At 70.9% G+C, this 56148-nt stretch carries 52 protein-coding genes and 1 pseudogene (1 of these 53 only partly in view); 30 read left to right on the top strand and 23 right to left on the bottom strand.

Annotation, left to right across the window (positions count from 1 at the left end; genetic code table 11):
• Positions 1–80 precede the first annotated feature (80 nt).
• Entirely contained in the window at positions 81–1703 is a 1623-nt protein-coding gene (locus AB0M63_RS41845; RefSeq protein ID WP_366023076.1) for a S53 family peptidase, read from the bottom strand.
• A 118-nt stretch (positions 1704–1821) separates the two neighbouring features.
• On the bottom strand, positions 1822–4725 hold the full coding sequence (locus AB0M63_RS41850; RefSeq protein WP_366023077.1) for an AAA family ATPase: 2904 nt from the start codon (positions 4723–4725) through the stop codon (positions 1822–1824).
• 234 nt (positions 4726–4959) lie between these two features.
• Between AB0M63_RS41850 and AB0M63_RS41855 the strand changes: the two genes are divergently transcribed.
• Positions 4960–6567, top strand: coding sequence for an amidohydrolase (locus tag AB0M63_RS41855; RefSeq protein ID WP_366023078.1), 1608 nt, complete (start codon positions 4960–4962; stop codon positions 6565–6567).
• Between the two features lie 14 nt (positions 6568–6581).
• Here the strand turns inward: AB0M63_RS41855 and AB0M63_RS41860 are convergent, their stop codons facing one another.
• From AB0M63_RS41860 to AB0M63_RS41875, 4 genes are all read right to left on the bottom strand, one after another.
• Positions 6582–7247 carry a YceI family protein gene (locus AB0M63_RS41860; RefSeq protein WP_355902921.1) on the bottom strand — a complete coding sequence of 222 codons (666 nt, stop codon included), beginning with the start codon at positions 7245–7247 and terminating at the stop codon, positions 6582–6584.
• Positions 7248–7405: 158 nt separating this feature from the next.
• Positions 7406–8179, bottom strand: coding sequence for a polysaccharide deacetylase family protein (locus tag AB0M63_RS41865; protein ID WP_366023079.1), 774 nt, complete (start codon positions 8177–8179; stop codon positions 7406–7408).
• 130 nt (positions 8180–8309) lie between these two features.
• Complete coding sequence (locus tag AB0M63_RS41870) at positions 8310–9533, bottom strand: cytochrome P450 (protein ID WP_366023080.1); 1224 nt, start codon at positions 9531–9533, stop codon at positions 8310–8312.
• A 157-nt stretch (positions 9534–9690) separates the two neighbouring features.
• The gene (locus AB0M63_RS41875; RefSeq protein ID WP_366023081.1) at positions 9691–10878 is read right to left on the bottom strand and encodes a cytochrome P450; all 1188 of its coding nucleotides are present in this window, start codon (positions 10876–10878) and stop codon (positions 9691–9693) included.
• Positions 10879–11151: 273 nt separating this feature from the next.
• Between AB0M63_RS41875 and AB0M63_RS41880 the strand changes: the two genes are divergently transcribed.
• The 6 genes from AB0M63_RS41880 to AB0M63_RS41905 all read left to right on the top strand — a co-directional run bounded on the left by AB0M63_RS41880 (position 11152) and on the right by AB0M63_RS41905 (position 16673).
• On the top strand, positions 11152–11922 hold the full coding sequence (locus tag AB0M63_RS41880; protein ID WP_366023082.1) for a DUF899 family protein: 771 nt from the start codon (positions 11152–11154) through the stop codon (positions 11920–11922).
• A gap of 79 nt (positions 11923–12001) precedes the next feature.
• Positions 12002–13483, top strand: a complete 1482-nt coding sequence (locus tag AB0M63_RS41885; protein ID WP_355902911.1) for a cytosine permease — start codon at positions 12002–12004, stop codon at positions 13481–13483.
• Positions 13480–14034 carry an isochorismatase family protein gene (locus AB0M63_RS41890; protein ID WP_366023083.1) on the top strand — a complete coding sequence of 185 codons (555 nt, stop codon included), beginning with the start codon at positions 13480–13482 and terminating at the stop codon, positions 14032–14034. The genes AB0M63_RS41885 and AB0M63_RS41890 overlap by 4 nt, the downstream gene beginning before the upstream one ends.
• The gene (locus AB0M63_RS41895) at positions 14031–14738 is read left to right on the top strand and encodes a GntR family transcriptional regulator (protein WP_366023084.1); all 708 of its coding nucleotides are present in this window, start codon (positions 14031–14033) and stop codon (positions 14736–14738) included. Before AB0M63_RS41890 ends, AB0M63_RS41895 begins: the two co-directional genes overlap by 4 nt.
• A 19-nt stretch (positions 14739–14757) precedes the next feature.
• Positions 14758–15762 carry an ADP-ribosylglycohydrolase family protein gene (locus AB0M63_RS41900; protein WP_366023085.1) on the top strand — a complete coding sequence of 335 codons (1005 nt, stop codon included), beginning with the start codon at positions 14758–14760 and terminating at the stop codon, positions 15760–15762.
• Positions 15759–16673, top strand: a complete 915-nt coding sequence (locus AB0M63_RS41905; protein ID WP_366023086.1) for a PfkB family carbohydrate kinase — start codon at positions 15759–15761, stop codon at positions 16671–16673. Before AB0M63_RS41900 ends, AB0M63_RS41905 begins: the two co-directional genes overlap by 4 nt.
• Positions 16674–16686: 13 nt before the next feature.
• Here AB0M63_RS41905 and AB0M63_RS41910 read toward each other — a convergent pair whose 3' ends face one another.
• Positions 16687–18108, bottom strand: coding sequence for a family 2B encapsulin nanocompartment shell protein (locus tag AB0M63_RS41910; protein WP_366023087.1), 1422 nt, complete (start codon positions 18106–18108; stop codon positions 16687–16689).
• 394 nt (positions 18109–18502) lie between these two features.
• Here AB0M63_RS41910 and pqqB point away from each other — a divergent pair, with 394 nt between their 5' ends.
• Positions 18503–19384, top strand: a complete 882-nt coding sequence (pqqB, locus tag AB0M63_RS41915; protein ID WP_366023088.1) for a pyrroloquinoline quinone biosynthesis protein PqqB — start codon at positions 18503–18505, stop codon at positions 19382–19384.
• A gap of 22 nt (positions 19385–19406) precedes the next feature.
• Here the strand turns inward: pqqB and AB0M63_RS41920 are convergent, their stop codons facing one another.
• The 3 genes from AB0M63_RS41920 to AB0M63_RS41930 all read right to left on the bottom strand — a co-directional run bounded on the left by AB0M63_RS41920 (position 19407) and on the right by AB0M63_RS41930 (position 21078).
• The gene (locus AB0M63_RS41920) at positions 19407–19808 is read right to left on the bottom strand and encodes a MarR family transcriptional regulator (RefSeq protein WP_366023089.1); all 402 of its coding nucleotides are present in this window, start codon (positions 19806–19808) and stop codon (positions 19407–19409) included.
• An 83-nt stretch (positions 19809–19891) separates the two neighbouring features.
• Entirely contained in the window at positions 19892–20242 is a 351-nt protein-coding gene (locus tag AB0M63_RS41925; protein ID WP_355902895.1) for a VOC family protein, read from the bottom strand.
• A gap of 149 nt (positions 20243–20391) precedes the next feature.
• A complete protein-coding gene (locus AB0M63_RS41930) occupies positions 20392–21078 on the bottom strand; it encodes a DUF2848 domain-containing protein (protein WP_355902893.1) in 687 nt (228 codons plus the stop codon).
• 132 nt (positions 21079–21210) lie between these two features.
• Here AB0M63_RS41930 and AB0M63_RS41935 point away from each other — a divergent pair, with 132 nt between their 5' ends.
• From AB0M63_RS41935 to AB0M63_RS41945, 3 genes are read left to right on the top strand one after another with little or no spacing between them, the layout of a single operon-like run.
• Positions 21211–22569: an MFS transporter gene (locus AB0M63_RS41935; RefSeq protein ID WP_366023090.1), complete on the top strand. Its 1359-nt coding sequence runs from the start codon at positions 21211–21213 to the stop codon at positions 22567–22569.
• Between the two features lie 38 nt (positions 22570–22607).
• Entirely contained in the window at positions 22608–23411 is an 804-nt protein-coding gene (locus AB0M63_RS41940) for a carbon-nitrogen hydrolase family protein (protein ID WP_366023091.1), read from the top strand.
• Complete coding sequence (locus AB0M63_RS41945) at positions 23408–23779, top strand: cupin domain-containing protein (protein WP_366023092.1); 372 nt, start codon at positions 23408–23410, stop codon at positions 23777–23779. The genes AB0M63_RS41940 and AB0M63_RS41945 overlap by 4 nt, the downstream gene beginning before the upstream one ends.
• Here the strand turns inward: AB0M63_RS41945 and AB0M63_RS41950 are convergent.
• A complete protein-coding gene (locus AB0M63_RS41950) occupies positions 23776–24402 on the bottom strand; it encodes a GntR family transcriptional regulator (protein WP_366023093.1) in 627 nt (208 codons plus the stop codon). The two genes, AB0M63_RS41945 and AB0M63_RS41950, sit on opposite strands and share 4 nt — an antisense overlap.
• Positions 24403–24846: 444 nt before the next feature.
• A complete protein-coding gene (locus tag AB0M63_RS41955) occupies positions 24847–25878 on the bottom strand; it encodes a LacI family DNA-binding transcriptional regulator (protein ID WP_366023094.1) in 1032 nt (343 codons plus the stop codon).
• A gap of 168 nt (positions 25879–26046) precedes the next feature.
• Here AB0M63_RS41955 and AB0M63_RS41960 point away from each other — a divergent pair, with 168 nt between their 5' ends.
• Positions 26047–28068, top strand: a complete 2022-nt coding sequence (locus tag AB0M63_RS41960; RefSeq protein ID WP_366023095.1) for a beta-galactosidase — start codon at positions 26047–26049, stop codon at positions 28066–28068.
• A 127-nt stretch (positions 28069–28195) separates the two neighbouring features.
• Here AB0M63_RS41960 and AB0M63_RS41965 read toward each other — a convergent pair whose 3' ends face one another.
• Entirely contained in the window at positions 28196–29044 is an 849-nt protein-coding gene (locus tag AB0M63_RS41965) for a ribonuclease BN (RefSeq protein WP_366023096.1), read from the bottom strand.
• Between the two features lie 205 nt (positions 29045–29249).
• Between AB0M63_RS41965 and AB0M63_RS41970 the strand changes: the two genes are divergently transcribed.
• The 10 genes from AB0M63_RS41970 to AB0M63_RS42015 all read left to right on the top strand — a co-directional run bounded on the left by AB0M63_RS41970 (position 29250) and on the right by AB0M63_RS42015 (position 38279).
• Positions 29250–30212 carry an SMP-30/gluconolactonase/LRE family protein gene (locus tag AB0M63_RS41970; protein WP_366023097.1) on the top strand — a complete coding sequence of 321 codons (963 nt, stop codon included), beginning with the start codon at positions 29250–29252 and terminating at the stop codon, positions 30210–30212.
• A 164-nt stretch (positions 30213–30376) separates the two neighbouring features.
• Positions 30377–30838, top strand: a complete 462-nt coding sequence (crcB, locus tag AB0M63_RS41975) for a fluoride efflux transporter CrcB (RefSeq protein ID WP_355902875.1) — start codon at positions 30377–30379, stop codon at positions 30836–30838.
• Positions 30835–31215 (top strand): DUF190 domain-containing protein, encoded by a 381-nt coding sequence (locus tag AB0M63_RS41980; protein ID WP_366023098.1) that lies wholly within the window; start codon positions 30835–30837, stop codon positions 31213–31215. The genes crcB (AB0M63_RS41975) and AB0M63_RS41980 overlap by 4 nt, the downstream gene beginning before the upstream one ends.
• Complete coding sequence (crcB, locus tag AB0M63_RS41985; RefSeq protein ID WP_366023099.1) at positions 31212–31586, top strand: fluoride efflux transporter CrcB; 375 nt, start codon at positions 31212–31214, stop codon at positions 31584–31586. Before AB0M63_RS41980 ends, crcB (AB0M63_RS41985) begins: the two co-directional genes overlap by 4 nt.
• An 88-nt stretch (positions 31587–31674) precedes the next feature.
• Complete coding sequence (locus AB0M63_RS41990; RefSeq protein ID WP_355902869.1) at positions 31675–32511, top strand: undecaprenyl-diphosphate phosphatase; 837 nt, start codon at positions 31675–31677, stop codon at positions 32509–32511.
• A gap of 172 nt (positions 32512–32683) precedes the next feature.
• Positions 32684–33361, top strand: a complete 678-nt coding sequence (locus AB0M63_RS41995; protein ID WP_019068931.1) for a FadR/GntR family transcriptional regulator — start codon at positions 32684–32686, stop codon at positions 33359–33361.
• Complete coding sequence (locus tag AB0M63_RS42000; protein WP_366023100.1) at positions 33358–34800, top strand: amino acid permease; 1443 nt, start codon at positions 33358–33360, stop codon at positions 34798–34800. The genes AB0M63_RS41995 and AB0M63_RS42000 overlap by 4 nt, the downstream gene beginning before the upstream one ends.
• Before the next feature lie 31 nt (positions 34801–34831).
• The gene (locus AB0M63_RS42005; protein WP_366023101.1) at positions 34832–35851 is read left to right on the top strand and encodes an asparaginase; all 1020 of its coding nucleotides are present in this window, start codon (positions 34832–34834) and stop codon (positions 35849–35851) included.
• Between the two features lie 50 nt (positions 35852–35901).
• Entirely contained in the window at positions 35902–37311 is a 1410-nt protein-coding gene (gene aspA / locus AB0M63_RS42010; RefSeq protein WP_366023102.1) for an aspartate ammonia-lyase, read from the top strand.
• 35 nt (positions 37312–37346) lie between these two features.
• Entirely contained in the window at positions 37347–38279 is a 933-nt protein-coding gene (locus tag AB0M63_RS42015; RefSeq protein WP_366023103.1) for a glutaminase, read from the top strand.
• Between the two features lie 6 nt (positions 38280–38285).
• Here the strand turns inward: AB0M63_RS42015 and AB0M63_RS42020 are convergent, their stop codons facing one another.
• A complete protein-coding gene (locus tag AB0M63_RS42020; protein WP_366023104.1) occupies positions 38286–39056 on the bottom strand; it encodes an alpha/beta hydrolase in 771 nt (256 codons plus the stop codon).
• Between the two features lie 164 nt (positions 39057–39220).
• Here AB0M63_RS42020 and mptB point away from each other — a divergent pair, with 164 nt between their 5' ends.
• Both mptB and AB0M63_RS42030 read left to right on the top strand, forming a co-directional pair.
• Positions 39221–40615, top strand: coding sequence for a polyprenol phosphomannose-dependent alpha 1,6 mannosyltransferase MptB (gene mptB / locus AB0M63_RS42025; protein WP_366023105.1), 1395 nt, complete (start codon positions 39221–39223; stop codon positions 40613–40615).
• Entirely contained in the window at positions 40612–41988 is a 1377-nt protein-coding gene (locus AB0M63_RS42030) for a glycosyltransferase 87 family protein (RefSeq protein ID WP_366023106.1), read from the top strand. Before mptB ends, AB0M63_RS42030 begins: the two co-directional genes overlap by 4 nt.
• 11 nt (positions 41989–41999) lie before the next feature.
• Here AB0M63_RS42030 and AB0M63_RS42035 read toward each other — a convergent pair.
• The 3 genes and pseudogenes from AB0M63_RS42035 to AB0M63_RS42045 form a co-directional block, all read right to left on the bottom strand.
• A pseudogene (locus AB0M63_RS42035) lies at positions 42000–42881 on the bottom strand (D-alanyl-D-alanine carboxypeptidase); the annotation flags it as partial.
• A gap of 96 nt (positions 42882–42977) precedes the next feature.
• Positions 42978–44117, bottom strand: a complete 1140-nt coding sequence (gene rho / locus AB0M63_RS42040; protein WP_366023107.1) for a transcription termination factor Rho — start codon at positions 44115–44117, stop codon at positions 42978–42980.
• A gap of 290 nt (positions 44118–44407) precedes the next feature.
• The gene (locus tag AB0M63_RS42045) at positions 44408–45235 is read right to left on the bottom strand and encodes a class I SAM-dependent methyltransferase (RefSeq protein ID WP_366023108.1); all 828 of its coding nucleotides are present in this window, start codon (positions 45233–45235) and stop codon (positions 44408–44410) included.
• Between the two features lie 167 nt (positions 45236–45402).
• On the opposite strand from AB0M63_RS42045, the gene AB0M63_RS42050 reads away from it, so the two are divergent.
• The 6 genes from AB0M63_RS42050 (at position 45403) to AB0M63_RS42075 (ending at position 50591) form a co-directional block, all read left to right on the top strand.
• Complete coding sequence (locus tag AB0M63_RS42050) at positions 45403–46173, top strand: SDR family NAD(P)-dependent oxidoreductase (protein ID WP_366023109.1); 771 nt, start codon at positions 45403–45405, stop codon at positions 46171–46173.
• A gap of 6 nt (positions 46174–46179) precedes the next feature.
• Positions 46180–46593 (top strand): VOC family protein, encoded by a 414-nt coding sequence (locus AB0M63_RS42055; protein WP_366023110.1) that lies wholly within the window; start codon positions 46180–46182, stop codon positions 46591–46593.
• 11 nt (positions 46594–46604) lie between these two features.
• On the top strand, positions 46605–48137 hold the full coding sequence (locus AB0M63_RS42060; RefSeq protein WP_358849632.1) for an MFS transporter: 1533 nt from the start codon (positions 46605–46607) through the stop codon (positions 48135–48137).
• A 131-nt stretch (positions 48138–48268) separates the two neighbouring features.
• Complete coding sequence (locus tag AB0M63_RS42065; RefSeq protein ID WP_366023111.1) at positions 48269–49000, top strand: nuclear transport factor 2 family protein; 732 nt, start codon at positions 48269–48271, stop codon at positions 48998–49000.
• Positions 48997–49338 carry a YciI family protein gene (locus AB0M63_RS42070; protein ID WP_366023112.1) on the top strand — a complete coding sequence of 114 codons (342 nt, stop codon included), beginning with the start codon at positions 48997–48999 and terminating at the stop codon, positions 49336–49338. Before AB0M63_RS42065 ends, AB0M63_RS42070 begins: the two co-directional genes overlap by 4 nt.
• Positions 49335–50591 carry an RNA polymerase sigma factor gene (locus AB0M63_RS42075; protein ID WP_366023113.1) on the top strand — a complete coding sequence of 419 codons (1257 nt, stop codon included), beginning with the start codon at positions 49335–49337 and terminating at the stop codon, positions 50589–50591. The genes AB0M63_RS42070 and AB0M63_RS42075 overlap by 4 nt, the downstream gene beginning before the upstream one ends.
• On the opposite strand, the gene AB0M63_RS42080 is transcribed toward AB0M63_RS42075, so the two are convergent.
• From AB0M63_RS42080 to AB0M63_RS42105, 6 genes are all read right to left on the bottom strand, one after another.
• Positions 50580–51347 (bottom strand): SDR family oxidoreductase, encoded by a 768-nt coding sequence (locus tag AB0M63_RS42080; protein ID WP_366023114.1) that lies wholly within the window; start codon positions 51345–51347, stop codon positions 50580–50582. The two genes, AB0M63_RS42075 and AB0M63_RS42080, sit on opposite strands and share 12 nt — an antisense overlap.
• Positions 51348–51384: 37 nt before the next feature.
• On the bottom strand, positions 51385–52365 hold the full coding sequence (locus AB0M63_RS42085) for a LysR family transcriptional regulator (protein WP_366023115.1): 981 nt from the start codon (positions 52363–52365) through the stop codon (positions 51385–51387).
• Positions 52366–52522: 157 nt separating this feature from the next.
• The gene (locus AB0M63_RS42090) at positions 52523–53479 is read right to left on the bottom strand and encodes a fumarylacetoacetate hydrolase family protein (RefSeq protein ID WP_366023116.1); all 957 of its coding nucleotides are present in this window, start codon (positions 53477–53479) and stop codon (positions 52523–52525) included.
• A 3-nt stretch (positions 53480–53482) separates the two neighbouring features.
• A complete protein-coding gene (locus tag AB0M63_RS42095) occupies positions 53483–54853 on the bottom strand; it encodes an FAD-binding oxidoreductase (RefSeq protein WP_366023117.1) in 1371 nt (456 codons plus the stop codon).
• Between the two features lie 8 nt (positions 54854–54861).
• Entirely contained in the window at positions 54862–55842 is a 981-nt protein-coding gene (locus tag AB0M63_RS42100) for a cyclase family protein (protein WP_366023118.1), read from the bottom strand.
• A protein-coding gene (locus AB0M63_RS42105) for an amidohydrolase family protein (RefSeq protein WP_366023119.1) crosses the window boundary here: on the bottom strand, positions 55839–56148 show its 3' end. Its footprint extends 698 nt past the window's final position; the window shows 310 of its 1008 coding nt (coding positions 699–1008); its start codon lies beyond the right edge, outside the window; its stop codon occupies positions 55839–55841. The genes AB0M63_RS42100 and AB0M63_RS42105 overlap by 4 nt, the downstream gene beginning before the upstream one ends.

The following is a 56148-nucleotide window of genomic DNA, read 5'->3' on the forward strand; positions in this document are numbered from 1 at the left end:
GCGGCGCCGGGCAGCAGCACCGACATGCCCACGATGGCGACCGGCACTTGACGGTCCGTCATGCCGGACATGTCCGGTGGTCAGCCGAGCAGCTTGGTCGCCAGGGTCGCCGCGTTGTACGAGCCCCAGCCGGTGGTGAAGTCCCAGCCGCTGGCGGCGGAGTAGGCGCCGTTGCTGCCGCTGGTGATGTCGTGGAAGCCGGTGCCGTTCGCCGTGTAGAGCGCGGGGTTGGCGAAGCCGAGGTTGGCCTTGCCGGCCGCCGCGGCCTGCTGGTTGTAGAGCGCGCCGAAGGCCGCCCACTCGGGCGCGGCGGCGCTGGTGCCGCCGACCGTGCCCCAGCTGCCCTGCGAGTAGATCGAGACACCGGGGCTCGGGTTCGCGAGCGCCGACACGTCCGGGACCTGGCGGTAGCCGCCGCCCGCGCTCTTCTGCACCGCGGTCTGCCAGCTCGGGATCTTGAAGACGGAGGACTTGCCGCCGCCACCGTCCGACCAGGCCGTCTCCTTGCTCCACGCGTTGGCGGAGGTCACGGTCAGCGTCGTGCCGCCGACGCCGGTGACGTACGGGTCGGCGGCCGGGTAGTCGACGGTGGTGGTGCCGTCGCCCGCGTCGTCCGAGCCGTCGTCGCCGGAGGCCGCGTAGAAGCCGAGGCCCTCGGCCGCGCCCGCCTTGAACACGGCGTCCACGGCGTTGATGTTGGAGGTGGTGCGCTGGCTCTCGGAGGCACCCCAGCTGATCGAGGTGGTCGGGATGCCGCTGTCGACGATGGCCTGGTAGGTGTCGACCTCACCCGCGTCGGAGTTGGGACCCTCGAAGACGGTGACGTTCGCCTTGGGGGCGATCGCGTGCAGGACCTCGATGTCCAGCTCCACCTCGACCTGACCGTCACCGAGCGCGCCGGAACCGCCGTCCACCTTCGACACGGTCGGAGTGGGCGAACCCAGGCTGTAGTTGGTGTCGTACTTGGTGATGTTGGACTGCTGGAAGCCGTCGAACTCCAGCAGCGCGATCTTCTGTCCGCTGCCGGTGTACGTCCCGGAGACGTTGTAGCCGCCCTTGATCTGTGCCGGGGTGTAGCCGCCGCCGGGCCCGTTGTGCGGGTTGACCTTGGCGGACCCCTGGTGGTGGAGCTGGGCGCGGTTGTTGAGGCCGGTGACGTCGCTGACGAGGCCGGCGATGCCGGTCGGCAGGGTCGGCGCGGTCTCGTTGGCGTAGAACGCCCGGCCCGACTTGGCGTCCTTCCAGGTCGACAGCTTGGTGCCGAAGGCCTTCTCCAACTGGGCCGCGGTACCGCTGGCGTCGACCAGCAGGTTCCCCGAGTGGACGGTGCCGACGGTGAGCCCCTGGGCGCGCAGATACTCCTTGACCTGCTTGACCTCCGCGTCGGTCCGGCCGAACCGGGCCGCGAACTGGGCCTTCGTCAGATAGTGGCCGTACGAACTCGACCGCGGATTACTGACGTTGGCCACGAAGGTGTCGAGTGCCTTGTCGTCTCTGGGCGTCAGGCTGATGGCCACCGATATCCGCTTGCTCGCGGAGACCGCGCCGGTGCGGGCCGCGTCGTGGGTCAGGCCCTTGAGGACATCTCCCGTGATGGCGGCGCGAGTCGTGTGCGGCTGGGCGGCGGCGTAGGCACTGGGGACGGCGGCGGCGAGCAGGGCCGGTACGGCGACCAGGCCGACCAGTTTCAGGCGTGACGTCACTGGGGTCCTCCGAGGAGTGGGGGGTTGCTGTCCCGGAAGCGGAACTGCTTCACCGTAGGAACATCAGCCCCACCCGCATAAGCGGGGGAACCCTTGCATCACGTGTTAACGGGACGTGTCAGGTGACGCGTCGACCCGGCTGACCGACCGTCACAGTCTGGGCCGTGGGCCGCTGTTGGTCGTCGTCGACGACGCTGACGGCCGCCGCTCCGGAGGCGATGACGGCGACCGCCATCGCGTGGGCGAGCGCGGTGCGCGAGCGGACGCCGACCTTGCGGTAGACCCGAGAGAGGGTGCCCTCGACCGTCTTGACGCTGATGAACAGCTCTGCCGCGACTTCCCTGTTGGTGGCCCCGCCGCCGACCAGCTCGGCGATCCGCGCCTCGGTGGGCGTGAGTTCGGGCCGCCCCTCACCGTCCCGGTCGCCGGCCTCCAGCCGGGCCAGCTCCTCGCCGGCTCGCGCCGCCAGCGGCAGGGCGCCGATGCGCGTCGCCGTCTCCAGCGCCTCGCCGAGAGCGGTCCGCGCCGCGTTCCGGTGCCGGGCCCGGCGTTCGACGGCGCCGAGCGCGATCAGGGTGCGCACCAGGTCCACGGGCAACGGGAGTTGACGCAGCCGGTCCACGGCGACCCGCAGCCGTACCGCTCCCTCCTTCGCCCGGCCGAGACCCGCCTCGCGCAGTCCCTCCGCCCGTTCCAGAGCGGCCAGTACGCTGCCGGGCGCGTCGTCGGACAGCAGGGCGCGGGCCTCGTCGAGCACGGCCCCGGCCGCGTCCGTCTCGCCCAGCACGACCAGGGCCTCGGCCAGATCGCTGTACCAGTGCAGCAGGGGAGGATCGGCGGCGGACATGGCCGCGCCGAGTTCCTTCACCCGGAGCAGCGCCTCGACCGCCGCCGCGGCTCCGCGCGGGTCGCCGACCAGCAGCTCGGCCTGGCCCAGCACCGCCAGCGCGCGCAGCAGGAACAACTGGTCGCCGTCCGCCTCCGAGGCCCGCACCGCTTGCTCGGCGAGTCGCCGGGCCTCGTCGGCGGTGCCGCCGACGGTCGCCGCGAGCGCCGCCGCGTACAGCGCCGGAGCGGCCTGTACGCCGGTCTCGGCCACGGCGCGAGAGCAGCGGGCGGCGGTGCGCAGCGCCTCCTGGCAGTGCCCGGCGCGCACCTGGATACGGGTCAGCGCGACCAGGGTCGCCATGACCTCCTCGACCCCGGCGAACTCCCCTGTCTCCGCGAGGAGTTCGGATACGCGCTCACGTGCCTCGGTGACCTTGTCGGAGTCCAGGGCGAGGATCGCCCGCATCCGGATCAGTCCCCAGCTCTCGGGTCCGGCACCGGCGCCACCGGCCAGGGCGAGGGCTTCCTCCAACGCGACGTCGGCGGCGACCGGTTCGCCGCCCAGCGAGCGCACCCGGGCGAGGGTGGCGAGCGCACCGACGCGGGTGTCGGTGTCACCGGCCACGGCCGCCTGCCGGGCGGCGCGCCGGGCATGCCGGGCCGCGTCCGCCAACTCCCCGCACAGCAGGCCGCGTACCGCCGCCCAGTGATGCAGCCAGGCCTCGGCCTCCGGGTCCCCGGCCGCGTCCCGCAGCCCCTCCTCGATCAGGGCCTGCGCTCCCTGCAACGCCTGCCCGGCGTTGCGCAGCAGGACCAGCCGGGCCCGCACCCGCTGCCGCGCGGAGCCCGCCCCGGCGAGCACCGTCTCGGCCGCCTGCCCGGCCTCCTCCAACTGCCCCGCGTCACAGGCGTATTCGGCCGCCGCCAACAGCCGGTCGGCGTGCTCGGCGCGACGGTCGCCGGGAGTGTGCCGGGCCGCGAGCCCGGCCAGTTCGAAGGCGGCGTCGGGCGAGCCGCCGCGCCGGGCGGACTCGGCCGCCGACATGAGGGTGCGGGCCGTGGTCTCGTCCTCGTACGGGCGGGCGAGAGCCAGGTGCCGCGCCCGCTCCACCGGCTCGGTGACCGCACGGGCCAGCAGGGCGTGCGCCTGGCGGCGGCGGTACTCCGGAGCGTCGGCGTGGACGGCGGCACGGATCAGCGGATGCCGGAAACGTACGGTCCCGTCGGCGTCGGCCGCTGCGACCCCGAGCCGTTCGGCCGCTGCGAGGTCCGAGGCGGCGTCGTGGAACCCGGCGGCACGCAGCACGGTGAGACTGGGACGGGCGGCGACGCTCGCGACGAGGAGGGCACGGCGCGCGGACTCCGGCAGCCTCCGCACCTCGTCCAGCAGCGGGGCGCACAGCCTGCGAGGCACGGGCAGCGTCCGGCCGAAGCCGACCGGCGCTCCGTCGCGCGGGGCCGCCCGCCCCAACTCCAGTGCGTACCAAGGGTTTCCGGCGGCGATGTCCTGGACGGCCCGCAGGACCGCCGGCGGCAGCTCGGCGCCGAGGGAGGTGCGCAGGAGGTGTGCCACCTCGTCGTCCGTCAGGGGCGGCACGGGCAGTTCGACGGTGCCGGGCGGACAGCAGCGCGCACGTTCGGGCTGCTCGCCTTCGGCCACCCGCTCGGCGGCCACCACCTGTATGTCGAGGCCCTCGATCCGTCGTACGGCGAAGGTGAGCACTTCTGCGGTCGGCCCGTCGAGCCAGTGGAGGCCGTCGAGGACGAGGAGCACCGGACCGGCGGCGGCGAGGGCACGCAGCACGTCGAGGACGGCGACGCGCACCGAGAGCCGGCTCCGGTCGTCGTCCGGCTGTTCGCCGCGCAGCAGGGCGGCCCGCAGCGCGGCCCGGGGTTCGGGCGCCAGAGCCTCCAGCAAGCTGCCCGGCACCCGCGCGAACAGGTCGACGAGGCCCGCGTACGGGAGTTGGGCGTCTTCCTCGGCGGGCGAGCACCGCAACACCGTTCCGGACGGCTGGACTTGAGCCCCGGAGGATTCGACGAGGTCGGCCACGACCACGGACTTGCCGATCCCCACAGGGCCGTACAGAAGCACTCCATGACGGACCGTCAATTCGGCCCGGGCGGTGTCGAGCAGCTCGCAGCGCCCGGTCAACGGCCGTACTTCCACGGCGCGTCCAGTGTCCCCAGGCATCTCGGCATGTGTTCATGACAACCGTTGCGGAATCGCCTTGTCAATGAGGATCGCCGGGAGGCGCGTATGGGAGGCTACCCGGCCCGGCGTGTCGGACGATTGGCGCATGATCTCTATTTGAGTCGCTATACGTGACGTGTTTCCTGCTCCACGGGCCGCCATGAATGCGTGAATCAGCAGATGGGCCGTACAAAAGCCTAGTCAGCGGAAGCCGTGCGGAAGTGGGAGAGAACGATGACTGATCATGCAGCCGATCTGGTGATCCGGGCCGAAGCCATCCACACGCTGGTGCCCGACCAGGCACCGCAGCGGGCGCTGGCCGTACGGGGCGACCGCATCGTGGCCCTCTCGTCCGACCCGAACGGCCTCGACCACTGGGTGAGCGCGCGCACCACGGTGCGTGACCTGCCCGGCGCCACGGTGCTGCCGGCCTTCGACGACACCCACACCCACCTGATCCTCGCCGCGCACGGCGCGCATGACGTTCCCGTCCACCAGGCCCACGACATCCCCGAGTTCCTGGACCTGATCCGCGAGCGCGCCAAGGTGACCCCCGAGGGCGAGTGGATCCGCACCACCACCAACTGGCAGGAGCTCAACCTGGCCGAGCGCCGCATGCCCACCGCGGCCGAACTCGACCGGGCCACCGACCGGCACCCGGTCCTCGTCAAGCGCGGAGGCCACAACGACGTCGTCAACAGCTACGCGCTGCGCCTGGCTGGGATCACCGAGGACACCCCCGTACCGCCGGGCGGTGTCATCGGCCGCGACGCCGACGGCAGGCTCGACGGGCGGCTGATCGACAACGCCATGGGCTTCGTTGAGCGGCTGGTCCCGAGCCAGGACCGGGCGCGGCGCATCGACGGACTGCGCCTGGCGAGCGCCCAGTACGCCGCCACCGGCATCGGCACCGTGCGCGACTGCATGGTCTCGCCGGCCGACTACGACCTCCTCCGGGCCGCCCGCGAGGAGGGTGCCCTCAACGTTCGTGTCCGGGCCCTGATCTCGGCGCTCGGCATGACCAGCGCGGCCCAGGTGGAGGACCTCCTCGACGTCATGGAGGAGTGGCGGTACGACTCCGACCCCATGCTGCGGGTGTGGGGCGTGAAGTTCGGGCTCGACGGCGGTCTGGAGGCCGGTGCCACCGAGGAGCCGTACGTCTGTGACCACGCCTTCTCCGGCACCCTGATCTGGGAGCCCGACGCGCTGGTCGAGGCCGTCGAGGCCGTGGTCCGCCGTGGCTGGCGGGTCGGCACCCATGCCTACGGGGACCGTGCGGTCCGCACCCTCCTGGACGTCTACGAGCGCGTCCTCGCCCGCAACCCCGGACTGCCCGCCGGCTCGCTGGTGATGGAGCACGGCGGCCTGGCCGGCCCCGAACAGCGCGCCCGCGCCGTCGAGTTGGGCATCCCCGTCACCATCCAGCAGCCGCTGCTGCACGACACCGCCGAGGTGGAGGAGGGTTTCTGGGGCCCGGAGCGCGTCGCCCGGCTCTTCCCCGCCCGCGGCTGGATCGACCTGGGCGCCGAGGTCAGCGCCGGATCGGACTTCCCCGTCGGCCAGTTCGGCGCCATGCGCTCGGTGTGGGGCATGACCACCCGCCAGACCGTCATCGGAGTCAAGGGCCCCGAGCACGCCATCGCCTACGACGAGGCCGTCACCCTGCACACCGCCAACGCCGCCCGCCTGAGCGGCGATCAGGACCTGCGCGGAACCCTCGCACCGGGCCGGCTCGCCGACCTCACCGTGTGGGACCAGGACCCCGCGCGCTGCTCCGACGAGGTCCTGCGCGATCTGAATCCCACCCACACGATCGTCGGCGGCCGGCTCGTCACCCCGTAGGGGAAAGCGTTCCGTCAGCCGGTCGGCAGCGTCCGTATCGCGGCGATGTCGAACTGGAGACGCACCTTCTCGCTCACCATCGCACCGCCTTCGGCCAGCCGAGAGTTGTAGGTCAGCCCCCAGTCGGAGCGGTCGATGGTGGTGGTCCCGTCGAAGCCCACGCGCTCGACGCCGAACGGATCGGTGACATGGCCGATGTAGGTGAGTTCCAGGACGACGGGACGGGTCGTCTCCTTGATGGTGAGGTCGCCGAGCATGCGGTAGACATCGTTTCCCGCCATTTGCACCGCGGTGCTCGCGAACCGCATACGCGGGAAGTTGGCGGAGTCCAGGAAGTCACGGCCGACCAAGTGTCCGTCGCGTTGTTCCACACCGGTGTCGACACTGCCGGTCGACACCACTATCTCGGCCCGCGAACGGGCCGGGTCGCGGCCGTCGAAGTAGAGCCGGCTTTTGTATTCGGTGAAAGACCCGCGCACGGTCGTCACCATGGCGTGCCGGACGGAGAATCCGATCCGGCTGTGCGCGGGGTCGATCATCCACTCTCCGGTCAGCGCTGCCAGGGCGGGATCGGGCCGGCCGGAGGGGGAGGAGGGGAACGCCGGTGGGGCGGCGGGGTTTTGCGGAGCTGCGGGGGGTGCCGAGCGGCGGAGGGGCGCAGCGCGGGTGAACAGGTTCATGCTTCACGTAGTTACTGCACGGGTGAAATCGCCGCAAGCCTTCATGGTGAACCGACAGCAGCGCGAATGGGCACTGACACGGTTAAATGCCGCGACCTCACAGGCCGTTGCCACATTTCTCACACATATTCGTCACCCGAAAAGCAGTGACCGTCATTTCAGCGCACCGGGAACCCGAACGAATAACCCTGCTGCTTCAGCCACGGCAGGATCTCGCGCAGGGCGGCCACGGTCTGGGAGCGGTCGCCGCCGGCGTCGTGGAACAGGATGGTCGGCCCGTTGGACAGTTCGGACTTGACGGTGGCGATGATGGCGTCGGTGCCGGGGAGTTCGAAGTCCTTGGAGTCGACGTTCCAGCCCAGCGGGCGCATCCCCTGCGAGGCGGCAAGGTGCCGGCTGTAGGGCGTGAAGGCGCCGCCCGGTGCCCGGTAGTACTGCGGCCGCACACCGCCGGACGCCTTGGTGATCATGCTCGCGGCGTTCAGGATCTCCTGCGACTGGTAGGACTCGGACTTCTTGTCCATGGTGGTGTCGTGCGAGACCGTGTGGTCGCACAGCCGGTGCCCGGCCGCGACGACCGCCTTGACCAGGTCCGGGTGGGCCTCGGCCTGTGTGCCCACCATGCAGAAGGTGGCCTTCACGCCGTTCTCGCGCAGCACTTGGAGCACCTCGGGCGTCCAGGTCGGGTCTGGGCCGTCGTCGATGGTGATGTTGACGCCCCGCGCACCCTTGTCGGAGGCGTGCACGATCTCCTCCGACACGGTCGCGATCCGCGCCGGCGCCGAACTGGAGGCGCCGGGACGGGCGTTGTGCTGCCCGTCGACGATTCCGGCCTGCGCGGTCCACACAGAGGTGGCCGCCGCCACCGCCGTCACCCCGACCGCCGCCGCGAGTACCCGCCCGTACCATCCCCGCCCGCCATGCCGCGCCATGTCCGCCCTGTTCCCTGTGCTGTTGTCCGGTCGCTTGCATTCGTCAGGACGGGATAAACGAGCGGACGGATCCCTCTGTTACGGATCACGGACAATTTCGCGGGAGTTCCGGGACGGAAGTTGACGTTGGTCACCGCAGGGCGAGCAGGCCGCGGAAGTTCTCCGGGATCGGAGCGAAGCGCAGCGCCATCCTGAGGTCCTCCGGACGGTCCACAGCCAGGCGATAGCGGGTGCACAACAAGTGGCACAGGCCCATCAGTTGGACGGTGCCGATGTTCGCGCCGACGCATTTCTTGGGCGCCCAGCCGAACGGCACATAACAGGTACGGTCCGCCGGCCCGTGCGGCGCGCCCGGCAGGAAACGGTCCGGATCGAAGACGTCCGGCCGCTCCCACACCCGCTCGTCACGGTGGATCAGATGCGGGCTCAGCAGATACCAATCGCCGGGCTCCAGTCGGGTCCTGCCGAAGTCGAAGGGGAACTTGCTGCGCCGGACCAGCAGCAGCGGCGGGCTCCACAGCCGCAGCACCTCCTTCACGAACCGGTGCGTCACCGGGGCGGCGTGCGTCGGTGCCGTACGGAACTCCACCGGGTCCACCGCGCCCAGTTCCTCGGTGAGCCGCCGCTGCCACTCGGGATGCCGGGCGAACTCATACAGCAGACTCGCCGCGGCGGCGCCCGGCGGCCCGCCGATGGCGGTGAGGACCGTGGTCACCACGTCCAGCGCGCGGTCCATGCCCAGTTGGGGCAGCATGTCGACGAACGGGTCGGTGAGATCCCGCTCCCGCTGCCGCCTGCCGTGCGCGCGCTGTCGCAGCACCCTGCGCACGACGAGCCCGGATCGCACCTGCACGGCGATGAACCGCAGATGGTGCCAAAACCCCGCCGGAGTGGGCGAGATGAGCCGTAGCAGTTTCATCTCCAGGTCCCGGCGGACCAGATCCTCCTCGCCCGGGGTGAGGCCCGACAGCGCGACCGGCAGCATGGACCGCAACGCCACGTCCTGGGTGAGCATCACCAGGTCGACGTCGTCGCCGAGCCGCTCGTCGATGATCCGCTCCATGCGGTCGATCAGGGCGCCGTGCTGCTCCGCGGTCGCCAGCGAGTGCAACTGGGTCAGCCAGGCCGAACGGACCTGGCTCCACGGCACCTCGGGACTGCGCCGCCGCCGCACCATGTCGATCAGCCGGTCGTGCATGACGTACCGGTGCCAGTTGGTGGCGCTGACCCGCCGCGCCGCCTCCGGCTCGAACACGCCGAGCCGGGTGTCGTCGACCCAGAAGATCCCGTCCTCGGCCGCGCTGCGCCTCCTTATGGAGTGCAGGAAGTCCTCGGGGTGCTGCGGGGTGGTCATGGTGAACGTTCCCCTCGTGGGGCGCGGGGAGCCGGCCGCTCGGTGGTTCCCCGCGCCGGGCCGGTCAGATGTGGTGGTAGATGTACCAGAACAGCCCGTACGAGCCTCGGACGTTGAGGACGGACTTCGCCTTGAGATACAGGGCGTGCATGCGCGTTCACCTCCTTCCGGGACAGTCGGAGCGATCGGTCAGCACCGCCGTGAAGCGCGGCGGAGCGAGCGCCGGGCCCACCTGAGGACCGGCGCCGTCATGGGGGGTGACCGACAACCGCCGGTCACGGGTGACGAGTTCTACGAGGTCTTCGAGCAGCCGCATGGTGACGGTCGCTCCGGCACAGGTGTGCGGCCCGTGCCCGAACGGGAGATACGCGCCGTCCGGCACGGCCGAGGCCCAGCGCTCCGGCACGAACTCGTCCGGCCGCTCCCAGTACCCGGGATGCCGGTGCACGAGATAGGTGCAGACGGCGAGTTGATCGCGCGGGGCCACCTCTGTCCCGCCCAGCTCCTGCACCTGGCTCGGGGTCCGCGCGAACAACCACGCCACCGGCCACAGCCGCAGCGCCTCCCGCACCGTCCAACTCGGCTCCGCGGCAAGGCGATCGGGATGTGTGCCGAGCAGATACACCGACCAGCCGAGCGCGAACCCGACCGAGCCGACGGCGGCGAACAGGAAGGAGAGGAACACCTCGGCGAGATCCTTCGGGTCCGACCCCGGCCCGCTCTCGTCCACGACGACGTCGAGCAGGTCGCGAGGCTCGTGCGCGACGCCGAACCCCCGCTGCCTGGAACGGATTTCGGTGTGCAGCACGTTCAGCGCTCGACGCCGGAAGAGCAGCCGGGACACCGGCGAGTGACGGCGCCGCGCGCCGGCCAGGACCGCGCGATGGACGATCTGCTCGACGGTGGAGTGCAGTTGGGGCGGCGCGTCCGGGTGCAGCAGGACGTCCCGCAGATGCCGGAACACGAGCAGGTTCCCGGCGTCCGGCCAGACACTGCTGGGGGAGAGGAGTTCGGTCACCAGGTCGGGTAACTCCCGCCGCCGTAGGTCCAGATGACGGCGCATCAGGGCGCGGGCCGCGCGCCCGATCCGGATCTGTGCCGCACGCGGCCCGAAGTCGCCGTGCCGGGTCCGGTAGAAGTCGGATGCCTCGGCGACCACCGCGTCCCGGTTGCCGAGCACCGCCCGGGCGGACTCCGGCCCGGCCACACAGACCATCCCCGAGGCGGAGCGCCACACGTCGTGAACACCGTCGAACTCCGCGCTCAGCAGGGCCAACGGGTCACGGCCGCGGGAGAGGATTCCGCGGGGAGCGCGGGCTGGTTCGCCCTTCCCCTCACGTGTCACGGACGGCTCCATGGTGCCTCCTCCGAACCAACGGCAGCGGTACACCTGGCGCGGTACGCGTGACGCCCCGGCCGATGGGAACAGCCTCCGGACGGCAAGGTGGTCTGTCGCCCGCTGTGCCGGTGAGCGGAACAGGGCGCGGGCGCCGCGATGAGTTTCGGTCGGCTCGCGAGTCAGTACTCGGTGACCGTCGTAGGACTGCGACAGGACGTCGTACGACGCTGCCCGCCACGAGAGACCACAAGAGACCACGAGAGAGCACGGAGGTCCCCCATGACGACCGCTCCCCATGACGCGAGCAAGCCGCCGATCGTAGATCTGGCCACCTGGGAGGCGGAGCGCGAGAAGCTGCTGCTCCGCGAGAAGGCGCACACCCATGAGGGTGACGCGATCGCCGCGGCCCGGCGGCGGCTGCCGATGGTCGAGCTCGACGGGACGGTCGAGGTCACCGGCGCCGACGGACCGGTACCGTTCCTCGACCTGTTCCAGGGGCGCGACGAACTAGTGGTGTACCAGCACATGTGGCACGACGGCGCGCCCCACCAGGGCCAGTGCGAGGGCTGCACCACCACGGCCTGGCACATGAAGGACGCCGTCTACCTCAACGCCCGGGGCGTCTCCTACGCCGTCGTGACCACGGGTGCGTGGGACGAGGTGGCTTCCTATGTGGAGTTCATGGGATACACGGAGCCCTGGTACTCGGTACGGGGCGTGCCAGCGCCGATCGGCGGCGGAATGGGACACATCGTCTCCTTCCTGCGTGACGGCGACCGTGTGTTCCTCACCTACTCCACGACGGGCCGCGGCAACGAGCCGGTCAACGGCTCCCTCGCGCTGCTCGACATGACGCCCTACGGTCGCGGCGAGGCGTGGGAGGACAAGCCCGAGAGCTACCCGCCCGAGGAGCGCCCGGCTTGCTGGTACTGGCGCTCGGACGCCGACGGCGTCGCCACCTGGGGTCCGACCAGCCGCCCCGTCCCGCAGTGGACCCGCCCCGGCGCGACCCCCGTGGACACCCTGGGCCGGCACGGCGACTGCCACTGACGGACCCCTTGTCCGCCCTTGACGCCCGTCACCACCCCACCTAGCCTCGGCTGAACACGTCTAGACAGGTAGGTCGACGATGGCGGACTCCCGGACTTCCCAGTCCCGGCAACTTCAGGTCGAGACACACGGCCTCGACGTGATCGGCGACGCCGAGCGCAAAGGCACCCCGCGCACCCTTTTTTGGCCCTGGTTCGGAGCCAATGTCTCGATCCTGGGCCTTAGCTACGGTGCCTTCGCGCTCGGCTTCGGGATCTCCTTCTGGCAGGCGCTGGTCGCGGGCGTGATCGGGATCGTCTTCTCGTTCCTGCTCTGCGGGTTCATCGCGGTCGCCGGCAAGCGCGGCTCCGCGCCGACGATGGTCCTCAGCCGCGCCGCCTACGGCGTGCGCGGCAACCGCCTGCCTTCGGTGATCTCCTGGGTCCTCACCGTCGGCTGGGAGACCGTCCTCACCGCCCTCGCGACCATGGCCACCGCGACCGTCCTCGACCGGCTCAGCTGGGGCGGCGGCACGGGGACCAAGGTGGTCGCGCTGATCGTGGTCGGCGCGCTGACCGTCATCGGCGGAGTCATGGGCTTCGACCTGATCATGCGGCTCCAGACGGTGATCACCGTGGTGACCGGCGTGCTCACCGTCGTCTACATCGCGCTCGTCGCCGACCACATCCACTGGAGCACGGTCAGCGCCCTGCCGGCGGGCTCCGCCCAGGAGTTCATCGGCGCGCTGGTCTTCATGATGACCGGCTTCGGCCTGGGCTGGGTCAACGCGGCGGCCGACTACTCCCGCTATCTGCCCCGTAGTTCGTCCAGCAGAGGCGTGATCGGCTGGACCACCTTCGGGGCCTCCGTCGCCCCGCTGCTCCTGCTCGTCTTCGGTCTGCTCCTCGCCGGTTCCTCCAGCACGCTCAACAAGGCGGTCGCCGCCGACCCGATCGGCGCGCTGACGACGATCCTGCCCACCTGGTTCCTGGTCCCGTTCGCCGTCGTCGCGGTGCTCGGCCTGGTCGGCGGCGCGGTCCTCGACATCTACTCCTCGGGGCTGGCCCTCCTGTCGGCCGGCCTGCGGGTGCCGCGCTATCTCGCCGCGCTCGTCGACGGCGTCCTGATGATCGCGGGCTCCATCTACATCGTGTTCTTCGCCGACGACTTCCTCGGCCAGTTCATGGGCTTCCTCACCACCCTCGGCGTCCCCATCGCCGCCTGGTGCGGCATCATGCTCGCCGACCTCGCCCTGCGCCGCCGCGACTACGACGAGGGCGACCTCTTCCGCCCGGCCGGCCGCTACGGCGACATCCAGCCCGTACCCCTCGTGCTCACCCTCGCGGCCACCGCGATCGGCTGGGGCCTGGTCACCAACACGGCGGCGAGCTGGCTGACTTGGCAGGGCTATCTGCTCGACCCGTTCGGCCTCGGCGGCAAGTCCGGCGCCTGGGCCTACGCCAACCTCGGCGTCCTGGCCGCCCTCGCCCTCGGCTTCCTCGGCACCCTCGCCCTGGGCCGTGCCCGAGTCCGGCGCCAGGAGGAACAGGCCGCGAGCCCGGAGGCGGTGGCCGCCGTATGACCACCGCATTCGGGCACCTGGCCGTCATCGACATGCAGCGGGTCTTCGCCGAACCCGACAGCCCGTGGGCCACCCCCCGCTTCGAACAGGCCGCGGCAGGCGTACGACGGCTGCTGCCGGCCTTCGGGGAACGTGTCACCTTCACCCGCTTCCTGGCCCCCGCCAAACCCGAGGGCGCCTGGCAGGCCTACTACGACCAGTGGCCCTTCGCCCTCCAGCCACCGGACGCCCCGCTCTGGCGGCTGACCGACGAATTCGCCGTGCGGGCACGGCACTTGGTGGACGCGTCCACCTTCGGCAAGTGGACCCCGGAACTCGCCGAACGCGTCGCCCCCACCGGCCGGCTCGTCCTCGCCGGCGTCAGCACCGACTGCTGCGTCCTGTCCACGGCACTCGCCGCCGCCGACGCCGGAGCCGAGGTCCTGGTCGTCGCCGAGGCCTGCGCCGGTGTCGACGACGACTCCCACGCCAAGGCGCTGCACCTCATGGACCTCTACCGCCCGCTGATCCGGGTGGCCACCGTCGCCGAGGCGGTCGGGGAGGCCTCGTGACCGGCGTCCGACTCAAACACCAGCACATCAGCGAGGTCCTCGCCAAGGAGATCCGCAGCGGCCACCGCCCCGCAGGCGAGCAACTCCCCGGCGAACACACGCTGGCCCAACGCTTCGGCGTCAGCCGTACGACGGTCCGCGCGGCCCTCGCCGAACTCAGCGAGGCCGGACTGATCGCCACCCGCACCGGCAAGGGCTCCTACGTCCTCTTCGACGGCCGCCCTCTGGACGACCACCTCGGCTGGGCCCACGCGTTGGCCACCCAGGGCATCGACACGAGGGTCCGGACCCTCGCGGTCGACGCGCGGCGGGACGAGCACCTCGCCCGTGAACTCGCCCTGAATGCATCCGAGTTCGTGTGCGTGGAGCGGATACGGGAACTGGTCGCGGACGCGGTCGTGGTGTCGTACGAACGCAGCTTCCTGCCGCCCGTGCCCGGAGTACGGGAGCTGCCGACGCGCGGCCTGGACCAGGAGTCGCTGACCGATGTGATGCTGCGGGCCGGACTGCGGCCCGACCACGGCGAACAGCGGGTGAGCGGGCGGCGGATCGGCCGGCGGGAGGCGGAGCTGCTGCGCCGCGAACCGGGTGACTGGTTCCTCGACACGCGGCGGACCAGCCGGGCGGCCGACGGCTCCCTCGTCGAACATGTCGTGAGCCTCCTGGACCCCGACCACTTCCAACTGACCCTAGCCTTCGGCTGAACCACCCCGGAAAGCCCCCATGACCCTCCAGAGCCGCGCCACCGGAGCCCTCTACGGACTCGCCCTCGGGGACGCCCTCGGCATGCCCACCCAAATGCTGTCCCGCCCACGGATCACCGCACGCTACGGCCCGGTCCTGACCGGCTTGCGTCCGGCCGACCCCGACCATCCGCTCGCCGCCGGCATGCCGGCCGGAGCGGTCACCGACGACACCGAACAGGCCCTGCTCCTCGCCGAGTTGCTGCTCGACGGCAAGGGTCGCGTCGACCCGGCGGAACTGGCCCGCCGTCTGGTCGCCTGGGAGGACGACATGCGGGCCCGCGGCTCGCTCGACCTGCTCGGCCCGTCCACCAAGCGCGCGGTGGAGCAGGTCCTCGCGGGCACCCCCGTCGACGAGGTGGGGCGCTACGGCACCACCAACGGCGCGGCGATGCGGATCGCCCCCGTGGGCATCGCGGTGTCCGTCGCCGACCCGGCCGTCCTGGTGGACCGGGTGGTGGAGGCGAGCCGTCTGACCCACAACACCGGGGTCGCGCTCGCCGGTGCCGCAGCCGTGGCCGCCGCTGTGAGCACGGGACTTGACGGGGCGTCGGTTCCCGAGGCGGTCGAAGTGGCCGTGTCGGCGGCCCGGTTGGCGTCGGGGCGCGGACACTGGGTGGCCGCCGCCGACGTCGCCGAGCGGATCGCCTGGGCGACCGGGCTGGTGCGGGGTCTCACGGAGGCCCAAGTCTGCGAGCGGGTCTACGCGTTGGTCGGGACGAGCCTCGCCACGCAGGAGTCCGTACCCGCCGCCTTCGCCGTCCTGGCCGCCTGCCCCGAGGACCCCTGGCGGGCCGTACTGCTCGCCGCGTCCCTCGGCGGCGACTGCGACACCATCGCCGCGATCGCCGGGGCGGTCGGGGGCGCCTGCCACGGAGTGGACGCCTTCCCGGCCGACGCGCGCGAGACGCTCGTACGCGTCAACCCGAAGCTCGCCCTGGACGCGACGGCCACCGCCCTGCTCGGCCTGCGGGATCGGTCATGAGCAGCAGGCTCTGGCACCTCGGCAACGTCCTCGTCGACCTGGTCCTTGAGGTCCCCGCCCTCCCCGAGCGGGGCAGCGACGTCCTCGCCACCCGCACCGAACACACCCCCGGCGGCGGCTTCAACGTCATGGCCGCCGCCGCCCGCCAGGGCCTTCCGGTGACCTACGCCGGAGCGCACGGCACCGGCCCCTTCGGCGACCGGGCCCGCGCCGCGCTGCACGCCGAGGGCATCGACGTCCTGCTCGCACCGCGCCCGGAACCGGACACCGGCTTCGTGGTCTGCCTGATCGACGCGGACGGCGAGCGCACCTTCGTCACCAGCCCCGGAGCCGAGGCCACCCTGGCCGCCGCCGACCTGGTCGAACTCCGGCCCCAAGCAGGCGACTTGGTGTATGTCACCGGATACGGCCTGCTGTACGACAGCAACCGGGCGGCCCTGCTCGACCTCCTGCCCCGACTGGATCCGACTGTCACGCTGGTCACCGACCCGGGCCCGCTCGCGGCCGAAATCCCTGAGATCGCATTGGAGTTGCTGCTCGCGCGCTCCGACTGGTGGAGCTGCAACGCCCGCGAGGCCGCGCTGCTCACCGACGTCGCCGACCCGGCCGAAGCCGCCCGCGCTCTCGCTTCCCGCCTGGGGCGCGGCTCGGCGCTGGTCCGCACCGGACCCGACGGCTGCCTCGTGCACGACGGCGAACGCCTCGTCGCGGTACCGGGGTTCGCGGTGGACGCCATCGACCTCAACGGCGCGGGCGACGCGCACACCGGTGTGTTCATGGCCGCCCTGGCCCAGGGTCTTGACCCGGTGGCCGCCGCCCGCCGGGCCAACGCGGGCGCCGCCCTGGCCGTCACCGCGCCGGGCCCGGCGACCGCACCGGACGCGGCACGACTCGACGCGTTCCTCGACTAGGCGCTGTCCACGGTCAGTTGCCGTCGCGGCGGGAGACCTCGACGTTCTCCAGGATGCCCAGGGCGTCCGGCACCAGGACCGCGGCCGAGAAGTAGGTGCTCACCAGATAGGAGATGACCGCCTGTTCGTTGATGCCCATGAAGCGGGCGTTGAGGCCCGGCTCGATCTCGTCCGGCATACCCGTCTGATGGAGGCCGATCACCCCCTGGTCGTCCTCGCCGGTACGCATCGCGATGATCGACGACGTACGGGACGCACTGACCGGGATCTTGCCGCACGGCAGCAGCGGCACCCCGCGCCAGGCGGGCAGATGGTGGCCGCCGACGTCGATGCCGCTGAAGTAGACACCGCGCTTGTTGCACTCGCGGCCGAACGCGGCGATCGCCTTCGGATGGGCGAACAGGAAGCTGGTGTCGCGCCGCATGCTGAGCAGTTCGTCCAGGTCGTCTGGGGTCGGCGGCCCGGAGTGGGTGGAGATCCGCTGGTCGTAGTCGGCGTTGTGCAGCAGTCCGAAGTCCCGGTTGTTGACCAGCTCGTTCTCCTGCCGCTCGCGCAAGGCCTCGACGGTGAGCCGGAGTTGCTGCTGGGTCTGGTTCATCGGCTGGTTGTAGAGGTCGGTGACGCGGCTGTGGACGCGCAACACGGTCTGGGCGACGCTCAGTTCGTACTCGCGCGGGGCGAGGTCGTAGTCCACGAACGTGCCCGGCAGATCCGGCTCGCCGACATGCCCGGAGCTGAGCGCGATGGCCGCCTCGCCGAACGGGTTGACCGGTCCGGGCTCGTCCGCGCCGAGCGCCTCGACATGCGCGCGCAGCACCGCGTGCCGCTCCGCGACCGCCTGGTACGCGGTGCGGGGCAGCGTCAGCACCGTGGTGGCCGTCGCCGCGCGGGCCGTGAACTCCCAGACGCCGTCCGGTTCGGCGAGCGCCTGACCGCCGAAGGTGTCGCCGTCGGCGAGCAGACCGACGACCGCCTCGTCGCCGTACGGCCCCTCCCCGAGCCGCTCCACCTTGCCGTGCGCGACCAGGAACACCGAGTCGGCGGGGCGGCCCACCTCGACGATCAACTGACCCGGCGCGTACTCCCGTTGTTCGAACCGCTGGGCCAGCGCGTCGAGCGCCTCGGGGTCCGAGAAGCCGCGAAGCGGCGGGAGTTCGGCCAACTCGGCCGGGACGACATGCACTTGTGCGCCGGTCTGCACGAACGTCACCCGTCCGTCGCCGCGCGTGTACGACAGGCGGCGGTTGACGCGATAGGTGCCGCCGGGCACGTTCACCCAGGGCAGCATGCGGGTCAGCCACCGCGAACTGATGCCCTGCATCTGGGGTTCGGACTTGGTCGTGGTCGCCAGGGTGCGTGCCGCGGCGGTACCGAGGCTCTGCTGTTCCCGATCATCGGGAGCCGCTTCGGGCGCGGTACCGGTCTCGACCGACATGGTGCCTTCTCTCCTGTCGCGCGGATGACGGAATACCTGCGTCCCGTCACGTTCCGTGCGTACAGCTACCCGTGATCGGTCACGACGAGTGATGATCCCGGGCGGCGGTCGAGGCACATGCCGTTCGCACGTGCCCCCGCGCGACCCCTGGTTGACCCGGCACCACCCGTTCGGGGGATCCGATCCGGGACGGCTCGCAGCGACTTGCCGCGCTCACCGGTCAGCCTCCGGCCGAGCCGCAGCGCCGGCGCGAAGATCTCGCCGCCCGCTTCCGCCGAAGATCGGCCGGAACTGCCCCCTGTGGTGGGGTAGTCCGGCCCGTTTCGGAGGAAAGATCCCTCGGGGAGATTTGGTGACTCGGATTCGGTATCCCGGATGCGGCGACCCGGATTCGATGACTCTGCAAGGGGGCGCGATCGTCGTGAGGGTCGTCCTGCTCGGTACCGCCGCGGGCGGCGGCTTCCCGCAGTGGAACTGCGCCTGCGCGCTGTGCGCCGCCGCCCGCGACGGAAAACTGCCCGCGCGCACCCAGGACTGCGTTGCCGTCACCGGCAACGCGCGCGACTGGTGGCTGCTCAACGCCTCGCCCGACATCCGCACCCAGCTCACCTCCACCCCCGCGCTCTGGCCGGGCCCCGGTCCGCGAGACACCCCCGTGCGCGGTGTACTCCTCACCGACGCCGAGCCCGACCATGTGGCGGGCCTGAGCGTGCTGCGCGGGGTGGCGGGCCTCAGGGTGTACGCCCCGTCGCCCGCCCTCGCCGCGCTGACCCCGGGCCGGGTCGTCCTCGACCGCTACGCTCCCTGGGAGTGGGGCGACAGCCTCGCCGAGGGCGGGTTCGTACTGGCCGGTGGCCTGGTCGTCACCGCGCACCCGGTGGGCGTCAGGGCCCCCGGGTACGTGCCGCCCCGCCCGTCGGACGACCGCTGGGTGACGGCGTACCGCATCGAGGACCTGGCCAGCGGCGGGGCCCTCGTCTACGCACCCCGCGTCGCCGCCTGGACGGACACCCTGGACGACCTGCTGACGTCGGCGGACTGCGCCCTCCTCGACGGCACCTTCTTCATCGCCGACGGGACGGCGACGAAGGGACACCTGCCGGTCTCGGGCCCCCGGGGCAGCCTCGACGCGCTCGCCCGTCACCCCGGTGTCCGCCGGATCTACACCCACCTCGACAACACGAACCCCCTGCTCGACGCGGGCTCGAAGGCGCGGGCGCAGGTGAACGGGGCGGGGGTCGAAGTGCTCATGGACGGTGACGAGTTCGTGGTGTGAGACAGGTACGGGGACCCGCCCCCTACCCCTGCGGGTCGTCCAACATCCGTGCCAGCACACCCCGTTGGAGCGGCAGTACCTCCGCGTGCAGGTCGCGGCCCTTACGGGTGAGCGCGACCCACACCCCGCGTCGGTCCTCCACGCAGACGGAGCGTGCCACGAGGCCGTCCTTCTCCAGTCGTCCGATGAGACGGGAGAGCGCGCTCTGGCTGAGATGGACCCGTCCGACCAGGTTCTGCACCCGGCACTGGTCGCCGTCCTCGGGCGACTCGGAGGCCAGGATGTCGAGCACCTCGAAGTCGCTCGCGCCCAGGCCGTGCGGGTGCAGTACACGGTCGATCTCGCACATCGTGCGCGCGTGCACGGACAGGATGTCCCGCCACTGTTGCTCCAGCCGCCGGTCGTCGGCCGTTTTCACTGCCATAACTGAACGGTAACACCGATCCGGCCACTTATTGAGGGCGCAACTAGTGCATGTGCAAGTAGCGGTGTGCTACGACGCCGGTGTCAGGCGGCCGGATTCTGGGTGAGCCCGACGAAATTGCCGTCCGCGTCCTTCACGAAGGCGATCAGCTTGCCGCCGCCGACGTCCTGGACGTCCTGGACCAGCTCGGCCCCCGCCGCCACCATGGCCGCGAGCCGGGTCCGGATGTCGTCCACGGTCCAGTACGGCACCGGACCGGTCATGCCCCTGGCGTGCCCGTTCGGGTCGAGACCGACGTCCTGCCCAGCGGCCTTGTAGCCGACGTAGTACGGCTCGTCCGCATACGGCTCGACCCCCAGCAGGGCGCCGAACAGGGCCTTCGCGCTGTCGAGGTCCTTGACGGGGTAGATGATCGTGTTCAGTCCGTCGGTCATGGCGAGCTCCTCCGTGAAGCGTGAAGCGTGGACCCGGATGTCCGGGTGTTCCGACGGATTTCGTCGGTGAATTCAGGCTAGGACGGGGGAGGGGGCAGGGGCTTCTCGAATCCTGACCGGGTGGGCCGGACGGCCGCAGAGTCCCCGCTTCAGCCGATCGGCTCCGGCATCGGCACCACGTCGTAGGCGAGGCGGATCGTGTCTCCCGTGACGGGGTCGCCCAGTTCCACCCGCCAGGACTCGGCGAACTGGTCCACTCCCTCGGCCATGGGGATCGTGCCCGAGATGAGGACGGTTCCGGGGGTCAAGTCACCCCGGGAGCGCAGTACTTCGGCCCAGTATCCAGGGGTGAGCAGCTCGGCGAGGGTTCCGTGCTGGATCTCGGTCTCCTCGCCGGCGTGGGTGACCCAGGCGCGGAGCGTCAGGTCGTCGAGGCGGGACTCCACCTCGGCCAGTCGCCAGGCGCGCCGGGCGAGCACGTCGGGTCCGGCGTTCTTGCTCCAGGCCACGCCGTGCACTTCCAGGTCGCGGTCGGTGTGGTCGCAGGCGGCGGTGAGCAGCAGCTCCCCGTCGGCGGCCACGACCAGGGCCCACTCGGCCTCGCCCGAGGTGCGGGCGTGCTGGGCGGCGACGTGGTCCGTCTGCTGGGCGAGGTAGGGGGAGACGGGATAGAGAGCCGGGGTCACGGACGGCGCGGGGACGCCGAGCTCGGCGAGTTCCGCGACATGTGCGGCGACATCGTCCTGGCTGCGTCCGGCGTAACCGGCGTTGAGCACGTGCACGACATCGACGTCACGGGTCGAACCGTCGGGCAGTTCGAAGGTCAGCAGGGCCACGAGTACTCCTGGGTAGGCGTGTTTCGGCCTGGTCAATTTCCGGCGCGGGGGTTGCGCATACGACCTGTATACAAGAAGTATGCCGAAAGGTCGATGTCTCGATGTCCCCTCGACGACGCAAGGACGGGAAGCATGCAACACCCCCAGCAGGCCGCCGCGCCGGTACCGGCCGGCCGCTCCGGCATCCGCCGGGCCTTCATCGCCAGCCTCACCGGAACAGCACTGGAGTGGTACGACTTCGCGGTCTACTCCGCGGCCGCCGCCCTGGTCTTCGGCGATCTCTTCTTTCCCTCGAAGAACCCCCTGACCGGCACATTGCTGGCGTTCTCCACCTACGCCGTCGGCTACGTCTCCCGCCCGCTCGGCGGCTTCGTCTTCGGCCGCCTCGGCGATGTGATCGGCCGCAAGAAGGTCCTCATCGCCACCCTGGTCCTGATCGGGGCGGCCACCTTCCTGATCGGCGTCCTGCCCGCCTACGGCACGGTCGGCATCGCCGCCCCGATCGCGCTGGTCGTGCTGCGGTTCGCACAGGGCGTCGGGGTCGGCGGCGAATGGGGCGGCGCCGTCCTGCTCTCCAGCGAGTTCGGCGATCCGCGGCGTCGCGGGTTCTACGCCTCCGCCGCCCAGGTCGGCCCACCCGCGGGCAACCTTCTGGCCAACGGCGTGCTGGCGGTCCTCGGGGCCACGCTGAGCGAGGATCAGTTCGAGTCCTGGGGCTGGCGGGTCGCCTTCCTGCTCTCCGGAGTCCTGGTCGGCTTCGGCCTGTGGATCAGGGCGAAACTGGAGGAGACCCCGGTGTTCAAGGCCCTTGAGGCCGAGCACAGCCGCCCGCAGACCCCGGTCCGCGAGGTCTTCACCACCCAGCCCCGCGCCCTGTGCGCCGCGATCCTCTGCCGGGTCGGCCCCGATGTCCTGTACGCGATGTTCACCGTCTTCGTACTGACCTACGCCACCGACGAGTTGGGGATGTCACGCGGCTCCGCGCTGACCGCCGTACTCGTCGGCTCCTCGCTCCAGATCTTCCTCATCCCGCTCGCAGGCGCCGTCTCGGACCGCGTCAACAGGCGCCTGCTGTACGGCTGTTCCGCCCTGGCCGCCGGCGTCTGGCCGTTCGTGTTCTTCCTCCTGATCGACGGCGGCAACCGCGTCCTGCTCGTCCTCGGCGTCGTCGTGGGCCTGGCCATCCACTCCCTCATGTACGGCCCGCAGGCGGCCTTCATCGCCGAGCAGTTCTCGCCCCGCCTGCGCTACACGGGCTCCTCACTCGCCTACACCCTCGCGGGCCTCATCGGCGGCGCGATCGCCCCGCTCCTGTTCACCGCCCTGCTCAGCTCCTACGGCAGTTGGGTCCCGCTGGCGCTCTACATCGCCGTCGCCTCGGCCGTGACCGTCGTCGGCCTGTCCCTGGGCCGTGACTCGGCCCAGGCGGTGGACGAGGACGTACGACTGGCCGACGCGCAGGAGACCGCGCCCGCCGTACGCGTCCCGTGACCTTCTCCTTCCAACTCGCCCCAGAAAGGCGGCGCCCCGTGCGCATCGCACTCGGCCAACTGGTGACCGGACCCGAGCCCGAGAAGAATCTCTCGCTCATCGAGGACGGGACGACGCGCGCCGCCGAGGCCGGCGCCGACCTCGTCGTGTTCCCCGAAGCGTCCATGGCCTGCTTCGGCACCCCGCTGGCAGAGGTCGCCCAACCCCTTGACGGCCCCTGGGCCAACGCGGTCCGCGACATCGCGGCAGCCGCCGGCATCGTGGTGGTGGCGGGCATGTTCACCCCGGCCACCGACGGCCGGGTGACCAACACCCTGCTGGCCACGGGACCGGGCGTCGAGGCGTCGTACGAGAAGATCCATCTCTACGACGCGTTCGGCTACGCAGAGTCCAACACCGTCGCGGCGGGATCGCGGATCGTGACGATCGACGTGAAGGGCGTACGGCTGGGCCTCGCCACCTGCTACGACGTCCGTTTCCCTGAGCTGTTCCGGGCGCATGCCGACGCGGGGGCCGTGGCGACGCTGTTGGCGGCGTCCTGGGGTGCCGGCCCGGGCAAGCTCGACCAGTGGGAGCTGCTGGTGCGGGCCAGGGCGCTGGACGCGACGGTGTGGGTGATCGCCGTGGACCAGGCCGACCCGGCCGGCGAGGGCGCCGTCGTCCAGGGGACGGCGCCCACCGGCATCGGCCACAGCAGGGTCGTAGGACCCGACGGGAGTGTGCGCCACCGCCTCGACGCGCAACCGGGAATCCTGGTGGCGGATGTGGACGTGGACGAAGTGGCGGCGGTCCGTGAGAAGACCTCGGTGCTCGCCAATCGACGACTGGGGGTACAGCGATGAGCAAGCCGGAGCTGGAGTTCCACTTCCCCGCCGGGCCGTGGACTGCCCCGCCGGGTGCGGGAGTCGGCGTACGGGAACAGGTGCTGGCCGAGGACGCCCGGGGCGAGCGCCGCACCACGCTCGTCCGCTGGGAGCCGGGTACCGACACCTCCGAACAGGGCGTGGCGCACCACGAGTTCTGGGAGGAGGTCTACATCCTCGAAGGCGCCCTGCACGACCTGACGCTCGACGAGACCTTCCCGCAGGGCACGTACGCGTGCCGCCCGCCCGGCATGCCGCACGGCCCGTGGACGGCGCCCGACGGCGTCACCATGCTCGTGTTCACCTATCCCGCGGATACGGACACGGACACGGGCACGGCGGCCTAACCGGCGAGCAGCACCTTCAAGGTCGAGCCCAGATGGTTGTCGATCGCCGCGCACGCGGCCTCCGCGTCACCGGCGGCGAGGGCGTCCAGGATCGCCTGGTGCTCGTCCAGCACCGCTTCCTGGCGTCCTCGCTGGTTGAACAGGGCCACGACCCCGGCCCGGACCTGACGGCTGCGCAGCCCGTCGTAGTGCCGGTCGAGGAGGGCGTTGCCCACGGCCGACACGAGCGTCGCGTGGAAGAGATGGTCCACGGCGATGAACTCCTTGGCCTGACTGGGGCCGCTCAATACCCGCTGCCGATCCAGGAGTTCGGCCAGTTCCCGCACAGGAGCCGTGCTCGCGCCGATGGCCTGCTGCGCCGCGTACCGCTCGACGATCCCGCGCAGCTCCATCAACTCGGTGATCTCCCGACCCGAGAGCGGCGCGACCCGAGCACCCCGCTTCGGCACCAGCTCGACCAGGTCCTCGGCCGCCAGCAGCAGCAGCGCCTCGCGGATCGGCGTGCGCGACACCCCGATCCGATCGGCGATCTCCTGCTCCGAGAGGAACGCACCCTGCATCGCCGGGTCCGTGAGCACCGAGTCCTTGAGGTACGCGTAGGCCTTCTCCCGACCGGATGTCACCGCTGCCCCCAGAGAGATCGCATACACCTTGTATACGGAAGTTACCACGGGCGTCGGCGGTCGGCTCGGGCGCGGCGGTCCTGGACGGGGAACCTCGGAGCGACCTTCGGGAGGTTCCTCGTGTCTGCCTCGGACGGCTCACGGATCCACCCGCGATGCGCCGTCGCCGCGCCTGAGAACGACGTGCGCCGGTCTGAACGGCAGACTCCGCTGGATCGGTCCTCCTCGCGGCGAAGAACGCGGCGAAGAACGGGCCGGTGGAGGGTTCCCGCACGGACCGGGACATCGCGCGTCCGGACGCCGACTGACCTACCTCTGCGCGGACGAGTACGGCCAACCGGGTACGCGCCGCTGACGACCCGGCCGCGACCCGCCACCGGCCGGTACGTCAACTCCCGTGGCACGCCAAGCTGTTGACTCAGTTCTCCATGAGGACCCACGCCCTCACGTCGACTCCCGCTTCACCAACTCCGTAGGAAGAATCACCGCAGCGGTGTCCTCGCCCCCGATCTGCGCCAACAGCACCCGCACCATCTCCGCGCTGATGCGGTCGAACGGCTGCCGCATCGTGGTGAGTTCGGGACTGGACGCGAGTGCGGCGGGGGAGTCGTCGAAGCCGCCCACCGAGACGTCCTCCGGTACCCGCCGCCCGGCCCGCTCCAACGACGTCAGCACGCCCCGGGCCATCAGGTCGGAGGCGACGAACACCGCGTCCAGGTCCGGGACTTGGGCGAGCAGGCGCTCGGCGCCCTTCTCGCCGCTGAGGCGGCTGTAGTCGCCGGAGACGACGAGGCGGTCGTCCACCTCGACGCCAGCCTCGGTGAGCACCTCCTTGTAGCCGGCGAGGCGCTCGACACCACCCGGGGTGTCCAGCGGTCCGGTGACCGTGCCGATGCGGCGGCGGCCGAGGGAGAGCAGGTGCCGGGTCATGTCACGGGCACCCTCCCGGTCGTCGGCGGCGACATAGCTGATCTTGGAGCCGAGCCCGATCGGCTTGCCGCACGCGACCAACGGCACGCCCGCCTCGCTCAGTTCCTCCGCCACCGGGCTCCCGGAGTGGCTGGAGACCAGCAGCACCCCGTCGACATGCCCGGAGGTGATGTACCGCGTGATGCGCCGCCGTTCGTCCTCGGTGCCGGCCAGCATCAGCAGCAGCGGGACGTCGTGCGCGGCCAGCGCCTGGGTGCAGCCGCGCAGCAGGATGTTGAAGTTGGGGTCCTCGAAGAACTTCTCCTGCGGTTCCGTCAGCAGGAAACCGACCGAGTCCGAGCGCCCGGTGATCAGTGAGCGGGCGTGCCGGTTCACGACGTAACCCGTCCTGCGGATGGCCGCGTTGACGGCCTCCTGCGCGGCCGGGCTGACATAGTGCCCGCCGTTGAGGACGCGCGACACCGTGCCCCGCGAGACACCTGCTTCGCGCGCCACGTCATGGATCGTCGGCGCCCTGCGCCGACCCCCCGCATTGCTCATGGTCAAGACTCTACGGCTCCCGGGCCCGGAGCCAGAAGCACCGACATGGGAGCGTTCACAGCATAGAACCATCAGGGACCCTTGTCAGCGGTCACGGCTGTGCGGTTATGTTGGGGTCGTGCCCTCGGGCGCACTGTGTGCACGTTCCCAAATGATCGACTACGGGAGAGATCCATGCCGGAGACCACACCCAGGGGCCTCACCCGGCTCGCCTTCGGTGGGGACTACAACCCCGAGCAGTGGCCGGAGAGCGTCTGGCAGGAGGACGTCCGGCTGATGCGGGAGGCCGGCGTCACCATGGTGAGCGTCGGGATCTTCTCCTGGGCGCTGCTGGAACCCGAGCCCGGTGTGTACGACTTCGGCTGGCTCGACCGGCTCCTCGATCTGCTGCACGAGAACGGCATCCGCGCCGACCTCGGCACACCCACCGTCGCCCCGCCCGCCTGGTTCTACCGCGCCCACCCCGAGGCCCTGCCCGTCACCGCCGACGGCACCCGCTACGAGTTCGGCTCGCGCGGCGCGATCTGCCACAGCAACGCCGACTACCGCGCCGCCGCCGCGGACATCACCACCCGGCTCGCCGAGCGCTACGGCGCCCACCCCGCCCTCGCGCTGTGGCACGTCTTCAACGAGTACGGCGTCCCCGTCTCCGCCTGCTACTGCGACTCCTGCGCCGTCCACTTCCGAAGCTGGCTGACCGCGACGTACGAGAGTGTCGACGGCGTCAACGAGGCCTGGGGGACCGCCTTCTGGGGCCAGCGTTACGCTGACCTCGGCCAGATCAACCCGCCGCGGCTCACCCCGACCGCCGTCAATCCGGCCCAGGCGCTGGACTACCAGCGGTTCGCGGACGCCACGATGCGCGAGAACTTCGTCGCGGAACGGGACATCCTGCGCCGCCTCGCGCCCGGCATCCCGGTGACGACCAACTTCATGGCCGCCCTCAGCCAGTGCGAGTCCGTCGACTACTGGGCCTGGGGCCGCGAGGTCGACCTCGTCACCAACGACCACTACCTGATCACCGACGGCCGCCGCACCCACGTCAACCTCGCGATGGCCGCCGACCTCACCCGCTCCGTCGCGGGCGGCGCCCCGTGGCTGCTGCTCGAACACTCCACCTCGGGCGTCAACTGGCAGCCCCGCAACCCGGCCAAGGCCCCCGGCCAGATGGCTCGCAACGCGCTCTCCCACGTGGCGCGCGGCTCGGACGGCGCGATGTTCTTCCAGTGGCGCCAGTCCCGGCGCGGCGCCGAGAAGTTCCACTCGGCGATGCTCCCGCACGGCGGCACCGAGACCCGCGTCTGGCGCGAGGTCGTCGAACTCGGCGCGTCCGTCGACAAGTTGACCCCGATCCGCGGCACCCGCACCCGGGCCGACGTGGCCGTCCTGTGGGACTGGCAGTCGTGGTGGGCGCAGAAACTGGAGTGGCGTCCCAGCGAGGACCACGACGCCCGCGAGCGCGCCGACGCCTTCTACGAGGCCCTCTACGACCGCCACCTCACGGTCGACTTCGCCCACCCGGAAGCCGACTTGTCGGCTTATCCCCTTGTCGTCGTACCCGCCCTGTACCTGATGACGAAGGCGGCCGGCCGCAACCTGAAGCGGTACGTCGAGCAGGGCGGCACCCTCGTCGTCTCCTACTTCTCCGGCATCGTCGACGAGCACGACGCCGTCCACGAGGGCGCCTATCCCGGCCCGCTGCGCGATGTACTGGGCCTGACCGTCGAGGAGTTCTCACCCCTGCTGGCCGGCGAGCGGGTCCGCATCACCGGCCCCGACGGCTCCGAACTCACCGGCGACGTCTGGACCGAGTTCGTGGTCCCGCGCGGCGCCGAGACCGTGTGGACGTACGCCGAAGGCCTCACCGCCGACCACCCGGCCGTCACCCGGCACCGCCTCGGCGAGGGCACCGCCTGGTACGTGTCGACCCGGCTCGACGCCCACGGCCTGGACGCCCTGCTCGGCTGGGCGACCGAGGACGCCCGGATCGCCCCGCGCGCCGACCTGCCGTACGACGTCGAGGTCGTCCGCCGCGACGGAGAGTCGGGCGCCTATCTCTTCGCGATCAACCACAGCGCCGCGGATGTCAAGGTGCCGCTGGGTGCCGACGGCACCGAGCTGCTGACCGGTGAACGTGCCGCGGGCGGCTTCGCCGTGCCCGCCGGCGCCGTGCGGGTCGTGCGACTCGACGGCTGAACGGACTCCCCTCCGCCCGTGAGAGCCGCGAGCCGCGGGCGGAGGGGGACCTCTGCTGCTCGGGCACCTCCCGCCACCTGAACATCTCCCGTCACTCGTGCACCATGTGGTGTCGCACCATGTGGCCTCACACCGTGTCCTGCTGGGAACGTGTCGGCGGTTCCTCCTGCTCGGCGTCCGCCGCGTCCGGTTCTTCCGACTGCACGCGGAACGACGCGTCCGGGTCACCGAACCGCTCGCACAGCAGCCGGCCCACCAGTGCGCCGCCGTAGAGCACGAAGCCCACGCCGACCAGCCAGGACTCCACCACCAGGACGGTGCCTACCGGGCCGTAGCTCACCGCGTTGGTGACGAGGAGCGGGGTGAACACCAGGTACGAGAACCAGCGCAGGCCGACCAGGCCCGCCATCGTGGCGAGCGCGCCGGGAAGCAGGTAGCGCCATTGGACGTGGCGGTTGAGCAGGAAGTGCGGACCCCACCAGAAGAACAGCAGGCCGGCGGCCATGCTCAGCAGGATGCGGGGCGTGCCCTCCAGGACGTTGCGGGTCTGCACCTGCGCGTACAGGTAGACCATCAGCATGACCAGCCAGATCAGTTGCCGCCAGATGCGATGCCACGGGGCGCCGGTCGGGTGCCACACGTGTTCGTAGCCGCTCTGCACACTCGACGCGAAGGACAGGCCGAACAGCGCGAGCAGCGCCACGCTGAGGGCGCTGGTGGTGCCGATCACCTTGCGGGGCGGGGTGAAGACATCGGTGAGCGCGCGGGCGGACCGGCCGGACAGGTCCATGCCGTCCACCAGCCACAGCGCGAACCCGCCGTGCCCGAGCGGATCGGCCGCGGCCACCACGATCAGCAGGGGCGCCAGCGTGACCAGGGCGAGCGTCGCGAACCCCATGGCCCGGTGCAGGAGTTCCAACTCCCGCCCGCGCCGGTGGAGTTCGGCGAGTCCGAGTCGCTGCCACGCGGTGCGCATCCCGTTCACCTCGGAGATCCCGCAGGGCGGGTGGCCGACCATCTCATGAGGGCCCCCTTCTCACCGACCGACAGCATGATCCGGGTCACCGGGAATACGCTCGGCAAACCTGACCCCAGACGTGACGTGGGGACGCGGTGACCGGGAAGAGAAGCAAGCGTACGCGTACCGGCACGCCCCGTCCGACCCCACGCAGGAGGTTTTCGTGGACCGACCCGAGGCACTCTTCGCCCGCCGCTACGTCGCGATCGGCGGCCGTGGCCCGGAGGACGTGGTGGCCGACGCCCGCGGCCGGGTGCTGACCGGCGTCGAGGACGGCCGCATCCTCCGCCTCGACGGGCTGATCGACCCCGAGGCGGTGCGGGTGGAGACCCTCGCCGACACCGGCGGACGCCCGCTCGGCCTCGAACTCCTCCCGGACAACGGCCTGTTGGTGTGCGACGCGGAACGCGGACTGCTGCGCGTCGACCTCGGCGACGGCTCCGTACGCGTCCTCGCCGACACGGTGGCGGGGGAGCCGCTGCGGTTCTGCAGCAACGTGGTCGCGCTGTCCGACGGCAGCGTGTACTTCACCGTCGCCAGCCGCCGCTACCCGCTCCACCAGTGGCTCGGCGACATCGTCGAACACACCGGCACCGGACGGCTGGTGCGCCTCGCACCCGGCAGCGACACCCCCGAAGTGGTGCTGGAGGGGCTCCAGTTCGCCAACGGGCTGGCCCCGAGCGCCGACGAATCCTTCCTGGTGATCGCCGAGAGCGGCGCCTGCCGCCTCACCCGCTACTGGCTCACCGGACCGGAGGCCAGCCGCGGCGAACCCTTCGTGGAGGATCTCCCGGGCATGCCCGACAACATCTGGCGCGCCGGACCCGAGGGCCCGCTCTGGGTGGCCCTGGCCGGCCCCCGCGTGCCTCCGCTCGACGTCCTGCACCGCGGCCCGGCCGCCGTACGGCACACCGCCGGCCGTATCGCCGCGCAGGTGCCCTTCCGGCCCACGGGCATGATCGGGGCCCTCGCGGTCGACGACGAGGGACACGTCGACCACCACCTCATCGCGCGCGGCTCGCCCTTCCGCATGGTCACCAGCGTCTGCGAGGCGGCCGGCCACCTCGTCCTGGGCAGTCTGCGGGAGCCCGGCGTCGCGCTGTGCGAGCCGCCCGCCCCGAAGTGACCCCGGCCCGCCACCGGCGTTAACCTGTTCCCCGGCCGCGATCACCCCTCGCGGCGCGGCGGTGGGGCCCGCCGTACCCGAACCGCGGCGGTGGTGCCGCCAACGGTCCCTACTTGTGAAGGCGTGTGCCCGCAGGGCCCCCGACGAGTAGGAGATGTACGGCCATGACAGCTCCCGAGGCCGAGAGCCTGCGCGCCCGGCCACGGGCCCCGCGCCCGTCCGTCTGGCGCGGTCAGGGACCCGTGGTCGCGGTGGTCGCGCTCGGCGGCGCGATCGGTGCCGTGTCCCGGTACGCGGCCTCCCTGTGGTGGCCCGCGCGGAGCGGCGGATTTCCCTGGACGACCTTCGGGATCAATGTGGTCGGGTGCGCCGTGATCGGCGTGTTCATGGTGGTCATCACCGACATGTGGGCCGCCCACAGGCTGGTGCGGCCGTTCTTCGGCACCGGTGTGCTCGGCGGCTTCACCACCTTCTCGACGTACGCCGTGGACATCCAGAGACTGGTCGACGCGGGCCGCCCGCGCACCGCGCTCACCTACCTCGCCGCGACCCTGCTCGCGGCGCTCGCGGCGGTGTGGCTCGCGGCCACGGCGACCCGGCGCGTCCTGAAGTGGAGGCAGCGATGACCAGACTGACCGGCGACGCCCTGCGCGCGACCGTCTTCATCGGCGAGAACGACACCTGGCACCACAAACCCCTCTACACGGAGATCGTCCACCGCGCGCACGCGGCCGGGCTGGCCGGTGCCAGTGTCTTCCGGGGCATCGAGGGCTTCGGCGCCTCCTCCCTGATCCACACCTCGCGGCTGCTGTCGCTCAGCGAGGACCTGCCGGTGGCGATCGTGATCGTGGACACCGAGGAGCGCGTACGGGCCTTTCTGCCGCAGCTCGACGAACTCGTCGCCGAAGGACTCGTGATCCTCGACGAGTGCGAGGTGATCCGGTACGTGGGCCGCACCGACGAGCCCGGTGAAGCGGACGGGAAGGGTAAGAGGTCGTTGTGAACTGGCTGTTGGTCGTCGCGGGCGCCGCCGTCGGTGCCCCGCTCCGCTATCTCACCGACCGCGCCGTGCAGTCGAGACACGACTCCGTCCTCCCCTGGGGCACCTTCGTGGTGAACGTCACCGGCTGCCTGATCCTGGGCACGCTGACCGGTGCGGTGTCCGCCGGTGCGGCCGGCTCACATCTCCAACTCCTCGTCGGGACAGGGCTTTGCGGGGCCCTGACGACGTACTCGACCTTCTCGTACGAGACACTGCGGCTGACCGAGACGGGCTCGGGGCTCTACGCTGCCGCCAACGTCGTCGGCAGCGTGATGGCGGGCCTCGGTGCGGCATTTGTCGGGGTGGCGATCGCGCAGGGCCTGTGGGCGTAAGAGATCGGGCGGCTCCCGCGCCCGAACGGCACGCTCCGCAGCGCTATTGTCTACAGCACTGTCGACCAACTCCCAAGAACTGGATCTCATGAGCGTCATCAGCGTCGGTCAGGCCGCCGTCCTCGGAGTCGTGGAGGGGGTGACCGAGTTCCTGCCCGTGTCCTCCACCGGCCATCTGAAGATCGTCGAGGGGCTGATGAAGATCCCCGTGGACGACGACGCCGTCGTCGGGTTCTCGGCCGTCATCCAGGTCGGCGCCATCGCCGCCGTGCTCGTGTACTTCTTCAAGGACATCGTGCGGATCGTGACCGCGTGGGGCCGTGGCCTGCGCAATCGCGAGGAGCGCTATCACCACGACTACAAGTTCGCCTGGTGGGTGATCTACGCGACCATCCCGATCGTGCTGGTGGGCCTCGCCGCGAAGCCGCTCATCGACGGCCCGCTCGGCTCGCTGTGGGTGGTCGCCGCCTCGCTGATCGTCGGCAGCGGTGTGATGTGGGCGGCCGACCAGATGGGCCGGCACAAGCGCGGTGAGGACGACACCACGTTCAAGGACGCGATGCTGGTGGGCAGTTCACAGATCCTCGCGCTGCTCTTCCCCGGCTTCTCCCGCTCCGGCGCCACCATGTCCACCGGCCTCATCCTCGACCTGGACCGCGTCGCCGCCACCCGGCTCTCCTTCTTCCTCGGCATCCCGGCCCTCACCGGCGCGGGCATCTACGAGCTGAAGGACGCCCTGGGGACGGGTGTGGGCGCCGCCCCGCTGGCCGTCGGCACGATCGTGTCGTTCGTGGTCGCCTACGCCTCCATCGCCTGGCTGCTGAAGTTCGTCGCCAAGCACTCCTTCAACGCCTTCGTGATCTACCGGCTCGTGATCGGCATCCTGCTGTTCGGGCTGCTCGGCGCGGGTGTCCTCGACAGCTGACACCGGGCGGACGACCGTCACGGAGGGCGTGCAGCCGGAATTTCAGGCCGCACGCCCTCTGAATTTTTCTTTTCCGATCGCTTGACAGCACCGTCCCGTCACCCGCAGGATCACGTCCGTGAACCTGTCAGACAGCCAGACAGGTGGAGTCGGACCGCGGCGCGTGAGCGCCATGGAAGCGGTGCTCGTCCACCTCCGCGGCGCCATCGAGCGCGGCGACTACGCGATCGGCGACAAGCTGCCCTCCGAGGCCGAGCTGTGCCGCACCCTGGAGATCAGCCGGCCTGTGCTGCGCGAGGCCCTGCGGGCCCTGCAGACCATGGGTCTGACCGTCTCCAAGACCGGCAAGGGCACCTTTGTCGTCGCCAACGCCGTCGAGGACCCCACCTTCGGCGACTACGCGGCCAGCGACCTCCTGGAGGTGCGCCGCCACGTCGAGATCCCGGTCGCCGGGTACGCGGCCCTGCGCCGCACCCCGGAGAACCTGGACCACCTCGCCCACCTCCTGGACCGCATGGAGCGGGAGACGGACACCACCGCGTGGGTCGCGATGGACACCCTCTTCCACCTCGCCGTCGCGGAGGCCGCCCAGAACCCGGTGTTCCGCCGGGTCATCGAGGAGATCCGTGACGCGCTGGCCCGCCAGTCCGCGTTCCTCAACGAACTCGGCGGCCGGCGCGAGCAGTCCAACCGCGAGCACCGGGCGATCGTCGAGGCGCTGATCGACGGCAGCGAGCCGGACGCCGTCGAGGCCATGTCCCACCACCTCGACCGGGTCGAGACGACCCTCACCGACATCGTGCGCCCCGCGCGCACCGACACCCCCACGGAAGGCGGACCCGAGGCGTGAGCGAGCAGTCCCTGCACGACGGCGTGCAGAAACGATCCGGCCATGTCGACGCCGGAGACGCCGGCTACAGCAAGTCCCTGAAGTCCCGCCACGTCAACATGATCGCCATCGGCGGCGCGATCGGCACCGGCCTCTTCCTCGGCGCCGGCGGCCGCCTCGCCGACGCCGGCCCCTCGCTCTTCATCGCGTACGCGGTCTGCGGACTCTTCGCCTTCCTCGTCGTCCGCGCCCTGGGCGAACTCGTCCTGTACCGGCCCTCGTCCGGCGCCTTCGTGTCGTACGCCCGGGAGTTCCTCGGCGAGAAGGGCGCCTACGTCGCGGGCTGGATGTACTTCCTGAACTGGGCCACCACCGGTGTCGCCGACATCACCGCCGTGGCCGTGTACACCCACTACTGGGGCATGTTCTCCGACATCCCTCAATGGTTGATCGCATTGATCGCCCTAGCGGTCGTGTTGACCGTCAACTTGATCTCTGTACGGCTCTTCGGCGAGCTTGAGTTCTGGTTCGCGATCATCAAGGTCAGCGCACTCGTCGTCTTCATGCTCATCGGCATCTTCCTGCTGGCCACCCAGCACCCCGTCGACGGCCACACCCCCGGCCCGTCCCTGATCACCGGCAACGGCGGCATCTTCCCCAACGGCATGCTCCCCATGCTGCTGATCATCCAGGGCGTCGTCTTCGCCTACGCCTCCGTCGAACTGGTCGGCGTCGCCGCCGGAGAGACCGAGAACCCCGAGAAGATCATGCCGAAGGCGATCAACTCGATCATGTGGCGCGTCGGCCTCTTCTACGTCGGCTCGGTCGTCCTGCTCTCGATGCTGCTGCCCTGGAACAAGTACAGCGTCGGCCAGAGCCCCTTCGTGACGGTCCTCTCCCAGATCGGCATCCCGGCGGCGGGCGGCGTCATGAACCTCGTCGTCCTCACCGCGGCCATGTCCTCGCTCAACTCCGGTCTCTACTCCACCGGCCGCATCCTCCGCTCCATGGCGATGTCCGGCTCCGCCCCCAAGTTCACCTCGGTGATGAGCCGCAACCAGGTCCCCTACGGCGGCATCCTGCTCACCAGCGGCATCTGCGTCCTCGGTGTCGGCCTCAACTACGTCGTTCCCGCCGACGCGTTCGAGATCGTCCTCAACTTCGCCGCCATCGGCATCCTCGCCACGTGGGGCATGATCATGCTCTGCCACCTCCTCTTCTGGCAGAAGACCGAGAAGGGCGAACTCTCCCGGCCCGGCTACCGCCTGCCGGGCTCCCCCTGGACCGAACTCGTGACGCTGGCCTTCCTCGCCTCCGTCCTGGTCCTCATGTACGCCGACGGCGGCGCCGGACGCACCACCGTGCTGTGCCTGCCGCTGATCGCCGCCGCACTCGTCGCCGGTTGGTTCGCCGTCCGCCGCCGGGTCGCGCACACCTCCACCACCACACCCGACGCGTGAGACCCACGCCGTCCGACCCAGACAGGCAGTGATGTACAGCAGTCCCCTCGCGGACCCACCCCTCGTCCGTGAACCCGTCCACGCACCCGTCGCCCACCTCATCCGCGACGGACTGATCGAGGGCATCCACTACGGCTCCGTCGTCGTCCTCGACACCGACGGACAGGTCCAGCTCCAACTCGGCGACATCGAGGCGGCGTTCTACCCGCGCTCGGCGATCAAGCCCGTACAGGCCGTCGCCATGGTGCGGGCGGGGCTGCCGCTGGACGGCGAACTGCTCTCCCTCGCCGCCGCCAGCCACTCCGGCGAGGAACGCCACCTCGCCGGGACCCGGCGCATCCTCGAACTCGCCGGCCTCACCGAGGACGACCTGCGCAACGTCCCCGACCTGCCGTTCGACCCAGTCGTCCGGGACACCTGGGTGCGCGAAGGACGGCCACCGTCCCGGCTCGCCCAGAACTGCTCCGGCAAGCACGCGGCCATGCTGTACGTGTCGAAGCTCAACGGCTGGTCCCTCGACGACTATCTCGACCCCGCGCACCCGCTCCAGCAGGCCATCGCCGAGATCGTCGAGGACCTCACCGGGCAGCGGATCGCACGGGTGAGCGTCGACGGGTGCGGGGCTCCCTTGTTCTCCATCTCCCTGCACGGGTTGGCGCGGGCCGTGTCACGGGTCGTCACCGGTGCGCCCGGTACGCCCGAGGCGCGGGTCGCTGACGCGATGCGTGAGTACGCCGAGATGGCGTCCGGGTCCGGGCGGGATGTGGCCGCGCTGATGCGGGCCGTTCCCGGGCTGCTGGCCAAGGACGGGTTCGAGGGGGTGCAGGTCGCCGCGCTGCCGGACGGGCGGGCTGTTGCCGTGAAGATCGCGGACGGGGCCAATCGGGCGCGGGTGCCTGTCGCGGCGGCCGCGTTGACGCGGGCCGGGGTCTCGCCCTCGCTGCTCACCGAGTTCGCGGGGGAGGCGTTGCTCGGTGGTGGCGAGCCGGTGGGGTGTGTGCGGCCCGTGCGGGCTCTGGACCCGGTGCCGCCGTTGTCCGCGTGCGCCTAGATCGCCGAAAGACCGTCCTTGGCCCCCTTGAAAAGAGGAGCTGCACTTTCATGGCCGTCGTAACCCGTCGCGAACACGATCTGCTCGGCGACCGGGACGTTCCCGCCGATGTGTACTGGGGTGTTCACACCCTGCGTGCCACCGAGAACTTCGCCATCACGGGGACTCCGATCTCCGCCTACCCGCACTTGATCAATGCGTTGGCCGCCGTCAAGGAGGCCGCCGCTCTCGCCAACGAGGAGTTGGGGCTGCTCCCGCCGGAGAAGGCGGCGGTCATCGTCGCCGCCTGTCGGGAGATCCGGGGCGGCAAGCTGCGCGACCAGTTCGTCGTCGACGTGGTGCAGGGCGGGGCCGGTACCTCGACCAACATGAACGCCAACGAGGTGGTGGCGAACCGGGCGTTGGAGTTGCTCGGGCACGGCAAGGGCGAGTACCGGTTCCTGCACCCCAATGAGGACGTCAACCTCGGGCAGTCCACCAATGACGTGTATCCGACCGCGGTCAAGATAGCTACGGTCTTCGCCGTCCATGGATTGATCGAGTCAATGTCCGTACTGCAGGACGCGTTCGCCCGTAAGGCCGTCGAGTTCCGTGACGTGCTCAAGATGGGCCGTACACAGTTGCAGGACGCGGTGCCCATGACGCTCGGTCAAGAGTTCTCCGCGTATGCCGTCATGATTGACGAGGATCGTCAACGTCTTGACGAGGCTGTCCAGTTGATCCATGAGATCAACCTGGGCGCCACGGCCATCGGCACCGGACTCAACGCTCCCGCCGGGTACGCCGAGTCGGCGCGGCGGCACCTCGCCGGGATCACCGGACTGCCGTTGGTGACGGCGGCCAACCTGGTCGAGGCCACACAGGACTGCGGTGCGTTCGTCCAGATGTCAGGTGTGCTGAAGCGGGTCGCGGTCAAGCTCTCCAAGAGCTGCAACGACCTGCGGCTGCTGTCCTCGGGGCCGCGCGCGGGGCTGGGGGAGATCAACCTGCCGCCGGTGCAGGCCGGTTCGAGCATCATGCCCGGCAAGGTCAACCCGGTGATCCCGGAGGTCGTCAACCAGGTCGCCTTCGAGGTGATCGGCAACGACGTCACCATCACGATGGCCGCCGAGGCCGGACAGCTCCAGCTCAACGCGTTCGAGCCGATCATCCTGCACTCGCTGTCGGAGAGCATCACGCATCTGCGCGCCGCCTGTCTGACGCTGGCCGAGCGCTGCGTGGACGGCATCACCGCCAACACCGGGGCGCTGCGCGCGAGCGTGGAGAACTCCATCGGCCTGGTGACCGCGCTGAACCCGCACATCGGGTACACGGCCGCCACCGACATCGCCAAGGAGGCCCTCGCCACCGGCCGGGGCGTGGCCGAACTCGTCCTGGAGAAGGGCCTGTTGCCCGCCGAGACCCTCGCTGCCCTGCTGCGGCCCGAGGTCCTGGCCGGCAGCGGCCCCGTGGCCGTCTGACCGCGGACGCGCACCAGGACCGGCCCGGAGGCACAATGGTGATCATGCCCTCGTCGATGACCTTCCAGCCGGTCCTGGAGCGTATCGCCGGAGAGATAGAGCGGACGCCCGGGCGTGGCCGGCCCGCCGACTACATCCCGGCGCTCGCGGCCTGCGACCCGCGCAGCTTCGGCATGGCCGTCGCGGAGCCGGACGGCACGGTGTACGGCGTGGGGGACTGGCGGCAGCCGTTCTCCACGCAGTCCATCACCAAGGTCTTCACCCTCGCCCTCGACCTGGCCCGCGAGGGCGACGAACTCTGGGAGCACGTGGGCCGCGAGCCTTCCGGCAACCCCTTCAACTCCCTTGTCCAGTTGGAGTACGAGAACGGCATTCCGCGCAACCCGTTCATCAACGCGGGCGCGCTTGTCGTCACCGACCGGCTCCAGACCCGTACCGGCGACGCGGCGGGCGAGTTGCTGGCCTTCTTGCGCACGGAGAGCGGCAACCCGGCCCTGGACTTCGACAAGGGGGTCGCCGCCTCCGAGTCCGCGCACGGCGACCGCAACGCGGCCCTGGCCCACTTCATGAAGTCCTACGGCAACATCGACAACGAGGTGCCCGTCCTCCTGGACCAGTACTTCCGGCAGTGCTCCATCGAGGCGTCCTGCGCCGACCTCGCCCTCGCCGCCGGTTTCCTGGCCCGGCACGGCAGCCGCGCCGACGGCACCCGGCTGCTCACCCTCACCCAGGCCAAGCAGGTCAACGCGGTGATGCTGACCTGCGGGACGTACGACGCGGCGGGCGAGTTCGCCTACCGGGTGGGTCTGCCCGGCAAGAGCGGAGTGGGCGGCGGCATCATCGCCGTCGTACCGGGCCGGTGCACGCTCGCCGTCTGGAGCCCGGGACTCGACGAGCGGGGGAACTCGGTGGCCGGGGTCGCGGCCCTGGACCGCTTCACCACGTTGACCGGGGTGTCGGTGTTCTGACCGCCGTCAGCCCAGGAACTCGTCCAGCAGCGGCGTGAGCAGCGAGGTCCGCCGCATGAGGCTCATGTGCGTGGTGCCGGGCAGGACGGCGAGCCGCGCGTCGGGGATGAGTCGCTGCATCTCGGCGGCGTGCTCGACGCGCACGAAGTCCCCGTCGCCGACGACCAGCAGCGTGGGTGCGGTCAGCGCGCGCAGGTCGTCGGCGGTCCACGGCAGGGGCCCGTTCGCCGCCGCCGAGACCTTGGCCAGGAAGTCCTGGAAGTGCTCGGGATGCGGGGCGACGGCCGCGTAGGCGTCGGCCATCTCCTGGAAGTCCGCCTGGCTGGGCAGCCGGGGCGAGCTGTAGTCGGGGCTGCGGACGTCGTCGTGGTAGCCGTCCTGGGCGTACTGGGTGGCTGCCAGCACGAGCCGTCCGACCCGCTCCGGGTGCCGGACCGCGATCTCCAGCGCGGTCAGTCCGCCCAGGCTGAAGCCGATGAAGTCGGCCTGCTCGACGCCGAGTTCGTCGAGCAGCGCCACCACGTCGGAGGCCAGGTCCGGCACCGTCATCGGGCGGTCGGTGTCCGCGGTGCGGCCGTGGCCCTGGAGTTCCGGGGCGATGACGTACCGGTTCGCGGACAGCGCGGGCAGCACGCTCCCGAAGGTCAGACCGATGGTGAGGACACCGCCGTGCAGCAGCACCAGCGGACGCCGGTCCTGGTGTTCGGCGCCGTGGATCTCGTAGTACATCTCCAGGCCGTTCACCTTGGCGTGGGCGGAACTGTTCGGCACGGTCATCACATCCGTTCGGTGAAAGCGGGTCATGGGGGAGACCGGCCGCGGACAGAGAACTCATCGGTACCGCGGCCCGATCACACGGAGGTCACGCGCAGTCCGCCGCACGGAGAGCGGCACGTCGCTTTCCCGCCATCCGGCGTTGACACGCTTGGCGAGTGTTGGCCATGGCTTTTCCCATCGATCTCCGCCGCTGCCAGTTGCTCGGTCTGGCCGGAACCGCCGTCCTCGCCCTGGGCGGTGAGACGGCTGGAGCGCTCCCGGCCGCCGACCTCTTCTCCCCGGCCTCCGCACAGGCCGCGCTGGGGCTGGTCGGCGTCTACTTCGGTGTCGTCCTGCTGATAGCGGCCTGGCTGCTGCTGGGCAACCTGATCCGCAGCGCCGAACCGCCGACCCCGCGCTCCCTGCTGCTGGTCCTCGCCGTGTGGGCGGCCCCGCTGCTGCTCGCGCCGCCGCTGTTCAGCCGGGACGTGTACAGCTATCTCGCGCAGGGCGCCATGGTCGACGCCCACATGGACGTGTACGCGCACGGCCCCGCCACGCTCGGCGGCCCCCTCGCCGACGAGGTCGCCCCGCTGTGGCAGCACACCGGAGCGCCGTACGGCCCGGTGTTCCTCGCCGTGGCCTCGGGGCTCTCCGGGCTGACCCGGGGAGAACTCCCCGCCGGGCTCTTCGGAATGCGGCTCGTCGCGCTCCTCGGGGTGGGTCTGATGGCCGCCGCCCTGCCCCGGCTCGCCCGGAACAGCGGCGCCGACCCGGCCGCCGCGCTCTGGCTCGGCGCCCTCAACCCGCTCGTCCTGCTCCACCTCGTCGCGGGCGCCCACAACGACGCGATCATGCTCGGGCTGCTCGGCGTCGGCCTGGTCGCCGCCCTCGGCCGCTGGCCGGTCCTGGGCGCCGTACTCGTCACCCTCGCGGCCCTGGTCAAGGCACCTGCCGCGCTCGGCCTCGCCGCGGTCGTGCTCCTCCAGATCCGCGCGGGCCATCGCCCGGCCAAGGCCGTCACCACGACCGTCGTCGCCTCTGCGGCCACCACGATCGCCGCCACGGCCATCGCCGGCACGGGCTACGGCTGGATAGGCGCCCTCGACACACCCGTCTCGGCGCACAACTGGGCCCTCACCAGCCTCCTCGGCCGCGCCACCGGCGCCCTGCTGGAACACCTGGGCAGCGATCTCGCCCCCTTCGCCATCCCGGCCTGGCACGCCCTCGGACTCGCGGTCACCGGCGCCGCCATCCTCGCCATATGGTTCCGCCTGCGCCCCAGCCCGGTCTACGCGCTCGGCCTGAGCCTCGCGGTCGTGGCCGTCTTCGGCCCGGCGATCCGCCCCTGGTACGCCCTCTGGGGCCTCTTCCTCATCGCCGCCGCCGCGCCCAGCACGTCGGTACGACACCGCGTGGCCGCCGTGACCGGTGTCCTCGCGCTGGCCGTGCTGCCCAGTGGCGGCCCCGCCGACATCGGACAACTCGTGCTGGCCGTCTCCGGCGGTGTCCTCGCGGTCGTCGTCCTGTGGCAGGCCCGCCAGGCGGCACAGGCCCCGGCCCTGGGACGTACGGCATGAGAACACCCAGCACCGACCGCGGCCGACTCCTTCTGGTGCTGGCCCTCGCCACCGCGGTCGCCGTCTTCACCGCGACCGTCCCGCTGCTGCGCGACTGGTTCGACCTGCGCGTCTACTACGGCACGGTCCACACCTGGCTCCACCACGGCGGCCGGATCTACGACTACCAGGTCCCCGGGACGACGTACGGATTCACCTACCCGCCGTTCGCCGCCGTCAGCATGGCCCCGATGGGGTACCTCGGGCTCGGCACTGCGATCACCGCCGCGCTGTTCCTCAACCTGGCGGCCCTCGCCGCCGTACTGCGCATCCTGGCCGGCCCCGACTGGCGGCGTTACGGCTGGTTCGGGTGGGCGCTGGTGGCCTGCGGTCTGGCGCTGTTCGAGCCCCTGCGCGACACCTTCAGCTTCGGGCAGGTGAACCTCCTGCTGCTCGCCCTGGTCCTGGGCGACGGCTGGCTGCTCTCCACCGGCCGGGGCCGCTGGGCGGGCGTCGGTATCGGACTCGCGGCGGCGGTCAAGCTCACGCCGGCGCTCTTCATCGGCCTGCTGCTGGTGGCCAGACGCTGGAGGGCCGCCGCGGTCGCGACCGCCGTGGCCCTCGGCGCGACCGGGCTCGCGGCCCTGGTGGACCCGGACGCCTCACGCTTCTACTGGACCCGGGCGATGTGGGACACGACCCGCGTGGGCCGCCTCGACTACGTCTCCAACCAGTCCCTGCAAGGCGTCCTGGCCCGGCTCGGCGAGACCGGCCGCCCGCTGTGGGCGAGTGTCGTCCTCATCGTGCTGTGCGTGTGGGCGGTGCGGGCACGGCGTGCGGTCGTCGCCGGGGACTGGATCGCCGCGTTCGCGCTGACCGGGCTGACCGCCTGTCTGGTCAGCCCGATCACCTGGGTGCACCATCTCGTGTGGCTGCTGCCGTCCTTCGCCGTGCTGATCCGCGCCGGGCACCCGCGGATCGCGGGCGCCCTCTACGCGGTGATGTGCACCAGCGTCGTGTGGCTGTGGTTCAACGACGCCTCGGGCATCGACGGCTTTCTCGGCAGCAACACATACACCTGGATCACTCTCGGTCTGCTGCTGTGGCTGCCGACCGGTCAGGCCCTGGACGACCGCGCACCCCTGAGCCGCAACGCCACCACGACCGCACCCGCGCCGAGCGCCGCGGCGGCCACGATCGCCGCCGTCTCCGTCCAGCCCGGACCGTCGTCCGGTACGACCGGGGCGGCCACCGGCGCGGCGGGGGGACCCGGCCTCGGCCCGGCCCGCAACGTGTCCAGCGAACCCACCGGATCGACCCGCCCGGCGGCCGCGAAACCCCAGTCGAGCAGCTCGCGCGCCTCCTTGTACACGGTGAAGCCGCCGCCCGCCTGAGGGTTCATCACCGTGACGACGAGCGAGTGCCCGCCCCGGCGCGCCGCCGCGACGAGCGTGTTGCCCGCGTGGGTGGTGTAGCCGTTCTTCACGCCGATGAGACCCGGGTACGGTTCGACACCGTCGTTGCCGGTCAGCAGCCGGTTGGTGTTCTGGATCGCGTACGAGGACCCGTCGCCCGGGAACTCGGCCTCGGCGGTGGAGCAGTACCGCGCGAAGTCCGCGTTGCGCAGCCCGTCCCGGCCGAACACCGCGAGGTCGAAGGCGGAGGACACCTGGCCGTCGGTGTCGTAGCCGTCCGGTGAGACGACATGGGTGTCGAGCGCGCCCAGAGCGCGGGCCTTGGCCTGCATCCGGGCGGCCGTGGTGTCCCAGCCGCCGTTGAGGGCGGCCAGGACGTGCACGGCGTCGTTGCCGGAGTTGAGGAAGACCCCGCGCCACAGATCGGCGACCCGGTAGGTGTGGCCCGCCTCGACCCCGACCAGGCTGCTTCCCTCGCCGATGCCGGCCAGGTCCTGCTCGCTGACCCGGTGCCGCAGGCCGCCCGGCAGCACGGGGAGGACGGTCAGGGCGAAGAGGGTCTTCAGGGTGCTGGCGGGCGGGAGTCTGCGATGTGCGTCGTGCGCGGCCAGCACGTCACCGGTGCGGGCGTCCGCCACCAGCCAGGACAGGGCCGAGACGTCCGGGATCCCGGGTGCTCCGGGGTGCGGCCGGACCTGGGTCCCGGGGCCGTTCAGGAGCGCCGATGGGGGTGCCGCGGCTCCCGCTCCGCCCGGTGTGCCGGGGCCCGGCCCGGTGTGGGCCGCCGCGGCGACGGGCGTGAACGCGAGGACGCCCGCCAGGCAGAGGGCGCAGGTTGACACGGCGATCCGGGATGGGAATCCGATAGTCATACCGCAAAGCTAGGAACGGAGGCGCCGTAGAAGGTGCTGGCCGGGCCGGGCGGGGCGAGCGAGCACCCGGATGCCCTAGTCCCACGGCCGTGCCGGTCAGTCCGAAGGCAGCGTCGGCTGGATGCGGCGTAGGAACGTCGCGTTGTCCGGGGTCTCCCGCATGCGCTCCAGGAGTGTCTCCGTGCTGCTCTGGCCGTCCCGTGTCTGCAGGGCCCGGCGCAGGCCGCGTACGGCCGTCAACTCGGCCGGGGTGAGCAGGAGTTCCTCGCGGCGGGTGCCGGACGGGTTGATCTCGACGGCCGGGAACACCCGGCGCGAGGCCAACTCGCGGCTGAGCCGCAGCTCCATGTTGCCGGTGCTCTTCAGCTCCTCGAAGTAGAAGTCGTCGGCACGGGAGCCGGTCTCGACCAGCGCGGTGGCGAGGATGGTGAGCGAGCCGCCCTCCTCGGCGAGGCGCGCGGCGCCGAAGAACTTCTTCGGCCCGATCAGCGCGGTCGCGTCGACACCGCCGCTGAGGGTACGGCCACCGGAGGCGGCCGCGTTGTTGTGCGCCCGGCACAGCCGGGTCAGCGAGTCGAGCAGGATCACGACGTCCTCGCCGGCCTCGACAAGCCGCTTGGCCCGCTCGATCACCAGCTCGGCCAGCGCGATGTGCTGCTTGGGCGCCTTGTCGAAGGTGGAGGCGTACACCTCGCCGCGCACGGAGCGCCGCATGTCGGTGACTTCCTCGGGGCGCTCGTCGAGCAGCACCACCATGAGGCGGGCCTCGGGGTGGTTGCCGGCGACGGCGGCCGCGACCTGCTGGAGCAGCACGGTCTTGCCGGTCTTCGGCGGGGCCACGATGAGCCCGCGCTGGCCCTTGCCGACGGGGGCGATCAGATCGGCGACGCGTCCGGTGAGGCCCGCCGCCGGGTGTTCGAGGTGCAGCCGCTCACGCGGGTGCAGCGGGGTGAGGTCACGGAAGTGGCGTCGGCCGCGCAGTTCGCCGGGCGTGCGCCCGTTGACGAACGCGACCTCGGTCAGGGCGCGCTGCCCGCCGCGGACACCTTCGACGAGGTCGCCCTTGCGCAGGCCATGACGGCGGATCAGCGCGGGGGAGACCTGGAGGTCGGTGGGCGAGGGCAGGCAGTCCAGTGCCCGCAGGTGCCCCTTCCCGTTGCCGTCGATGTCGAGGACACCGGTCGCGGTCTGGATACGGGGCTGTTCCTGTACTGGGGGTTCGAGTGTGGTGGTCATGATGGGTGGTCCTTTCAAGGACGGATGCATGTGTCATGCGGAAGGAAGGGGGAGAAGCCGCGGGTGGAGGGCGAACGAGCGCTCCTCGGGGCGGCGGGGAACATCACCTCGGGGTACGGCGGAAAAACGCCGGTCACGAGATGGTGTGGAGAAGCCGATGAACCGGTCGGAAATCGACGGGCCGTTCGGCGAAGGTGAAGTGGTACTGGCACCGGCGCCCACAGCGGGGCGTACACAAGTGCTGACCGCACCGTAGCACACCCGCTGCGACTCCGGCTGTGAGATACGGCTCAGCGGCTCGCCAGCAGGCCGTACAGGAGAGGGATCCGCGGCTCGGGCAGTCGCCACCAGCCGCCGGGCGTCCGGACCATCCGCGGCCAGCGCGGCCACGGCAGTTCGTCGCTCTCACGGAGCCGCCGGATGTTCAGTCCCGCTGTCGTCAACGCGTTGATGACCTCGTCTATTCCGTGCATCCACTCGTAACTGTCGGTCGCACCCGCGACGGCCGGACCGTCGGTGTACGTGAACGTCGCGTCCCGGCGCACGGGACCGCCGCCGCCCAGGTAGTCGTGGCGCAGCACCAGTTCGGGCCCCTCGTCCGGAGCCGGCTTCGGGCCCAGCGAGTTGAGCAAGGGATGGAACTCGACCACGTACAACAGGCCGCCGGGACGCAGGAGTTGGGCCACGACATTCGCCCAGCGCGGCAGATCCGGCAAGTAGCACAGGGCGCCCTTGCCGGTGTACACGACGTCGAACTGCCGCTGCCCCAGGGCCTCCACGGCGTCGTACACGTTCGCCTGTACGTAGCCGACGTCGAGGTCGGCCTTCGCCGCGATGGCGTTCGCGGCCGCCACGGACGCCTCCGAGAAGTCGAGTCCCGTGGCGCGTGCCCCGCGCTGCGCGAACGCGAGGGTCTCGGTGCCGAGGTGGCACTGGAGGTGGAGCACGTCACGGCCGCTCAGGTCGCCGAGGTCGTCCCACTCGAAGGCGGCGAACCAGCGCTCCGGGTCCGGGTCGCCGTCGAGGCCGTAGAACCGGCTGGCGAGGTGGACGGGGGTGCGGGCGTCCCAGTTGGCCTGGTTGGCGCGCATCAGCCGAGCGTGCTCGTCGGTGCTCATGGGGACATCCTCTCGTGAACCTGTGAGGAGTTCCCGGCTCCGCGCCTCATACCAGCCATACAAACCCCCGATGCCCCTTCGCCGGTCCATTTCTTGTTCTCGCCAATGGCCGTACCTACGCTGCCACCACCGCACCACGGCGGCACGGGACAAGGGACTTGGCAATCATGGGTCGACTGGCCGGGAAAATCGCTTTCATCAGTGGAACGGGGGCGGGAATAGGGCGGGCCGCGGCACTGATATTCGCGGCGGAGGGCGCCGAGGTCTTCGGCTGCGACATCGACGAGGGAAACGCGGCCGAGACAGTGGAACTCGTAGAGAAAGCCGGGGGAATCATGCGGTCGCTCGCACCCGTGGACCTGTCCACCCAGACCGGTGCCCGGGAGTGGATCGAGGCCGGGATCGCGGCCTTCGGCGGGATCGACATCCTCTACAACAACGCCTCGGCGCTGCGGAACGGCCCCTTCGAGACGATGCCCGCCGAGGACTGGTACTTCACCATCAAGAACGAGTTGGACATCCCCTACTTCTGTACGCAGGCCGCCTGGCCGCACCTGATCGCGCGCGGTGGCGGCGCCGTGCTCAACGTCGCCTCCGTGGCCGCCGTACGCGGTGCGCCCTTCATGCCGATGGTGCCCCACGGGGCCGCCAAGGGCGGGGTGTTGGCGATGAGCATGCACCTGTGCGCGGCCGGCGCCCCGCACCGCATCCGCGTCAACACCATCGCCCCGGGGATGACCCGCACCTCCGCCACCGCACCCTTCCTCGACGATCCGGACGGCCCCAAGGCCCAGTTGGAGGCGCGCATCCCGGTCGGGCGCGTGGGGCGGCCCGAGGACATCGCGCGGGCCGCCGCCTTCCTCTGCTCCGACGAGGCGGCCTTCGTCAACGGCGCCAACCTCATGGTCGACGGCGGCGACAGCGCGATGGCGGGCTGAGCCGCCGTGACCGTACGACTCGACCACGTGGGCGTCAACGTACGTGATCTGACCGCCCAAACCGCTTGGTACCAGGGCGCGTTCGGCCTGAAGACCGTCTTCGCGTTCCACCTCGAAGGACCCGGTCTGCGAGGCGTCGTGCTGGAGCATCCGGAGGGCTGGCGCATCGAACTGCTCGCCCGGCCCGGCTCCGCCCCGGGCCTGCGCGCACCGGACCCGATGACCGCCGTACTCACCGAGGGATACGGGCACTTCGCGGTCACCACCCCCGAACTCGACCCCGTCCACGGCGCCTTGCTGGCCCATGGCGCGGGCGAGGTCATGGCACCCGGGCCGTCCCCCGAGCCCGGAGTGCGCATGGCCTGGGTCAGCGACCCCGAGGGAAATCTCATCGAACTCATAGAGAAAAACGCAGAGTGAGGGCACGCACGATGACGGATTCGATCTCCTTGAAAAGACTGGACCCCGGAACGCTCATAGCGTGCTGTCTCGCGGTCGCGGCGGCACAGTTGTGCATTACCGTTCCCTCGCCCATCAACGGAGAAATCCAGGCCGCATTCGGCGCCTCGGGTTCCCAGGTCGCCTGGGTCACCTCCGCGTTCATTCTCCCCACCGCGATTCTGGAACTGAATTTCGGTGTGGTGGGCGATCTCTTCGGGCGCAAGCGGCTGTTGGTCCTCGGCGGACTCGTCCTGGCGCTGGGTGAACTCCTCAACTCCACCTCGCAGAACATCACCATGATGTGGACCGGTCAGGCCCTGGCCGGCATCGGCGCCGCCGCGCTCTTCCCCAGCTCCCTCGCGGTCATCGCGGCGGCCACCCCGGACGGCAAGGACCGGGCGAAAGCCGTCTCCACCTGGGCGCTGAGCATCTCCCTCGCCTCCGCGCTCGGCCCGCTCTCCTCCGGGATCCTCGCCACGGTCGCCGACTTCCGCTGGGCGTTCGTACCGCCGGTCGTCCTCGGTCTGATCGTCGCCGTCGCCTGCCGGCAGCTCGTCACCGACTCCAAGGCGCCCGAGGGCCGCGCCCTGGACTGGCCTGGCCAGATCACCATCGCCGTCGGGCTGACCGCCCTGCTCTGGGGCATCATCGAGGGCGGCGACCGCGGCTGGGGCAGCGCGGCGATCGTGGGCTCGCTGACCCTGGCGGCCGTGGCGCTCGCCGGATTTGTCGTCGCGGAGACCCGCGCCACCTCACCGATGTTCAACCTCGACCTGCTGAAGATCCCCTCGTTCGCGGCGGCGGCCGTCGTGGCACTGGCCGGCATGTTCGGCTTCATCGGCACCGCCTACTGCGTGTCGATCCGCCTCGGCGCGGTCATGCACCTGAGCGCGCTGCGGGCCGGCATGCCGTTCGTGATCCTGCAGTTGATCCCGCTGCTGCTGGCACCGGTGCTCAGCAGGATGCTCACCCGCGTCGACGCCCGCTGGCTCCTGATGGGCGGCCTGCTGCCCATGGCCGCAGGGCAGTTCTGGATCGCCGCACTGCCCATCACCACCACCTCCCTCGTGGCCTTCATCGGCCCGGTGCTGCTGCTCGGCATCGGCTTCATCTGCGTGGTGTCCTCGCTGACCTCCGCCGCCGTGAACGCCGTACCGATCAACATGACCGGCATGGCCAGCGGCGCGACCAGCCTGGTGCGCGAGTTCGGGCAGGGACTCGGCCCTGCCGTGATCAGCACCATCGCGATGAGCGCCGCGTCCTCCGCACTCGTCGGCAAGCTCAGCGGCGCCGACGCGGGCATGGAGAAGGCGGCCGGACCCCTGGCCGTCGTCAACGCGGGCAGCGCCCAGGCAAAGGCCGCAGCGCAGACCGCCCTCGGCCACGGCATGGCCCTGGGCGTGGTGATCTGCGGCTGCGCCTCCCTGCTGGGCGCGGTGGTCACCCTGCTGCTGGTGCGCAAGAACACCGAGCGGTCGACCGTGGGGGCGGGGGAGCCGTCGGTGCAGGCGGCGACCGCGTAAACGCTCGTGTCGGAGGGGAAGGCCGGGGCACAGTGCCCCGGCCTTTTCGCGTTTTCCCGCAGCGGGTGTCGATTCGCCTCGGCCGCGTTCGTCGGTGGGGTGTAGGAAGCTCATGAGGACCGGGAGGAACCATGAAGTACATGCTGCTCGTATGCGGCGACGACACCGCCGACAGCTCCAGGATGGCACCCGTCGAACCGTGGGTGGAGGACCTGGGCGACCGTAATGTACGGCTGCACGGCCACCGCCTCGCGCTGCCCGCCGACGCCGTCACCGTGCGGGTGCGTGGCGGCGAGGTGCTGCGCACCGACGGGCCGTTCGCCGAGACCAAGGAGTACGTCGCCGGATTCGACATCCTGGAGTGCGACACCCTGGAGGAGGCCGTCGAGGCCGCCGCCAAGCACCCCGTCGCCACCGTCGGAGCGATGGAGGTGCGCCCCTTCTGGCCCATGGACGGCGAGGAGGAGGGCGAGCCCGAGATCCGCGCACTCGACGCCGAACTGACCGAGGCCCTCCGCGAGCGGGACGTGGACCGGGTCCTCGCCTGCTACGCCCAGGACGTGACGGCCTTCGCGGGAGGCGCCGAACGGCACGGGACCGCAGCCCTCCGCAAGGCCGTGGAGGACGACCTCGCGGGCGTGACCGGGCCCCTGACCCGCGAGGTGCTGGAGTTCCGCGTCCACGTCGACGAGTCCATCGCCTTCGGCAACGCCCTCGTCCGACTGCGCGGCACCCGCACCGGCGGCCGTCCGCTGAACGACGTCCTGCGCGTGACCACCGGCTACCGCAACGTCGGCCCGCGCTGGCTGATCGTCCACGAACACGTGTCCACCACGGAGACATCGACCGAGGAGCGGTCATGAAGTACGTCCTGCTCATCTGCACCCCCGTCGGCGGCGAGGAACTCAGCCCCGCCGAGATCGCCGACGACCCCCGCTTCACCGCGTACACCGAAGAGGTCCGCGGTCGCGACCTCATGCGCGGCGGAGCCCGGCTGCGGCCCGCCACCGACGCCACCACCGTGCGCGTCCAGGGCGACGAAGTCCTGCTCACCGACGGCCCGTTCGTCGAGTCCAAGGAGTATGTCGCGGGTATCGACATCATCGAGGTCGCCGATCTCGACGAGGCGATCTCGCTCGCTTCCCGGCACCCCGCCGCGCTCGCCGGCGGTTCGGTCGAGGTGCGGCCGGTCTGGGAGTGAACGTGCCGGACGTCGAGAAGGCGGTCGCCGTCGCCTTCCGCGAGGAATGGGGCCAGGTCGTCGCCACCCTTATCCGGGTGACCGGCGACTGGGACCTCGCGGAGGAGTGCGCGCAGGACGCCTTCGCCCAGGCACTCGACCGGTGGCGGCGCGACGGAATCCCGCGCCGCCCCGGCGCCTGGCTCACCACGACCGCCCGCAACCGCGCCCTCGACGTACTGCGCCGGGAGGCGGTCGGGGCGGCGAAACTGCGGGAGGTCGCGGTGCTGGCACGGGACGAGGGACCGTACGACCCGGAGTACGACGGCGACGACAGCGGGGTCCACGACGACCGGCTGCGGCTGATCTTCACCTGCTGCCATCCCGCGCTGCCCATCGAGGCCCGGGTCGCCCTCACCCTGCGCACGCTCGCGGGTCTCACGACCCCTGAGATCGCCCGCGCCTTCCTCGTCCCCGAGGCGACCATGGCGCAACGCCTGGTGCGCGCCAAGAAGAAGATCCGCAACGCGGGCATCCCCTACCGCGTCCCGCCCGCGCATCTGTTGCCCGAGCGCACGACCGGCGTGCTGGGCGTCGTGTACCTCCTCTTCAATGAGGGGTACGCGGCCACGTCCGGCACCGACCTGGTCCGGACGAACCTGTGCGCGGAGGCGATCCGCCTGGCCCGCGTCCTGGCCCGCCTGATGCCGGACGAGCCCGAAGTGCTCGGCCTGCTGGCGCTGTTGCTGCTGCACGACGCCCGCCGCCACACGCGCGTGGACACCGCGGGCGAACTGGTCACCCTGGAGGACCAGGACCGTACGGCCTGGGACCGCGCCGAGGTCGACGAGGGCGCCGCCCTCCTGGAGACGGCCCTCCGCCGGGGCCGCCCCGGCCCCTACCAGATCCAGGCCGCCATCGCCGCCTGCCACACCACCGCACCCACCGCCACCGACACCGACTGGGCCGATATCGCGGGCCTGTACGGCGAGTTGGAGCGCTTCGTGCCCTCGCCGGTGGTGCGCCTGAACCGAGCGGTGGCCGTGGGCATGGCGGACGGAACGGAGGCCGGACTCGCTCTGGTGGCGGAACTGGAACGGGGCGGCGAGCTGGCCGGCTACCACCTGCTGCCGGCGACCCGCGCGGATCTGCTGCGACGCGACGGGCGTACGACGGAGGCGGCCGAGGCGTACGAGCGGGCGCTGGAGCTGGTGGAGAACGAGGCGGAACGCCGTTTCCTCCAGACCCGACTTCAGGAGTGTCTAGGCATCTAGGGCATTCGTGATCGCCTTCACCCCGCCGTGCGCCGCATACCCCCCGTCCACCGTGATCTCCGCGCCATTGACGTACGACGCCTCGTCCGACAGCAGATAGACGACCAGCGGGGCCACCTCGTCGACCGTGCCGGCCCGCCCCTGCGGGGTCAGGGAGAGGTGGGCCCGGACGAACACCGGGTTGGCGGACGCCATCAGCGGGGTCTCGATGTAGCCGGGGTGGATCACGTTCGTCCGGATGCCGCGCGGGGCCAGCTCCAGCGCGGCCACCTTCGACAGCCCGCGCAGCGCCCACTTGCTGGTCGTGTACGCGACCGCGTGATGGGCGGTGAGACCCGCGACCGAGCCGACGTTCACGATGGAAGAACCGGCCGGCATCAGCGGGGCGAGGGCCTGGATGCCGAGCAGCGCGCCCGTGGTGTTCACCGCGAAAGCCCGGTTCCAGTCGGCGAGTTGGACGTCACCGAGCCGGGCCCGCATGGGAATGCCCGCGTTGTTCACGAGCCCGTGCACGACGTCCAGCCCGGCCGCGAGGTCCGCCCAGTCCTCCGGCGACGACACGTCCAGGTGCCGGTAGCGCACGTCGAGGCCGTCGGCGCGCAGGGACGCGGCCAGCTTCCCGCCCGCCTCGTCGAGGACGTCGGTCGCCACCACGATCGCTCCCTCGCGGGCGGCGGCGGCCACCTCGGCGGCTCCCTGGCCCTGCGCGGCCCCGGTGACGACGACGGTACGACCGGCCAGACGCGTGCGGCTCACGATTGCCTCCAGGGGTGCGGGATGTCTCCCGTCCACGCTAGGAAGCCGGGGTCAGCTCCGGAAACGCACGATCGGCATGGGTGGCATCCGCGCCGGCGATCTCCCGGGCCACCGGGTCCTCCAGCGACGCGCCCACCGCACGGACCGTCTCCCGCAGCCAGCGGTGCGCCGGGTCCGCGTGCCGGTTGTGGTGCCAGTACATGGCCTCCACCAGGGGTACGTCCGGGAACGGTGTCGGTACGACGGCGCAGCGCGCGAAGCCCTCGTAGCGCCGGGCGAGCCGCTCCGGCACGACGGCGACCAGGTCGGTGCCGCTCATCAGGAACGGCAGCACGCTGAAGCCGGGCGTGCTGACCTGCACCCTCGGTGTGATGCCGAGGGTCTCCAACTGCCGGTCGGCGGGCGTGAGTTTGCCGATCCCGCAGGCCGCGTGCGGCATCTCGGCGAGGTCCCGCAACGAGAGCCGCCCGTCGACTAGGCGCGGGTTGTCCGGGGCGACGAGACACACGAACCGGTCGTGCATCACGGCCTCGCTGACACCCGGCAGTTGGTAGCCGAGGGGCACGATCATCAGGTCGTGGCAGCGCAGATGGGTCTCCGTCTCCAACTGCCCGACGACGATCGGGTGGAAGTCGATCCGGATACCGGGCGCCTCCCGCGCGAGGGCGCGCAGCAGCGGTTCCACGAACATCGACATGACGTAGTCGGACATCACGACCGAGAACCGCTGCCGGCTGCGCGCCGGATCGAAGTGCCTGGTCAGCGACAGCGCCTCTTCCGCCTTGTGCAGCGAGGACTGGACGACCGGCAGCAGCCGCTCCGCGAGCGGGGTCAGCTCGTACTCGCGGCCCACCCGCACCAGCAGCTCGTCGTTGAAGTGCCGCCGCAGCCGGGCCAGCGAGCCGCTCATCGCGGACTGGCTGGTGGAAAGCCGCACCCCCGCGTGGGTGACGTTCTTCTCCTCCAGGAGGGCTTCCAGCGCCACCAGAAGATTCAGGTCGATCGCTCCCAGACCCATGCGTGTGTCCTTCCGGCCGCGTCGTTGAAGCTCGGTGAAACCGGAGCGTAACGACCGGGTTCCCGCCGAGGAAGAGCCCTGGAGGCAAGTCACAGGGATCCGATAGCTGCCATCGGATCCCTGGATGTGTGCAGGTCGGAGCCGTTTCGAGGTGGGGCTACGGCCGAGGGGTCCGGCCGCGCTTGCGGGCGCGCGGCAGATACACGTCCCCGCGGCCCGGCACGACCCGGTTGGAGAGGGTGCCGAGGCGTTCCACCGCGAGTGTCACCTTGTCTCCCGGCCGCAGCGGCGGCGGGGTTCGCTCGCCGACCCGGCCCCAGAACTCCGCCAGCGCGCCCCAGCCGCAGGTGCCCGAGCCGAGGATGTCCCCGGGGCGCACCCAGGCGTCCCGGGAGGCGTAGGCGATCATCTCCTCGAAGGTCCAGGAGACGTTGGCGAGGGTGTCGCGGCCGATCAGTTCACCGTTGAGGGTGACCGTCATCTCCAGGTCGAGGAAGCCGTCCGGGTCGCGCCGGTCCTCGACCTCGTCGGCGGTGACCAGACAGGGGCCCAGCGTGTTCGCGAAGTCCTTGCCCTTGGAGAAGCCGAGCCCGAGGTTCTTCTCCGGCTTCTGCAGATCCCGTGCGGACCAGTCGTTGAAGACCAGATAGCCGACGATGTGCTCGCGCGCCCGCTCCGGCGTGAGATCACGTCCGCTCCGGCCGATCACCGCACCGACCTCCAACTCGAAGTCGAGCACCGAGCAGCCCGCCGGCACCGGCACGTCGTCGTGCGCGCCGTACGCGGCATGGGGGTTGGTGAAATAGAAGTTGGGCGCCCTGTACCACTCCTCGGGCACGTGCTCCAACCCGTCCAGGGACTTCGAGACTCCCTCGATGTGCGCCTCGAAACCGACGAAGTCCCGGATGGACGGCGGCTTCAGCGGAGGCAGGAGCCGTACCTGATCCACCGTCAAGTCGCTGGGCTGCCGCAGTGCTTCGGTGCCGGCCGCGTGCAGCACCTCCTGCTCCAGCAGGGTCAGTACGGTGACGCCCTCGGGCAGCGGATGGACGGTACCGTCCCGGACGGCTCCGGCGCGCTCCACGCCCTCGTGCTCGTATGTCGCGAAACGCATCGCTCACTGCTCCCAGTGGTTGGTGTTGGTGACGGTCCCCGCGCTCAGATAGCCGGCGAAGAGGCCCTTGGGGTCACGTGCCGCCCGGATCTCCCGCAGCCGCCGCCACTGTTCGTCGCCCATGAACCTCAACTGCCGCACGGTGAAGTCCGAATCACCGAGGTACTGGCCGGCCGTGACCGGCTGCATGTCCGCCATCGCGCCGTCCAGCCAGGCACGCAACTCCGCGTCCCGGGACGGGTCGTCGTGGACGACATAGGTGGCGCAGTAGATCTCCGACTGCAACGAGAAGGCCATGTCGGGGAGTTGGCGCAGCGGTGCCATGGAGAACCAGATGGTGAAGGTGTGCCGGGTGGGCTGCTCGGTGAAGGCCCTGCGGATCGCCGGGACGACCTCGTCGGCGGGGCCGGTCAGCCAGGCGTTGTCCACCAGATAGCGGTGGCCCTCCGGGTTGGCGAGCCGCTGGCCCGCCAACTGCTCGTCCAGCGTGGTCCGTTGGGCCTCCACGCGGAACAGGGCCCGGTCCGCGTACGGGTTGGCGTGCAGCGGTGCCAGCGCCTCGGCGGCCTCCTCGGCGGTGTCGGTCATCGACACGCCCGTGACCAGCAGCACCGGTTCGTCCCGATCGGGCGGTGTCTGTGTGAGCGCGACGATCTCCACCAGGTCCGAGACCGTGTGGTGCATGCCGTGCAGCCAGGTCATGACCTCGTCGAACAGGTCGAGCGGATACGCGTGCACGGTGTGCCCCAGGTACTTCGGCAGCGGCCGCGTGCGCAGGTGGAAGCGGGTGACGATGCCGAAGAAGCCCGGGCCCGCGCCGCGCGCCGCCCAGAACAGGTCGCTGTGCCGGGTCTCGTCGGCGCGCACCAACTCGCCCTCGGCGGTGACCACATCGATCGCCACGATGTTCTCCGCCGCCCAGCCCCAGCCCCGCGCGTTCCACCCCTGGCCACCCTGGAGCAGGAAGCCGCCGATGCCGACGGAGGGGCAGTGCCCGCCATTGAAGAAGCGGCCGAACTCCCCGAGATACGGGTTGAGTTCGTCGCCGCCCTTGACGCTGGGAGTCGCCGACACGATCCCGGTCCTCGGGTCGTACGCCATCTCGCGAAAGCCCCCGAGGTCGATCAGCAAAGCGTTCTCGCGCACCGACCAGGCGGCCCAACTGTGCCCGCCGGAACGGACGGCGACCTGCCAGCCCCGCTCCAGGGCGAGCCGGACCCCTTCGATGACATCCTGCTCCGACTCGGCCATCAGGACGGCGGCCGGTGAACGGTCGCGCGGGACGCGGGCGTTGAAGACCCGGCCGAAGCACGCCTCCTCGAAGTCCTCGTCGTCGGGGAGGTGGAGGGTGCCGGAGAAGCGGTTCACGTTCATCTGCGGGCTCACTTGATCGCGATCGGGTTGACGGGAGCACCGACCGCGCCGGTCACCGGCAGTGGTGCGGCCACCAGCAGGAACTCGTGGACGCCGTCGGCCGCGCAGTCCTTGGCCAGTGCCTCCAGGTCCCACATCTCGCCCAGCGGGAGGCCCATGTTGGGGATCGCTATCTGGTGGAGCGGGGACATCGCGGGCTGCGGGAACTCGTACGGCCGTACCTCAAGTCCCCAGGTGTCGGAGGCGATCGCCGCGATCTCCGTGCGGTGCAGCCAGCCCAGGGTGGTGAAAGAGAGGCCGGGCGCGTCACCGGCGGCGTAACCGCCCCAGTCGCCGAGCCGTCGTACGCGGCCGAGTTGGCCGGTGCGGATCAGGACGAGGTCGCCGCGGCGGACCGACGAGGTCGCGCCCTGCGCCTCGATGGTGGCGCGCAGATGTTCCTCCAGGATGGGGAATCCGTCCGGGAGTTCACCGTGTTCGTCGCCGACCGTACGGCCCACGTCGAGGAGGACTCCCCGGCCGGTGAAGGCGTCCTTCATGTGCTCGATGCCGGTGACCGAGTCGCCGTCGCCGTTGACGATGGTGCACGGACGGCCGTTCCACGCCTGCTTGTTGTCGTAGATGTGGCCGAGGCCGTCCCACTGTGTGGAGGCCTGCAAGGGCATCACGACGTGGTCGTCGGCGCCGCCGAAGCCGTGCGGGAAGCCCTGGGTGCCGGCCGCCGCGTCGGAGCCGGTGTCCTTCATGTAGTGGACCGGGTTGATACGGCCGCGGAAACCGCGCTGCGGACCGGACTCGTTGAACTCCTGGGCGAGCGAGAAGGACCGACCGCGCCGCACCAGGCCCGCAGCGTGGGCACGGATCGCGTCGTCGACGAAGTTCAGCGTGCCGAGCACGTCGTCCTCACCCCAGCGGCCCCAATTGCGGTAGGCGGCACGGGCCTTGGCGAGTTCTTCCTCGATCGGACCGAGGGCAGCGGGGGCGGTCATCGGGTACGTCCTTTCAGCAGCAGGTCGAGGGCGTTGCCCCCGGCGACGGCGGCCCGGTCGGCCGGTGGAAGCCCGGCCGCGTCCAGCCGGGCCACCGGGTCGTCGACACCCATGTCGAAGGGGTGATCGGTACCGAGGACGACCCGGTCCGCGCCGACCTCCTCGACGAGGTGCCGCAGTGCGCGCGGGGTGTACACCAGCGCGTCGAACCACATCCGTCGCAGATAGGCGCTGGGCAACTCGACGCAGCCGCGGGCGTCCTGGCGTACCCGCCAGGCGTGATCGGAGCGGCCGATGTACGTCGGG

Origin of the sequence: Streptomyces sp. NPDC051576 (genome assembly GCF_040681835.1) — a bacterium.
Lineage (GTDB): Bacteria > Actinomycetota > Actinomycetes > Streptomycetales > Streptomycetaceae > Streptomyces.

Bases quoted from the DNA above. Each gene is read 5' to 3' on its own strand.
- AB0M63_RS41850 (WP_366023077.1), bottom strand. From the start codon at position 4,725: ATGCCTGGGGACACTGGACGCGCCGTGGAAGTACGGCCGTTGACCGGG.
- AB0M63_RS41855 (WP_366023078.1), top strand. From the start codon at position 4,960: ATGACTGATCATGCAGCCGATCTGGTGATCCGGGCCGAAGCCATCCAC.
- AB0M63_RS41860 (WP_355902921.1), bottom strand. From the start codon at position 7,247: ATGAACCTGTTCACCCGCGCTGCGCCCCTCCGCCGCTCGGCACCCCCC.
- AB0M63_RS41865 (WP_366023079.1), bottom strand. From the start codon at position 8,179: ATGGCGCGGCATGGCGGGCGGGGATGGTACGGGCGGGTACTCGCGGCG.
- AB0M63_RS41870 (WP_366023080.1), bottom strand. From the start codon at position 9,533: ATGACCACCCCGCAGCACCCCGAGGACTTCCTGCACTCCATAAGGAGG.
- AB0M63_RS41880 (WP_366023082.1), top strand. From the start codon at position 11,152: ATGACGACCGCTCCCCATGACGCGAGCAAGCCGCCGATCGTAGATCTG.
- AB0M63_RS41885 (WP_355902911.1), top strand. From the start codon at position 12,002: ATGGCGGACTCCCGGACTTCCCAGTCCCGGCAACTTCAGGTCGAGACA.
- AB0M63_RS41890 (WP_366023083.1), top strand. From the start codon at position 13,480: ATGACCACCGCATTCGGGCACCTGGCCGTCATCGACATGCAGCGGGTC.
- AB0M63_RS41900 (WP_366023085.1), top strand. From the start codon at position 14,758: ATGACCCTCCAGAGCCGCGCCACCGGAGCCCTCTACGGACTCGCCCTC.
- AB0M63_RS41905 (WP_366023086.1), top strand. From the start codon at position 15,759: ATGAGCAGCAGGCTCTGGCACCTCGGCAACGTCCTCGTCGACCTGGTC.
- AB0M63_RS41910 (WP_366023087.1), bottom strand. From the start codon at position 18,108: ATGTCGGTCGAGACCGGTACCGCGCCCGAAGCGGCTCCCGATGATCGG.
- pqqB (WP_366023088.1), top strand. From the start codon at position 18,503: ATGACTCTGCAAGGGGGCGCGATCGTCGTGAGGGTCGTCCTGCTCGGT.
- AB0M63_RS41920 (WP_366023089.1), bottom strand. From the start codon at position 19,808: ATGGCAGTGAAAACGGCCGACGACCGGCGGCTGGAGCAACAGTGGCGG.
- AB0M63_RS41925 (WP_355902895.1), bottom strand. From the start codon at position 20,242: ATGACCGACGGACTGAACACGATCATCTACCCCGTCAAGGACCTCGAC.
- AB0M63_RS41935 (WP_366023090.1), top strand. From the start codon at position 21,211: ATGCAACACCCCCAGCAGGCCGCCGCGCCGGTACCGGCCGGCCGCTCC.
- AB0M63_RS41945 (WP_366023092.1), top strand. From the start codon at position 23,408: ATGAGCAAGCCGGAGCTGGAGTTCCACTTCCCCGCCGGGCCGTGGACT.
- AB0M63_RS41960 (WP_366023095.1), top strand. From the start codon at position 26,047: ATGCCGGAGACCACACCCAGGGGCCTCACCCGGCTCGCCTTCGGTGGG.
- AB0M63_RS41965 (WP_366023096.1), bottom strand. From the start codon at position 29,044: ATGCGCACCGCGTGGCAGCGACTCGGACTCGCCGAACTCCACCGGCGC.
- crcB (WP_355902875.1), top strand. From the start codon at position 30,377: ATGACAGCTCCCGAGGCCGAGAGCCTGCGCGCCCGGCCACGGGCCCCG.
- AB0M63_RS41980 (WP_366023098.1), top strand. From the start codon at position 30,835: ATGACCAGACTGACCGGCGACGCCCTGCGCGCGACCGTCTTCATCGGC.
- AB0M63_RS41990 (WP_355902869.1), top strand. From the start codon at position 31,675: ATGAGCGTCATCAGCGTCGGTCAGGCCGCCGTCCTCGGAGTCGTGGAG.
- AB0M63_RS41995 (WP_019068931.1), top strand. From the start codon at position 32,684: ATGGAAGCGGTGCTCGTCCACCTCCGCGGCGCCATCGAGCGCGGCGAC.
- AB0M63_RS42005 (WP_366023101.1), top strand. From the start codon at position 34,832: ATGTACAGCAGTCCCCTCGCGGACCCACCCCTCGTCCGTGAACCCGTC.
- aspA (WP_366023102.1), top strand. From the start codon at position 35,902: ATGGCCGTCGTAACCCGTCGCGAACACGATCTGCTCGGCGACCGGGAC.
- AB0M63_RS42015 (WP_366023103.1), top strand. From the start codon at position 37,347: ATGGTGATCATGCCCTCGTCGATGACCTTCCAGCCGGTCCTGGAGCGT.
- AB0M63_RS42020 (WP_366023104.1), bottom strand. From the start codon at position 39,056: ATGACCGTGCCGAACAGTTCCGCCCACGCCAAGGTGAACGGCCTGGAG.
- mptB (WP_366023105.1), top strand. From the start codon at position 39,221: ATGGCTTTTCCCATCGATCTCCGCCGCTGCCAGTTGCTCGGTCTGGCC.
- AB0M63_RS42030 (WP_366023106.1), top strand. From the start codon at position 40,612: ATGAGAACACCCAGCACCGACCGCGGCCGACTCCTTCTGGTGCTGGCC.
- rho (WP_366023107.1), bottom strand. From the start codon at position 44,117: ATGACCACCACACTCGAACCCCCAGTACAGGAACAGCCCCGTATCCAG.
- AB0M63_RS42045 (WP_366023108.1), bottom strand. From the start codon at position 45,235: ATGAGCACCGACGAGCACGCTCGGCTGATGCGCGCCAACCAGGCCAAC.
- AB0M63_RS42050 (WP_366023109.1), top strand. From the start codon at position 45,403: ATGGGTCGACTGGCCGGGAAAATCGCTTTCATCAGTGGAACGGGGGCG.
- AB0M63_RS42060 (WP_358849632.1), top strand. From the start codon at position 46,605: ATGACGGATTCGATCTCCTTGAAAAGACTGGACCCCGGAACGCTCATA.
- AB0M63_RS42065 (WP_366023111.1), top strand. From the start codon at position 48,269: ATGAAGTACATGCTGCTCGTATGCGGCGACGACACCGCCGACAGCTCC.
- AB0M63_RS42070 (WP_366023112.1), top strand. From the start codon at position 48,997: ATGAAGTACGTCCTGCTCATCTGCACCCCCGTCGGCGGCGAGGAACTC.
- AB0M63_RS42085 (WP_366023115.1), bottom strand. From the start codon at position 52,365: ATGGGTCTGGGAGCGATCGACCTGAATCTTCTGGTGGCGCTGGAAGCC.
- AB0M63_RS42090 (WP_366023116.1), bottom strand. From the start codon at position 53,479: ATGCGTTTCGCGACATACGAGCACGAGGGCGTGGAGCGCGCCGGAGCC.
- AB0M63_RS42095 (WP_366023117.1), bottom strand. From the start codon at position 54,853: ATGAACGTGAACCGCTTCTCCGGCACCCTCCACCTCCCCGACGACGAG.
- AB0M63_RS42100 (WP_366023118.1), bottom strand. From the start codon at position 55,842: ATGACCGCCCCCGCTGCCCTCGGTCCGATCGAGGAAGAACTCGCCAAG.